General features: G+C 76.0%; 32 protein-coding genes (1 of these 32 cut by a window edge). 27 read left to right on the top strand and 5 right to left on the bottom strand.

Going from position 1 to position 52,161, the window contains the following annotated elements:
- From AC5RWQ_RS02485 to AC5RWQ_RS02500, 4 genes are all read left to right on the top strand, one after another.
- On the top strand, positions 1–11,802 hold the 3' portion of the coding sequence (locus AC5RWQ_RS02485) for an SDR family NAD(P)-dependent oxidoreductase (RefSeq protein ID WP_494281095.1). 4,365 nt of this gene lie to the left of the window's left edge; the window shows 11,802 of its 16,167 coding nt (coding positions 4,366–16,167); its start codon lies beyond the left edge, outside the window; the stop codon is at positions 11,800–11,802.
- 12 nt (positions 11,803–11,814) lie between these two features.
- Positions 11,815–22,071, top strand: coding sequence for an SDR family NAD(P)-dependent oxidoreductase (locus AC5RWQ_RS02490; protein WP_494281096.1), 10,257 nt, complete (start codon positions 11,815–11,817; stop codon positions 22,069–22,071).
- 98 nt (positions 22,072–22,169) lie between these two features.
- On the top strand, positions 22,170–23,087 hold the full coding sequence (locus AC5RWQ_RS02495; RefSeq protein WP_494281097.1) for a proline iminopeptidase-family hydrolase: 918 nt from the start codon (positions 22,170–22,172) through the stop codon (positions 23,085–23,087).
- Between the two features lie 28 nt (positions 23,088–23,115).
- Entirely contained in the window at positions 23,116–23,622 is a 507-nt protein-coding gene (locus tag AC5RWQ_RS02500; protein ID WP_494281098.1) for a flavin reductase family protein, read from the top strand.
- Between the two features lie 87 nt (positions 23,623–23,709).
- Here AC5RWQ_RS02500 and AC5RWQ_RS02505 read toward each other — a convergent pair whose 3' ends face one another.
- Positions 23,710–25,023: a sensor histidine kinase gene (locus AC5RWQ_RS02505; protein WP_494281099.1), complete on the bottom strand. Its 1,314-nt coding sequence runs from the start codon at positions 25,021–25,023 to the stop codon at positions 23,710–23,712.
- Positions 25,024–25,337: 314 nt separating this feature from the next.
- Between AC5RWQ_RS02505 and mftB the strand changes: the two genes are divergently transcribed.
- The 10 genes from mftB to AC5RWQ_RS02555 all read left to right on the top strand — a co-directional run bounded on the left by mftB (position 25,338) and on the right by AC5RWQ_RS02555 (position 35,369).
- Positions 25,338–25,637, top strand: a complete 300-nt coding sequence (gene mftB / locus AC5RWQ_RS02510) for a mycofactocin biosynthesis chaperone MftB (protein WP_494281100.1) — start codon at positions 25,338–25,340, stop codon at positions 25,635–25,637.
- Positions 25,638–25,667: 30 nt separating this feature from the next.
- Positions 25,668–26,840 carry a mycofactocin radical SAM maturase gene (mftC, locus tag AC5RWQ_RS02515; RefSeq protein ID WP_494281101.1) on the top strand — a complete coding sequence of 391 codons (1,173 nt, stop codon included), beginning with the start codon at positions 25,668–25,670 and terminating at the stop codon, positions 26,838–26,840.
- Complete coding sequence (locus tag AC5RWQ_RS02520) at positions 26,837–28,792, top strand: mycofactocin system FadH/OYE family oxidoreductase 1 (RefSeq protein ID WP_494281102.1); 1,956 nt, start codon at positions 26,837–26,839, stop codon at positions 28,790–28,792. Before mftC ends, AC5RWQ_RS02520 begins: the two co-directional genes overlap by 4 nt.
- Complete coding sequence (locus AC5RWQ_RS02525) at positions 28,792–30,747, top strand: mycofactocin system FadH/OYE family oxidoreductase 2 (protein WP_494281103.1); 1,956 nt, start codon at positions 28,792–28,794, stop codon at positions 30,745–30,747. Before AC5RWQ_RS02520 ends, AC5RWQ_RS02525 begins: the two co-directional genes overlap by 1 nt.
- On the top strand, positions 30,744–31,706 hold the full coding sequence (locus AC5RWQ_RS02530) for a mycofactocin-associated electron transfer flavoprotein alpha subunit (RefSeq protein ID WP_494281104.1): 963 nt from the start codon (positions 30,744–30,746) through the stop codon (positions 31,704–31,706). Before AC5RWQ_RS02525 ends, AC5RWQ_RS02530 begins: the two co-directional genes overlap by 4 nt.
- Positions 31,699–33,027 (top strand): FAD-dependent oxidoreductase, encoded by a 1,329-nt coding sequence (locus AC5RWQ_RS02535; RefSeq protein ID WP_494281105.1) that lies wholly within the window; start codon positions 31,699–31,701, stop codon positions 33,025–33,027. Before AC5RWQ_RS02530 ends, AC5RWQ_RS02535 begins: the two co-directional genes overlap by 8 nt.
- Positions 33,024–33,335 (top strand): ferredoxin family protein, encoded by a 312-nt coding sequence (locus AC5RWQ_RS02540; RefSeq protein WP_334491731.1) that lies wholly within the window; start codon positions 33,024–33,026, stop codon positions 33,333–33,335. The genes AC5RWQ_RS02535 and AC5RWQ_RS02540 overlap by 4 nt, the downstream gene beginning before the upstream one ends.
- Positions 33,336–33,340: 5 nt before the next feature.
- Positions 33,341–34,204, top strand: coding sequence for a mycofactocin-associated electron transfer flavoprotein beta subunit (locus AC5RWQ_RS02545; protein ID WP_494281106.1), 864 nt, complete (start codon positions 33,341–33,343; stop codon positions 34,202–34,204).
- Positions 34,194–34,982: a mycofactocin-coupled SDR family oxidoreductase gene (locus AC5RWQ_RS02550; protein WP_494281107.1), complete on the top strand. Its 789-nt coding sequence runs from the start codon at positions 34,194–34,196 to the stop codon at positions 34,980–34,982. Before AC5RWQ_RS02545 ends, AC5RWQ_RS02550 begins: the two co-directional genes overlap by 11 nt.
- A 90-nt stretch (positions 34,983–35,072) precedes the next feature.
- Positions 35,073–35,369 (top strand): hypothetical protein, encoded by a 297-nt coding sequence (locus AC5RWQ_RS02555; protein ID WP_494281108.1) that lies wholly within the window; start codon positions 35,073–35,075, stop codon positions 35,367–35,369.
- 78 nt (positions 35,370–35,447) lie between these two features.
- Here AC5RWQ_RS02555 and AC5RWQ_RS02560 read toward each other — a convergent pair whose 3' ends face one another.
- Positions 35,448–38,204, bottom strand: a complete 2,757-nt coding sequence (locus AC5RWQ_RS02560; RefSeq protein ID WP_494281109.1) for a helix-turn-helix transcriptional regulator — start codon at positions 38,202–38,204, stop codon at positions 35,448–35,450.
- Between the two features lie 633 nt (positions 38,205–38,837).
- Here AC5RWQ_RS02560 and AC5RWQ_RS02565 point away from each other — a divergent pair.
- Entirely contained in the window at positions 38,838–39,599 is a 762-nt protein-coding gene (locus AC5RWQ_RS02565) for an ATP-binding cassette domain-containing protein (RefSeq protein ID WP_494281110.1), read from the top strand.
- 489 nt (positions 39,600–40,088) lie between these two features.
- Complete coding sequence (locus AC5RWQ_RS02570; protein WP_494281111.1) at positions 40,089–40,958, top strand: DUF4097 family beta strand repeat-containing protein; 870 nt, start codon at positions 40,089–40,091, stop codon at positions 40,956–40,958.
- A 31-nt stretch (positions 40,959–40,989) separates the two neighbouring features.
- On the opposite strand, the gene AC5RWQ_RS02575 is transcribed toward AC5RWQ_RS02570, so the two are convergent.
- Positions 40,990–41,673, bottom strand: a complete 684-nt coding sequence (locus AC5RWQ_RS02575; RefSeq protein WP_494281112.1) for a TetR/AcrR family transcriptional regulator — start codon at positions 41,671–41,673, stop codon at positions 40,990–40,992.
- 91 nt (positions 41,674–41,764) lie between these two features.
- Positions 41,765–42,010: a PqqD family peptide modification chaperone gene (locus AC5RWQ_RS02580; RefSeq protein WP_494281113.1), complete on the bottom strand. Its 246-nt coding sequence runs from the start codon at positions 42,008–42,010 to the stop codon at positions 41,765–41,767.
- Positions 42,011–42,348: 338 nt separating this feature from the next.
- On the opposite strand from AC5RWQ_RS02580, the gene mftA reads away from it, so the two are divergent.
- The 8 genes from mftA (at position 42,349) to AC5RWQ_RS02620 (ending at position 49,511) form a co-directional block, all read left to right on the top strand.
- Positions 42,349–42,486 carry a mycofactocin precursor MftA gene (gene mftA / locus AC5RWQ_RS02585; protein ID WP_334491722.1) on the top strand — a complete coding sequence of 46 codons (138 nt, stop codon included), beginning with the start codon at positions 42,349–42,351 and terminating at the stop codon, positions 42,484–42,486.
- A gap of 43 nt (positions 42,487–42,529) precedes the next feature.
- Positions 42,530–43,942, top strand: coding sequence for a mycofactocin biosynthesis glycosyltransferase MftF (gene mftF / locus AC5RWQ_RS02590; protein ID WP_494281114.1), 1,413 nt, complete (start codon positions 42,530–42,532; stop codon positions 43,940–43,942).
- Positions 43,939–44,709, top strand: a complete 771-nt coding sequence (gene mftE / locus AC5RWQ_RS02595; RefSeq protein WP_494281115.1) for a mycofactocin biosynthesis peptidyl-dipeptidase MftE — start codon at positions 43,939–43,941, stop codon at positions 44,707–44,709. Before mftF ends, mftE begins: the two co-directional genes overlap by 4 nt.
- A gap of 171 nt (positions 44,710–44,880) precedes the next feature.
- Positions 44,881–45,291 carry a VOC family protein gene (locus AC5RWQ_RS02600; RefSeq protein ID WP_494281116.1) on the top strand — a complete coding sequence of 137 codons (411 nt, stop codon included), beginning with the start codon at positions 44,881–44,883 and terminating at the stop codon, positions 45,289–45,291.
- Positions 45,288–47,018 carry an acetyl-CoA carboxylase carboxyltransferase subunit alpha gene (locus tag AC5RWQ_RS02605; RefSeq protein WP_494281117.1) on the top strand — a complete coding sequence of 577 codons (1,731 nt, stop codon included), beginning with the start codon at positions 45,288–45,290 and terminating at the stop codon, positions 47,016–47,018. The genes AC5RWQ_RS02600 and AC5RWQ_RS02605 overlap by 4 nt, the downstream gene beginning before the upstream one ends.
- Positions 47,015–47,470: an acetyl-CoA carboxylase gene (locus AC5RWQ_RS02610; RefSeq protein ID WP_494281118.1), complete on the top strand. Its 456-nt coding sequence runs from the start codon at positions 47,015–47,017 to the stop codon at positions 47,468–47,470. Before AC5RWQ_RS02605 ends, AC5RWQ_RS02610 begins: the two co-directional genes overlap by 4 nt.
- A gap of 23 nt (positions 47,471–47,493) precedes the next feature.
- Positions 47,494–48,849 (top strand): acetyl-CoA carboxylase biotin carboxylase subunit, encoded by a 1,356-nt coding sequence (gene accC, locus AC5RWQ_RS02615; protein ID WP_494281119.1) that lies wholly within the window; start codon positions 47,494–47,496, stop codon positions 48,847–48,849.
- The gene (locus AC5RWQ_RS02620; RefSeq protein ID WP_494281120.1) at positions 48,846–49,511 is read left to right on the top strand and encodes a 4'-phosphopantetheinyl transferase family protein; all 666 of its coding nucleotides are present in this window, start codon (positions 48,846–48,848) and stop codon (positions 49,509–49,511) included. The genes accC and AC5RWQ_RS02620 overlap by 4 nt, the downstream gene beginning before the upstream one ends.
- Before the next feature lie 11 nt (positions 49,512–49,522).
- Here the strand turns inward: AC5RWQ_RS02620 and AC5RWQ_RS02625 are convergent, their stop codons facing one another.
- A complete protein-coding gene (locus tag AC5RWQ_RS02625) occupies positions 49,523–50,287 on the bottom strand; it encodes a hypothetical protein (protein WP_494281121.1) in 765 nt (254 codons plus the stop codon).
- 189 nt (positions 50,288–50,476) lie between these two features.
- Here AC5RWQ_RS02625 and AC5RWQ_RS02630 point away from each other — a divergent pair, with 189 nt between their 5' ends.
- Genes AC5RWQ_RS02630 through AC5RWQ_RS02640 form a run of 3 tightly spaced genes read left to right on the top strand, consistent with a single transcriptional unit; the run spans position 50,477 to position 52,077 of the window.
- Positions 50,477–51,190 carry a hypothetical protein gene (locus AC5RWQ_RS02630; RefSeq protein WP_494281122.1) on the top strand — a complete coding sequence of 238 codons (714 nt, stop codon included), beginning with the start codon at positions 50,477–50,479 and terminating at the stop codon, positions 51,188–51,190.
- A complete protein-coding gene (locus tag AC5RWQ_RS02635) occupies positions 51,187–51,567 on the top strand; it encodes a hypothetical protein (RefSeq protein ID WP_494281123.1) in 381 nt (126 codons plus the stop codon). The genes AC5RWQ_RS02630 and AC5RWQ_RS02635 overlap by 4 nt, the downstream gene beginning before the upstream one ends.
- Positions 51,568–51,612: 45 nt before the next feature.
- Complete coding sequence (locus tag AC5RWQ_RS02640; protein ID WP_494281124.1) at positions 51,613–52,077, top strand: GNAT family N-acetyltransferase; 465 nt, start codon at positions 51,613–51,615, stop codon at positions 52,075–52,077.
- The last annotated feature ends 84 nt before the right edge of the window (positions 52,078–52,161 follow it).

A 52,161-nucleotide genomic window follows, 5' to 3' on the forward strand; every position in this document is an offset into this window, starting at 1 on the left:
GCCGGGACGGTGCTGGTGCCGCGGCTGCGTCCGGCGCCCGAGCCGTCCGGCGCCTTCACCTGGAGCCCGACCGGCACCGTGCTGGTCACCGGCGGCACCGGCGGCGTCGGCGCTGAGGTGGCCCGGCACCTGGTCGCCGCGCGCGGGGTCCGGCACCTGCTGCTCGCCGGCCGGCGCGGCAGCGACACCCCGGGCGTCGCCGCGCTGACCGCCGAGCTGACCGCGCTCGGCGCCGACGTCACCGTGGCGGCCTGCGACGTGTCCGACAGGGCGGCGCTCGCCGCGCTGCTGGACGCCGTGCCGGCGACCCAGCCGCTCACCGCCGTGGTGCACGCCGCCGGGGTGCTCGACGACGGCGTCGTCACCACGCTCACCCCGGAACGGCTGGACACCGTCTTCCCCGCCAAGGCGGACGCGGCCTGGCACCTGCACGAGCTGACCCGCGACCGGCCGCTCGACGCGTTCGTCCTCTTCTCCTCCACCGCGACCCTGCTGGACGCCCCCGGGCAGGGCAACTACGCCGCCGCGAACCACTTCCTCGACGCGCTGGCGACCCGCCGCCGCGCCGAGGGCCTGCCGGCCACCTCGCTCGCCTGGGGCCTCTGGACCGGCACCGGCGGAATGGGCGCCCGGCTCGACCCGGCGGCGGTGCAGCGCATCGAACGGTCCGGCCTCGCGCCGCTGACCGGCGCGCAGAGCGTCGCGCTGCTCGACCGGGCCCTCGACGGCACGACGCCGACGGTCGTCCCGGTCCGGCTCGACGCCGCCGCGGCCGCCCGGCGGGCGGACGGCGTGCCGGCGCTGCTGCGCGACCTGGTCCGGGTGCCCGTGCGCCGGGCCGCCACCGCCGCGCCGGCCGCCGACCTGCCGCTCGCCGCCGAACTCGGTGGCCTCGACGAGGCGGGCCGGACCGAGGCGCTGCTCGACCTGGTCCGGGCCCAGGTCGCCGCCGTCCTCGGCCACGACGGCGCGCGGGACGTCGGACCGGACCGGGCCTTCAGCGAGATCGGGTTCGACTCCCTCGCCGCGGTGGAGCTGCGCAACCGGCTCGCCGGCCTGACCGGCCTGCGGCTGCCGGCCACCCTGACGTTCGACCACCCGACCTCCACCGCGCTCGCCCGGCACCTCGCCGAGCGGCTCTTCGCGGCGTCGGCCCCCGCCGCGCCGAGCGCGCCGGTCGCCGCGGTCCCGACCGACGAGCCGATCGCGATCGTCGGGATGGCCTGCCGCTACCCGGGCGGGGTCACCTCCCCGGAGGAGCTGTGGGAGCTGGTGCTGCGCGGCGACGACGCGATCTCCACCTTCCCCACCGACCGGGGCTGGGACCCCGAGGTGTACGACCCGGAGCGCGGCCGGCCCGGCCGGACGTACTCCAACGAGGGCGGATTCCTGCACGATGCCGCCGGGTTCGACGCGGACTTCTTCGGCATCAGCCCCCGCGAGGCCCAGGCGATGGACCCGCAGCAGCGACTGCTGCTCGAGGTCGCCTGGGAGACCTTCGAGCGCTCCGGCGTCGACCCGGCGACGCTGCGCGGCAGCGACACCGGCGTCTTCGCCGGCGTCATGTACCACGACTGGGGCCTGCGCCTCGGCCCGCTGCCCGAGGAGCTCGCCGGCTACCACGGCAACGGCAGCCTCGCCAGCATCGCGACCGGCCGGATCGCGTACACCTTCGGGCTGGAGGGGCCGGCCGTGACGGTCGACACCGCCTGCTCGTCGTCGCTGGTCGCGCTGCACCTCGCGGCGCAGGCGCTGCGCCGGGGCGAGTGCCGGCTGGCCCTCGCGGGCGGCGTCACGGTGATGTCCACGCCGGACACCTTCGTCGACATGAGCCGGCAGGGCGGCCTCTCCTCGGACGGCCGGTGCCGGTCCTTCGGCGCCGGCGCCGACGGGGTCGGCTGGGGCGAGGGCATCGGCCTGGTGCTGCTGGAACGGCTCTCCGACGCCCGACGCCGGGGGCACCGGGTGCTGGCGCTGGTGCGCGGCTCGGCGGTCAACTCCGACGGTGCGAGCAACGGGATGACCGCCCCGAACGGCCCCTCTCAGCAGCGGGTGATCCGGCAGGCGCTGGCCACCGCGGGGCTGCGCCCCGCTGACGTGGACGCGGTCGAGGGCCACGGCACCGGCACCACCCTGGGCGACCCGATCGAGGCACAGGCGCTGCTCGCCACGTACGGCGCCCAGCGGCCCGCCGACGGGCGTCCACTGCTGCTCGGCTCGGTCAAGTCGAACATCGGCCACGCCCAGGCCGCGGCCGGCGTCGCCGGAGTGATCAAGATGGTGCTGGCCATGCGGCACGGCACCCTGCCCCGAACCCTGCACGCCGACGCGCCGTCACCGCAGGTGGACTGGACCGACGGCGCGGTGGAGCTGCTCACCACCGAGCGCGACTGGCCCCGGTCGGAGCGGCCCCGACGCGCCGGTGTCTCCTCGTTCGGCATCAGCGGCACCAACGCGCACGTCGTCCTGGAGGAGCCGCCCGCCGACCCGACCCCGGTCGGCCCGGTCGTCGCCGCCGACGGCGGGCCGCTGCCCTGGGTGCTCTCGGCGACGACCGCGCCCGCGCTGCGGGAGCAGGCCCGGCTGCTGCACGCCCACCTCGACGGGCTGGCCGAGGAGGACCTGGCGAACGCCGGCCACGCGCTGGCGACCACCCGTGCCGCGCTCGCCCACCGGGCGGTCGTGGTCGGCGCCGATCGCGCCGAGCTGGCCGGCGCCCTGGCCGCGGTCGCGGCCGGCGGCGACGCCGACGAGGTGCGCGACGGCAAGGTGGCCGCGCTCTTCACCGGCCAGGGCGCCCAGCGCCTCGGCATGGGCCGCGAGCTGTACGACGCGTACCCGGTCTTCGCGGCGGCCTTCGACGCGGCCCTGGCCGGCTTCGACCCCGGGCTGCGCGACGTGCTCTGGGGCGACGACGTCGAGGCGCTCAACGCCACCGGCAACGCCCAGCCGGCGCTCTTCGCCTTCGAGGTGGCGCTCTTCCGACTCCTCGAATCCTGGGGAGTGCGCCCGGACTTCGTGGCCGGGCACTCCATCGGCGAGCTGGCCGCCGCGCACGTGGCCGGAGTGTTCTCCCTGGCGGACGCCGGCGCGTTGGTCGCCGCCCGGGGCAGCCTGATGCAGGCGCTGCCCGCCGGCGGCGTGATGGTCGCGGTCCAGGCCACCGAGGACGAGGTCCGGCCGCTGCTGGTCGACGGCGTCGACCTCGGGGCGGTCAACGGCCCGACCTCGGTGGTCGTCTCCGGCGCGGAGGCGGCCGTCCAGGCCGTGCTGGCCGGGCTGGGGGAGCGCCGGAGCAGCCGGCTACGGGTGTCGCACGCCTTCCACTCCCCGCTGATGGAACCGATGCTCGCCGACTTCCGGGCGGTCGCCGAGTCGCTGACCTACTCCGCGCCGTCGATCCCGCTGGTGTCGACCCTCACCGGCGAGCTGGCGGGCATCGGGGAGCTGACCGATCCGGAGTACTGGGTGCGGCACGTCCGGCACGCCGTCCGGTTCGCCGACGCCGTCACCACCCTCGCCGGGCGCGGCGTGTCGACCTGCCTGGAGATCGGCCCGGACGCCGTGCTCACCGCCCTCGCCGCCCAGGGCGACACCACCGTGCTGGCCACCCAGCGGCGCGACCGGGACGAGGTCCGCGAGCTGCTCACCGCCGCCGGCCGGGCCTGGTCGCGGGGCGTACCCGTCGACTGGGCCGCCCGGTACGCCGGCCGGTACGACCCCGCCCGCGTCCTCGACCTGCCCACCTACCCGTTCCAGCGCCGCCGGTACTGGCTGGACGTCACCCCGGCCACCGGCGACGTCGGCGCGGCCGGCCTGGAAGCCGTCGACCACCCGATGCTCAGCGCCGTGGTGGCCGCCGCCGACCGCGACGGACTCGTGCTCACCGGCCGGCTCACCGCCGCCGGCTGGCTGGCCGACCACGACGTCCTCGGCCGGGTCCTGCTCCCCGGCACCGGCTTCGTCGAGCTGGCCGTACGCGCCGGCGACCAGGTGGGCTGCGGCCGGATCGACGAGCTGACCCTGCAGGCGCCGCTGGTGCTCCCCGCGCACGGCGGGGTGGCGATCCAGGTGGCCGTCGGCGACCCCGACGCCACCGGCGCCCGCCCGGTGACCATCCACTCCCGCGCAGACGCCGACGCGCCCTGGCTGCGGCACGCCACCGGCACGCTCAGCCCCGAGCCGGCGGCACCCGCGTTCGACCTGGTGCAGTGGCCGCCGGCCGACGCCACCCCGGTCGACGTCACCGACGCGTACGACCGGCTGGGCGCGCGCGGCTACGGCTACGGACCGGCGTTCCAGGGCCTGCGGGCGGCCTGGCGTCGCGGCGACGAGGTGTACGCCGAGGTGGCCCTGCCCGAGTCGGCGCAGGCCGACGGCCGACGGTTCGGCCTGCACCCGGCCCTGCTGGACGCCGCGATGCACGCCGACCTGCTCGACGAGGACCCCGACGCGCCCACCCTGATGCCGTTCGACTGGACCGGCGTCACCCTCCACGCCGCCGGCGCGACCGCGCTGCGGGTCCGGCTGCGCCGGCTGCGCGGCGACGAGGTGTCGGCGATGTGGCTCGCCGACGAGGCCGGCCGGCCGGTGGCCACCGTCGAGACACTCGTCTCCCGGCCCGTCTCGGCGGCCCAGCTGCACGACGCCGAGACCCCCGCCGACGAGGCGATGTTCCGGATCGACTGGCAGCCCCGCCCGGTCACCCCGACCGGCGAACCGCTGCCCGAGACCGGCGACGGCACGCCGGTGCCGGCGCTGGTGGCGCTCACCGTCCAGGCCCCCGGGGAGCTCGACGTGCCCGGTGCCGCCCGCGCGGTCACCGGCGCCCTCGTGGCGCGGCTGCGCGCCTGGCTGGCCGACGAACGGCACACCGGCGCCCGGCTCGTGGTGGTCACCCGGGACGCCGTCGCGGTGCACGACGGCGACCAGGTCGACGCGCGGCTCGCGCCCGCCTGGGGGCTCGTCCGGGCCGTCCAGGCCGAGCAGCCGGGCCGGGTGCAGCTCGTCGACACCGACGGGACGCCGGAGTCCACCGCCGCGCTGGCCGCCGCCGCCGACACCGGCGAGCCCGAACTCGCCGTACGCGGGGGAGCGGTCCTCGCGCCCCGGCTGGCCCGGGCGGCCCCCGCGGCCGCCGGCGGGACCGCCGCGCCCTGGTCGTCCACCGGGACCGTGCTGGTCACCGGCGGCACCGGTGGCCTGGGCGCCCTCCTGGCCCGCCACCTCGTCGGCGCGCACGGCGTCCGGCACCTGCTGCTCACCAGCCGGCGCGGCCCGGACGCCCCGGGCGCCGCCGCGCTCGCCGCCGAGCTGCGCGCCGCCGGCGCCGAGGTGACCGTCGCGGCCTGCGACGTCACCGACCGCGCCGAGGTGGCCGCCCTGCTCGCCGGGATCCCCGCCGCGCAGCCGCTGACCGGGATCGTGCACGCGGCCGGCACCGCCGTCGGCGGCACCCTCGACTCGCTCACCGACGCCCAGCTCGACGTGGTGCTACCGCCCAAGGTCGACGGGGCCTGGCACCTGCACGAACTGACCCGCGACCGGCCGCTCGACGCGTTCGTGCTGGTCTCCTCGGCCGGCGGCCTGATCCTCGCCGCCGGGCAGGGCGACTACGCGGCCGCGAACGTCTTCCTCGACGCGCTCGCCGCGCACCGCCGGGCCGCCGGCCTGCCGGCCACCTCCCTGGCGTACGGGATGTGGGCGGTCGACAGTGGCCTCGGCGGCACGCTCACCGGGGCGGACCTCGACCGGATGCGCCGCCTCGGCCTGCCCGCCCTGCCCGCCGACGACGCCCTGGCACTCTTCGACGCGGCGCTGGCCGACCCGGCCACCACGCTGGTGCTCACCCGGGTCGACCGGGCCGCGCTGCGGGCCCGTACCGGGGAGTTGCCGGCGCTGCTGCGCGGGCTCGTCCCGACGCCGCCCCGGCGGCCCGTGCCCGGCGCGGCGACCGGCGGCGCGTTCGCCGACCGGCTGGCCGGGCTCGGCCCCGCCGACCTGCGCCGGTCCCTGGTCGAGCTGGTCCGCGGCCACGTCGCCGCGGTCCTCGGGCACGACGGGGCGGCGGCGATCGCCCCCGACCGAGCGTTCCGCGAGCTCGGCTTCGACTCCCTCGCGGCGGTGGAGCTGCGCAACGCGCTGAGCGGGGCGACCGGCCTGCGGCTCCCCGCCACGCTGGTCTTCGACCACCCGAACACCCGGGCCGTCGCCGAGGAACTGGCCACCGCGCTCACCGGCGCCACCGCCGGCGAGCCGACGCCCGTACCCGGCCGGGCCGCAGCGACCGACGACGACCCGGTGGCGATCGTCGGGATCAGCTGCCGCTTCCCCGGCGGCGTCCGCTCCGCCGAGGAGCTGTGGCAGCTCGTCGCCGACTCGGGCGACGCGATCGGTCCCTTCCCGACCGACCGGGGCTGGCCCGGCGACCGGATCTACGACCCCGAGCCCGGCACCCCCGGCAAGAGCTACACCCGGGCCGGCGGCTTCCTGCACGACGCCGCCGACTTCGACGCCGAGTTCTTCGGCATCATGCCGCGCGAGGCGCTGGCCATGGACCCGCAGCAGCGGCTGCTGCTGGAGGGCGCCTGGGAGGCGTTCGAGCGGGCCGGCATCGACCCGGTCGCCATGCGGGGCAGCCGCACCGGCATCTACGCCGGCGTGATGTACCACGACTACGCCAGCCGACTGCCGGAGATCCCGGCGGAGCTGTCCGGGTACGTCGGCAACGGCAGCGCGGCGAGCATCGCCTCCGGCCGGGTCGCGTACACCCTCGGGCTGGAGGGCCCGGCCGTCACCGTCGACACCGCCTGCTCCTCGTCGCTGGTGGCGCTGCACCTGGCCGCGCAGGCGCTGCGCAACGGCGAGGTCGCGATGGCGCTGGCCGGCGGCGTCACGGTGATGCCGACGCCGGAGATCTTCGTCGACTTCAGCCAGCAGCGCGGTCTCGCCGCCGACGGCCGGTGCAAGGCCTTCGCCGGCGCCGCCGACGGCACCGCCTGGGCCGAGGGGCTCGGCCTGCTGCTGCTGGAGCGCCTCTCCGACGCCCGCCGCAACGGGCACCCGGTGCTCGCCGTCATCCGTGGCTCGGCGATCAACCAGGACGGCGCGTCGAACGGCCTCACCGCGCCGAACGGCCCGTCCCAGCAGCGGGTCATCCGGGCGGCGCTCGCCGCCGCCGGGCTCACCGCCGCCGACGTGGACGCGGTCGAGGGGCACGGCACCGGCACCCGGCTGGGCGACCCGATCGAGGCGCAGGCCCTGCTCGCCACGTACGGCCAGGAACGCCCCGACGGACGCCCGCTCTGGCTCGGCTCGGTCAAGTCGAACATCGGGCACGCCCAGGCGGCGGCCGGGGTCAGCGGCGTCATCAAGATGGTGATGGCGCTGCGCCACGGGCTGCTGCCGCGCACGCTGCACGTCGACGAGCCGTCGCCGCAGGTGGACTGGTCCGCCGGGGACGTCCGGCTGCTCACCGACCCGGTCGAGTGGCGGCACGACGGCCGCCCCCGCCGCGCCGGTGTCTCCTCGTTCGGGCTCAGCGGCACCAACGCCCACATGATCATCGAGGAGGCGCCCGCAGCTCGGAGCGCACCGCCGGCGGCGCCCGCCGGAGCCGTCCCGGGCCCGGTCCCGCTGGTGCTCTCCGCCCGTACCGCGGCGGCGCTGCCCGGGCAGGCCGGCGCGCTGCACTCGCACCTGACCGCCCACCCGGACGCCGACCTGCCCGACGTCGCGTACTCGCTCGGCACCGCCCGCGCCGCGCTGCCGCACCGGGCCGTCGTACCGGCCGTCGACCGGGCGTCCGCGCTGGCCGACCTCGCCGCGCTCGCCGCCGGCACGCCCGCCCCGACCACCCTGACCGGCACCGCCGCCGAGGAGGGGCTGACCGCCTTCCTCTTCTCCGGACAGGGCGCCCAGCGCCCCGGCATGGGGCGCGAGCTGGCCGAGGCGTACCCGGTCTTCGCCGCGGCGCTGGACGACGTCTGCGCCCACCTGGACCCGCACCTGGACCGTCCACTGCGGGAGGTCCTGTTCGCCGCGCCGGACAGCGCGGAGGCGGCGGAACTCGACCGCACCGGCTGGACCCAGCCGGCCCTGTTCGCCCTGGAAGTGGCGCTGCACCGCCTGGTGGAGTCCTGGGGCGTACGCCCGGACCTGCTGGTGGGCCACTCCGTCGGCGAACTCGCCGCCGCGCACGTCGCCGGCGTGCTGTCGCTGGCCGACGCCTGCCGGCTGGTCGCCGCCCGCGGCCGGCTCATGCAGGACCTCCCGGCCGGCGGCGCGATGGTGGCGCTGCAGGCCACCGAGGCGGAGGTCCGGCCGCTGCTCACCGAGCGGGTCGGCATCGCCGCGGTCAACGGCCCGCACGCCGTCGTCATCTCCGGCGCCGAGGAGGAGGTCCGCGAGGTCGCCCGCCAGGTCGCGGAGACCGGGCGCAAGACCACCGGACTGCGGGTGTCGCACGCCTTCCATTCGGTGCTGATGGAGCCGATGCTCGCCGAGTTCCGCCGGGTGGCCGAGGAGCTGACGTACCACCCGCCGACGGTCCGGGTGGTCTCCAACGTGACCGGCGCGGTGGCCACCAGCGAGCAGCTCACCGACCCCGGCTACTGGGTACGCCACGTCCGCGACGCGGTTCGCTTCGCCGACGGGGTGACCACCGTGCTCGCCGAGGGCGCCACCCGGCTGCTCGAGATCGGGCCGGACGCCGTCCTCACCGCGCTGGCGCAGGCCGGCCTGGACGACCCGGCCGTGCTCGTCGTCCCGGCGCTGCGCCGCGACCGGCCCGAGGTGGCCACGCTCACCGAGGCGGTGGCCCGGCTGCACGTCGCCGGCCCGCCCGTCGACTGGTCCGGATTCTTCGCCGGCCGGCGCGTACGCCGGGTCGATCTGCCCACGTACGCGTTCGCGCGGCGCCGGTACTGGCTGGACGTGCCCGCCGCGCCGGCGGGGGACCCGGCCGGGCTCGGCCAGCACGCCGCCCGGCACCCGATGCTCGGCGCGGTGGTGGTGTCCCCGGATTCTCAGACGGTGACCATGACCGGCCGGTTGTCGGTGCAGACCCAGCCCTGGATCGGGGACCACTCGGTGCTCGGCACGGTGCTGCTCGCCGGCACCAGCTACGTCGAGCTGGCGCTGCGCGCCGCCGAGGAGGTCGGCTGCGACGTCGTCGAGGAGCTGACCATCGAGGCGATGATGCCGCTGCCGTCGGTGGGCGGCACCGCGCTGCAGGTGGTCGTCGCCGCGCCGGATGCGGCCGGCCGGCGCCCGTTCACCATCCACTCCCGGGTGGAGGACGCCCCCGCCGAGCTCGGCTGGACCCGGCACGTCTCCGGCTTCCTCGCCCCCGGGGCGCCGGCCGCCGGCGCCGCCGGGTTCGGGCTCACCGCCTGGCCGCCGCCGGGCGCGGAGCCGGTCGACATCAGCGACGTGTACGACTACCTGACCGGCCAGGGCTACCACTACGGTCCGATGTTCCGGGGCCTGCGCGCCGTCTGGCGACGCGACCGCGAGGTCTACGCCGAGGTGGCGCTCCCCGACGGCGCCCGGGAGGAGGCCGGCCGGTTCGGCCTGCACCCGTCGCTGCTGGACGCCGCGCTCAGCGCCACCGACTTCCTCGGCGGGCGCCGCCCGCAGGACGTCGGCGGCACCCAGCTCCCGTTCGCCTGGACCGGGGTGTCGCTGCACGCCGGCGGGGCGGCCCGGCTGCGGGTCCGGATCAACTGGGTCGACTCGGACCACGCGGTCGGCTCGGAGGCCGTCCGGCTGGAGCTCGCCGACCCGACCGGCGCGCCGGTGGCCACGGTCGAGTCGCTGGTCGTCCGCGCGGTGACGCCGGACCGGGTGGCCGCGGCCGCGGTCGCCGCCACCGGGGTACGCCGGTTGGAGTCGGTGTTCCGGCTGGACTGGCCGCACCTGCCGCTCGGCGCGGCGACCGGGGCGACGGTGGGACGCTGGGCGGTGCTCGGCGAGGACGCCTTCGGGCTCGGCGCCGGCGTGCCGGTGCTGCCCGACCTGGCCGCCCTGGGCGCGGCGATCGACGCCGGGGCGCCCGTACCCGAGGTGGTGCTGGTCGCCTGCGGCCCGGCCGACGGTGACGTGCCGGCCGCCACCCGGGCCGGGCTCGACGCGATGCTCCGGGTGAGTCGGGAGTGGACCGCCGACCGGCGGTACGCCGACTCCCGGCTGATGATCGTGACCACCGGCGCGGCGGACGTCGACGGCGCGGACGTCGACCTGACCCAGGCCCCGGTCTGGGGTCTGGTCCGCGCCGCGGAGCAGGAGTATCCGGGCCGGTTCCTGCTGGTCGACGTCGACGACCCGCGCGCCGCCGCGCCGCTGCTGGCGTCGATCGCCGCGGTGGGCGAACCGGAGGTGGCGGTGCGCGGCAGCGAGATCCGGGTGCCCAGGCTGGCCCGGGCCACCGCGCCCGACGCGCCGGCACCGCCGCCGTGGGACGCCGACGGCACGGTCCTGGTCACCGGCGGCACCGGCGGCCTCGGCGCGCTGGTCGCCCGGCACCTGGTCACCGCGCACGGCGTCCGGCACCTGCTGCTCACCAGCCGGCGCGGCGCCGAGGCGCCGGACTCCCGGGCGCTGAGCGCCGAACTGGCCGCGCTCGGCGCGGAGGTCACCGTGGTGGCCTGCGACGTGGCCGACCGGACCGCCGTCGCCGCCCTGCTGGCCGGGGTGCCGGCGGCCCACCCGCTGCGCGCCGTGGTGCACGCCGCCGGGGTGATGGAGAACGCCATGCTCGGCTCGCTGACCCCCGAGCAGGTCGACCGGGTGCTGCGCCCGAAGGTCGACGGCTCCTGGCACCTGCACGAGTTGACCCGGGAGCTCGACCTGGCCGCGTTCGTGCTCTTCTCGTCCACCTCGGGTCTGCTGATGGGGACCGGCCAGGCGAACTACGCGGCGGCCAACCGGTTCGTCGACGCGCTCGCGGCGCACCGCCGGTCGGCGGGGCTGCCCGCGACGGCCCTCGCCTTCGGCCTCTGGACGACGCTGACCGGGCTGGGCGGCGGCGCCTTCGACGCCGGCGCCGAGGAGCAGCGGATGGCCCGGCTGGGCATGCCGCCGTTCGACTCGGCGCAGGGGCTGGCGATGCTGGACGAGGCGCTGACGCTGCCCGACCCGGTGCTGGTGACGATGCGGATCGACCCGGCCGCGCTGGCCGAGGCCGCCGGTGGGGTGTCGGTGCTCTTCCGCGACGTGATGGGTGCGCCCCCGCCGCGCCGGACGCCCCGCGCCGCCGCCGACGGTGGCGCGTCCGCGCCGGCCGCGGAGGCGAGCCTGGAGCAGCGACTCGCCGGCCTCGCCGACGACGAGCGGGAACGGCTCCTGGTCGACCTGGTGGTGGCGCACGTGGCACAGGTACGGCACGACGAGCCGGAGGCGATCGACCGGACCCGGGGCTTCACCGAGCTGGGCCTCGACTCGCTCGCCGCCATCGAGCTGCGCAACCGGCTCAGCGCCGCGCTCGGCATGCGGCTGCCCGCCACGCTGATGTTCGACTACCCGAACCCGGCGGCGCTGGCGAAGTTCCTCCTCACCGAGCTGGAACCGAACCTGGCCCCGGCGGCCGCCCCGGTGACGGTCGACGACGAGCAGGTCCGGCGGGCGCTGGCCTCGGTCTCGCCGGCCCGGCTGCGCGAGGCCGGGCTGCTGGACGCACTGCTGGCGCTCACCGGCCCGCCGGCCGCCGACGCACCGCCGGCGGAGGACCGGAGCGGGACCATCCAGGACATGGCGATCGACGACCTGGTGCGCGCGGCCATGGCGACCGGCGACATCGGCTGAACGGGGCGGAAGATGACGGACACTTCGGTCGAGCAGATCGTCACGGCACTGCGCCGCTCCATGCTGGAGAACGAGCGGTTGCGCCAGCAGAACGAGCAGCTCAGCGCGGCGGCCGGCGAACAGATCGCGATCGTCGGGATGGCCTGCCGCTATCCCGGCGGCGTGACCGGCCCGGACGAGCTGTGGGAGCTGGTCGTCGAGGGCCGCGACGCCGTCGCCAGCTTCCCGACCGACCGGGGCTGGGACGTCGACGCGCTCTACGACCCCGAGCCCGGCGTCGAGGGCAGGAGCATCACCCGGGAGGGCGGCTTCCTCTACGACGCGGCCGACTTCGACGCCGAGTTCTTCGGGGTGTCCCCGCGCGAGGCGCTCTCCCTCGACCCCCAGCAGCGGCTGCTGCTGGAGACCAGCTGGGAGGCGGTGGAGAGCGCGGGCATCGACCCGTCGACCCTGCGCGGCAGCCGGACCGGCGTCTTCGCCGGCGTGATGTACCACGACTACGGCTTCGGCTCCAGCGACGGCAGCCTGGTCAGCGGCCGGGTGGCGTTCCACCTCGGGCTGGAGGGACCGGCGGTGACGGTGGACACCGCCTGCTCGTCGTCCCTGGTGGCCATGCACTGGGCCAGCCAGGCGCTGCGCCGGGGCGACTGCGCCCTCGCGCTGGCCGGCGGCGTCACCGTGATGACCACGCCGGACATGTTCGTCTACTTCAGCTCGCAGCGCGGGATGGCCGCCGACGGCCGCTGCAAGTCCTTCTCCGCCCGGGCCGACGGCACCGGCTGCTCGGAGGGGGTGGGCGTGCTGGTGCTGGAACGGCTCTCCGACGCCCGCCGGCTCGGCCACCCGGTGCTCGCCGTGCTGACCGGCAGCGCCGTCAACTCCGACGGCGCCTCCAGCGGCATCACCACCCCGAACGGGCCGTCCCAGCAGCGGGTCATCCGGCAGGCGCTCGCCGACGCCGGGCTGACGACCGCGGACGTCGACGCCGTCGAGGCGCACGGCACCGGCACCCGGCTGGGCGACCCGATCGAGGCGCAGGCGTTGCTGGCCACGTACGGGCGCGGCCGGCCGACCGACGGGCGGCCGCTGCTGCTCGGCTCGGTGAAGTCCAACCTCGGCCACACCCAGGCCGCGGCCGGTGTCGCCGGGGTGATCAAGATGGTGCTGGCGATGCGGCACGGCGTGCTACCGGGCGTCGTCCACCTCGACGAGCCCACGCCGCACGTCGACTGGACGGCCGGCGCGGTGGACCTGCTCACCGAGGCCCGGCCGTGGCCCGCCGTCGACCGGCCGCGCCGGGCGGGCGTCTCGTCGTTCGGGCTCAGCGGGACCAACGCACACGTGATCCTGGAAGCCCCGGCCCCAGCCCCGGCCCCGGAGCCGGATCCCGCGCCGGAGGTGCCGTCGGCGGTGCCGTGGCCGCTGTCGGGCCGTACCCCGGAGGCGCTCGCCGGGCAGGCCGGGAAGCTCCGGGCGTACCTGCGCGACCGCCCCGGGCAGCGACCGCTGGATGTCGGCTTCTCGCTGGCCACCGGCCGGTCCGCGTGGCCGTACCGGGCGGTGGTCGTCGGGTCGGAGCGCGACGCCGCGCTGGCCGCCCTGGCCGGCGGCACCCCGCACCCCGACCTGGTGACCGGCCGGGCGACCGGACGGCCCACGGCCGTGCTCTTCACCGGCCAGGGCGCGCAGCGCCTCGGCATGGGCCGCGAGCTGTACGACGCGTACCCGGTCTTCGCGGCGGCGTTCGACGCGGCGCTGGCCGGCTTCGACCCCGGGCTGCGGGACGTGCTGTGGGGCGACGACCCGGAGGCGCTGGACCGCACCGGCAACGCCCAGCCGGCCCTGTTCGCGATCGAGGTCGCCCTCTACCGCCTGGTGGAGTCCTGGGGGGTACGCCCGGACTTCGTGGCCGGGCACTCCATCGGCGAGTTGGCCGCGGCGCACGTGGCCGGGGTGTTCTCGCTCGCGGACGCGTGCAAGCTGGTCGCCGCCCGGGGCGGCCTGATGCAGGCGCTGCCGGCGGGCGGGGTCATGGTCGCGGTCCAGGCCACCGAGGCGGAGGTCCGGCCGCTGCTGGTCCCGGGCGCGGACCTCGCGGCCGTCAACGGGCCGACCTCGGTCGTCGTCTCCGGCGAGCAGGCCGCCGTCGAGGCCGTCCTGGACGGGCTGGGGGAGCGTAAGACCACCCGGCTGCGGGTGTCGCACGCCTTCCACTCGCCGCTGATGGAACCGATGCTGGCCCCGTTCGCCGCGGTCGCGCTGGGCGTCACGTACGCCCCGCCCCGGCTGCCGGTCGTCTCCACCCTGACCGGCCGGCCGGCCACCGCCGAGCAGCTCACCGACCCCGGCTACTGGGTACGGCAGGTCCGGCAGGCGGTCCGCTTCCACGACGCCGTCCGGCACCTGGCCGACGCGGGGGTCAGCACGTACCTCGAACTCGGCCCCGACGCGGTGCTCACCGCGCTGGCCCAGGGCTACCTGGACGGCGACGACCTGGCCTTCGCGCCGATGCTGCGCCGGGACCGGCCGGAGGTCGCCGAGGCGCTGCGGCTGCGCGCCGTGACCCACGTTCGAGGCCTCTCCGCCAGCTGGTCGGACCACTTCGCCGACCTCGGCGCCCGGCAGGTCCCGCTGCCCACCTACGCCTTCCAGCGCCGCCGGTTCTGGTCCGACGACCTGGCCGGCACCCGTGCCGACGTGGCCGGCCTCGGTCTCGCGTCCGCCGGTCATCCGCTGCTCGGCGCGGCCGTGCCGCAGCCGGAGACCGGCGGGCTGGTGTTCACCGGGCGGCTCGCCGTCGGGGTGCAGTCCTGGCTCGCCGACCACGCCGTCCTGGGCGAGGTGCTGCTGCCCGGCACGGCTCTCGTGGAGCTGGCCCTGCACGCCGGCCGGCGGGTGGACCGCCCCCGGCTCACCGAGCTGACGCTCCGCGCGCCGCTGCTGCTGCCCGCCAGCGGCGGCGTCACCGTGCAGGTGGTGGTCTCCGGCGACACCGGCACGGGCGGCCGCAGCCTGGGCATCTGGTCCCGGCCGGACGGCGAGGACGACCAGTGGCAGCTGCACGCCGAGGGCGCCCTGGCAGCGGAACCCGTCGCCGTGGCCCCGGACCTCGGGGAGTGGCCGCCTCCCGGTGCTGTTCCCGTCGATCTCGAGGGCGGCTACGAGCGGCTCGCCGACCGGGGTTACGCGTACGGGCCGGTCCTGCGGGGGCTGTGCGCCGCGTGGCGCCGCGGCGACGAGCTCTTCGCCGAGGTCGCGCTCCCGGAGGGCGTCGGCGGCGAGGCGTACGGCCTGCACCCGGCCCTGCTCGACGCGGCCCTGCACGTCGGCCTCCTCGACGACGAGCCGGACGCCGCGCCGGTCGTGCCCTTCGCCTGGACCGACGTCACGCTGCACCGCCCCGGCGCCACCGCGCTGCGGGTGCGGATCACCCCCACCGGCGCCGACGGCGTCGCGCTCACCGCCGCCGATCCGGCCGGCCGGCCGGTGCTCGACGTCGGCGCCCTGCTCTCCCGTCCCACGGTGCGGTCGGGATCCCGGCCGCACCGCGGGCCGCTGTACGGCGTCGACTGGACACCGGTCGACCCGGGCGTCTCCGCCGAGGGGGACGTCCCCGTCGGGTGGGAGGAGCTGCCGGCGGACGGCCCGGTGCCGGCGTCCGTCGTCCTCGACTGCGCCGCCGCGACCGGCGACACCCCGGTCGCGGTGCGGGCCCTGCTGCACCGGACCCTCGCCGCCGTCCAGGGCTGGCTCGCCGACGACCGGTTCGCCGCGGCGCGCCTGGTCGTCGTGACGCACGGCGCGGTCGCCGTCGGGGACACCACCGTGGACGTGCGGAGTGCGCCGGTCTGGGGCCTGATCCGCTCCGCCGAGGCGGAGCACCCGGGGCGGTTCCTCCTGGTCGACGTCGACGACGCCCCGGGCGCGGTCGCGGCCGGCGTACGCGCCGCCACCGCCGCCGCCGAACCGGAGGTGGCGGTCCGCGGCGGCACGGTCCTCGCGCCCCGGATCACCCGACTGCCGGCCGCCGCCGGCCCCGCGCCCGACTGGGACACCCCCGGCGCCGTGCTCGTCACCGGTGGCACCGGCGGCCTCGGCGCGCTGGTCGCCCGGCACCTCGCCGAACACCACGGGGTACGGCGGCTGCTGCTCGCCAGCCGCCGGGGACCGGACGCACCGGGCGCCGACGCGCTGCACGCCGAGCTGACGGCACTCGGCGTGGCGGTGACGATCGTCGCCTGCGACGTCGCCGACCGGGAGGCCCTCACCGCGCTCGTGGCCGGCCACCCGATCGGCGCCGTGGTGCACACCGCCGGGGTGCTCGACGACGGGGTGGTCAGCGCCCTCGACCCCGACCGCCTCGACACCGTGCTGGCCGCCAAGGCCGAGGCCGCCTGGCACCTGCACGAGCTGACCCGCGACCGCGACCTCAGCGCGTTCGTGCTCTTCTCGTCGATCGCCGGCACACTGAGCCCCACCGGCCAGGCGAACTACGCGGCCGCCAACGCCTTCCTCGACGCGCTCGCCCGGCACCGCCGGGCCGCCGGGCTGCCCGCCGTGGCCATGGCCTTCGGCCCCTGGGCCGGCGCCGGCATGGCGGCCGGGCTCGACGACGCCGACCTGGCCCGGATGCGGCGGCAGGGCCTGCCGGCGCTGACCCCGGCCGAGGGCCTGGCCCTCTTCGACGCCGCGCTGGCCGCCGGCCGGGCCGCGGTGCTGCCGGTCCGCATCGACGTGGCCGCCCTGCGCGCGGCCGAGGGCCTGCCGGCGGTGCTGCGCGCCCTGGCCGGCCCTGTCCGCCGTCCGGCGACCGACCCGGCCGCCCCGCTCCTCGCCGAGTTGACCACCGGACCTCAGGCCGGGGAACGGATGCTCGCGCACGTGCGGGCCCGGGTGGCCACGGTGCTCGGGCACGCGACACCGGCCGCCATCGAGCCGGACCGCGCCTTCCAGGAGTTGGGCTTCGACTCGCTGACCGCCCTGGAGTTCCGCAACGCGCTGGTCGCCGACACCGGCCTGCGGCTCCCGGCGACGCTGGTCTTCGACCACCCCAGCCCGGCGGCGCTGGCCACTCATCTGCTCGCCGAGGTCTCCGGCGCGGCCCGCCAGGAGCGGGCGACCACGACCGTCACGGCGGACGAGCCGGTCGTCATCGTGGGGATGGCCTGCCGCTACCCGGGTGGCGTCTCGTCACCTGAGGAGCTGTGGCGCCTCGTCGCCGACGGGGTCGACGCGGTGACCGGCTTCCCCACCGATCGGGGTTGGGACGTCGCCGCGCTCTACGACCCGGAACCAGGCCGCCCCGGCAGGTCGTACGCCCGGGAGGGTGGCTTCCTGCACGACGCCGCCGAGTTCGACGCCGGCTTCTTCGGCGTCGGCCCGAACGAGGCGTTGGCGATGGACCCGCAGCAGCGGTTGCTGCTGGAGGCGTCGTGGGAGGCGATCGAGCGCGCGGGGATCGATCCGGTGTCGCTGGGCGGCTCGGCCACCGGCGTGTTCGCCGGGATGATGTACCACGACTACGCGCTGAGCAGCGCGGCCGGCTCGATCACCTCGGGCCGGGTGTCGTACGTCTTCGGCCTGGAGGGCCCGTCGGTCACGGTGGACACGGCCTGCTCGTCGTCGCTGGTGGCGTTGCACCTCGCCGCGCAGGCGCTGCGCTCCGGCGAGTGCACGCTCGCGCTCGCCGGTGGTGTCACGGTGATGGCGACCCCGGAGACGTTCGTGGAGTTCAGCCGGCAGCGGGGGCTCAGTGCGGACGGGCGGTGCCGTTCCTTCGCGGCGTCGGCCGGCGGGACCGGCTGGGCGGAGGGTGTGGGGGTGCTGCTGGTGGAGCGGCTTTCCGACGCCCGCCGGCTCGGTCACCGGGTGCTGGCGGTGGTGCGGGGTACGGCGGTCAACCAGGACGGCGCGTCGAACGGGCTGACCGCGCCGAACGGTCCGGCGCAGCAGCGGGTGATCCGGCAGGCCCTCGCGAACGCGCAGCTCCAGCCCGGTGAGGTGGACGTGGTGGAGGCGCACGGCACCGGGACCACGCTGGGCGATCCGATCGAGGCGCAGGCGCTGCTGGCGACGTATGGGCAGGACCGGCCGGCGGACCGGCCGCTGTGGCTCGGCTCGATCAAGTCGAACATGGGTCACCCGCAGGCCGCCGCGGGTGTGGCCGGTGTGATCAAGATGGTGCAGGCGATGCGGCACGGTGTGCTGCCGCCGACGCTGCACGTCGACGAGCCGTCGCCGCAGGTGGACTGGTCGGCGGGCGCGGTGGAACTGCTGACCGAGGCGCGGGAGTGGCCGGAGACCGGCCGGCCGCGTCGGGCGGGGGTGTCGTCCTTCGGGATCAGCGGCACCAACGCCCACGTCATCCTCGAACAGGCGCCGGACGAGCCGGCCGTCGCCGAGCCCGCACCGGCGCCGGTGGTGCCGTTGCCGCTGTCGGCGAAGACGCCGCGGGCGCTGGCGGAGCAGGCCAGCAACCTGCGGGCGCACCTCGACGCCCGGCCCGACCTCGACCCGCGGGACGTGGCGTACTCGCTGGCCGTGGGCCGCAGCGCCTTCCCGTACCGCGCGGTCGTCGTCGGCGCCGACCGCGCCGACCTGACCGGCGGCCTGGCCGCGGTGGCCTCCGGTGACGGCGCGGACGAGGCCGGCGCCGGCCGCACGGCGGCGCTCTTCACCGGCCAGGGCGCGCAGCGCCTCGGCATGGGCCGCGACCTGTACGACGCGTACCCCGTCTTCGCGGCGGCGTTCGACGCGGCGCTGGCGGGTTTCGACCCGGGGCTGCGGGACGTGCTGTGGGGTGACGACGCGGAGGCGTTGCACGCCACCGGCAACGCGCAGCCGGCGTTGTTCGCCTTCGAGGTGGCCCTGTTCCGGTTGCTCGAGTCGTGGGGTGTGCGGCCGGACCTGGTGGCCGGTCACTCGATCGGTGAGCTGGCCGCCGCGCACGTGGCGGGGGTGTTCTCCCTCGATGACGCGTGCCGGCTGGTCGCCGCCCGGGGCAGTCTGATGCAGGCGTTGCCGGCCGGCGGCGTCATGGTCGCCGTGCAGGCGACTGAGGACGAGGTGCGTCCGCTGCTGGTCGACGGTGTGGACATCGCGGTGGTGAACGGTCCGACCTCGGTGGTGGTCTCCGGCGACGAAGCGGCCGTGGATGCGGTCGTCGCGGGGTTGGGGGAGCGGAAGACCACCCGACTCGCGGTGTCGCACGCCTTCCACTCGCCGCTGATGGAACCGATGCTCGCGGATTTCCGCAAGGTCGCCGAATCCCTGACCTACTCCGCGCCGACCCTCCCGGTGGTGTCCACCCTCACCGGACGGCTGGCCACCGCGGAGGAGCTGACCGACCCCGACTACTGGGTGCGACACGTCCGGCACGCCGTGCGCTTCGCCGACGCGGTCACCACCCTGGAGGCCGCCGGGGTGACCCGCTTCGTCGAGATCGGACCCGACGGTGTGCTGACCGGGCTGGCCGCGCAGAGCGCCACCGGCGACCGGACCGTCACGATCGCCACCCAGCGCCGCGACCGCGACGAGGTGGCCACCCTGGCCGCCGCCGTGGGCCGGCTCTGGGCCACCGGCGCGCCCGTCGACCTGACGGCCTGGTGCCCGACCGGCCGCCGGGTCGAGCTGCCCACCTACGCCTTCCAGCGCGAGCACCACTGGCTGCGGCAGGCCACCCCGGCCGGTGACGCCGCGGCGGTGGGTCTCGCCGCCGTGGAACACCCACTGCTCGGCGCGGCCGTGCCGCTGCCCGACGGCGGGGTCGTACTCACCGGCCGGCTCTGCCTCGACGCCCAGCCCTGGCTGGCCGACCACGCCGTGCACGGCACGATCCTGCTGCCCGGGACCGGCCTGGTCGAACTCGCCCTGCGGGCCGGCGACGAGGTCGGCTGCGACACCGTCGAGGAACTCACCCTGCTGGCGCCGCTCGTCCTCGCCGCCGGCCGGACCGTGCACGTGCAGGTGATCGTGGGACCGGCCGACGCGTCCGCCGCCCGTGCGCTGAGCATCCGGTCGCAGACCGTCGGGAGCGCCACGACGTGGACGACGCACGCCGAGGGCCTGCTCACACCGGGCCTCCCGACCCCCGCCCCCGTCCCGGCCGCCTGGCCGCCGCCGGGCGCGACCCCGCTCGACCTGGCCGGCGCGTACGCCCGGATGGCCGGGCAGGGGTACGCGTACGGGCCGGCCTTCCAGTGCCTGCACGCCGCCTGGCGCCGCGGTGACGACGTGTACGCCGAGGTCGCCCTGCCCGAGGCGGCCCGCGCCGACGGCGAGCGGTTCGGCCTGCACCCCGCGCTCTTCGACGCCGCCATGCACGCGGTGGTGCTCGGCGGCACCGACGGGGACACCGCCGCCCTGCCGTTCGCCTGGTCGGGGGTGACCCTGCACGCCGCCGGCGCGACGGCCGTCCGGGTCCACCTGACCCAGCCCGCGCCCGACACGCTGACCGTCACCGTCACCGACCCGGCCGGCGATCCCGTCGCGTCGGTCGGCTCGCTGGCCCTGCGACCCGTCTCCGCCGACCAGCTCGGCACCGCCGCCGACTCCACCCTGTACGCGGTCGACTGGGTCACCGCGCCCGCCCGCGCCACGCTGGCGGGGGAGTGGCTGACGCTGGCCGCGACGGACGACCGGCCCGACCTCGCGGCCACCGCGAGCGGTCCGCCGCCCGCCGCCGTGGTGCTGGAGTGCGCCGCCCCCGACACGGCGGTACCCGCCGCGGTCCGGTCCGTGCTGGACCGGACGCTGACCGCGCTGCGGTCCTGGCTGGCGGCCGATTGGCTCGCCGAGTCCCGGTTCGTCGTGCTGACCCGTGGCGCGGTACCCGTCGACGGCGAACCCGTGGACGTGCGGCTGGCCCCGGTGTGGGGCCTGGTCCGGGCCGCCCAGGCGGAGCATCCCGGCCGGATCACCCTGGTCGACGTCGACGCGACCGGTGGCCTCGACGACGTGCGCGCCGCCGTCGCCCTCGACGAGCCGGAGGTCGTCGTCCGCGGCGGCGTGGCCCGCGTACCCCGGCTCGTTCCGCTGCCGGCGGCGGCCGGGACCGGCGTGCGGTGGGAGGCCGGCGGAACCGTACTGGTGACCGGCGGCACCAGCGGTCTCGGCGCGGTCCTGGCCCGGCACCTGGTGACGGCGCACGGCGTACGCCGGCTGGTCCTGGCCAGCCGCCGGGGCCCTCAGGCGCCCGGCGCGGCGGTGCTGCGCGCGGAGCTGCTGGCCGCGGGCGCGACCGAGGTGACCGTGCTGGCCTGCGACCTGGCCGACCCGGCCCAGGTGACCGCTCTGGTCGACGGCGTACCCGGACAGTGGCCGCTGACCGGCGTGCTGCACGCGGCCGGGGTCGCCGACAACGCGGTCGTGGAGGCGTTGACCGCCGGCCAGCTCGCCGCGACGCTCGGCCCAAAGGCCGACGCGGCCTGGCTGCTGCACGAGGCCACCCGAGGGCTTCCGCTGACCGCGTTCGTGGCGCTCTCCTCCGCCGGGGGTCTGCTGCTGGCCGCCGGGCAGGGCGGGTACGCCGCGGCCAACGTCTTCCTCGACGCCCTGATGACCGAGCGGCGGCGCGCCGGCCTGCCCGGCGCCGCGCTGGCGTACGGGCTGTGGAGCGGGGCCGGGATGGGCCGCGACCTGACCGAGGTGGACCTGGCCCGGATGCGCCGCCAGGGCCTGCCCGCGCTGACCGTCGACGAGGGGGTCCGGCTCTTCGACGCCGGTGTCGGCGCCGGCCGGGCCGTACCGGTGCCGCTGCGGCTCGACGTGGCGGCCCTCGCCACCGGGGACGTCCCGCCGATGCTGCGGGCCCTGGTGCCGGTGACTTCCCGTCGGGCCCGGGCGGCGGCGGTCGGGCAGGACGGGACGACCGAGCTGCTGCGCCGGCTGACCGGCCTGCCCGGCGCGGACCGGGAACGGGCCCTGGTGGAGCTGGTCCGTGAGCACGCCGCGGCGGTCCTCGGCCACCCCGACGGGACCGGGATCGACGTGGACCGCGGCTTCCTCGACCTGGGCTTCGACTCGCTCAGCGGCCTGGAGCTGCGGGACCGGCTGGCCCGGGCCACCGGCCGCCGGCTGCCGTCGATGCTGGTCTTCGACCACCCGTCGGTGGCCGCGCTCGCCCGCCATCTCGGCACCGTGCTGTTCGACGCCGCGCCGCCCACCCCGGTGCCGCCGGCCGCGGAGGACCTCAGCGACGCCTCGGCGGCCGAGCTGTTCGACATCCTCGACCGGGAGCTGGACGCCGCCGACGCGGCGGAGTCGCGATAAGGGGAACGGCAGGGGTCCGGTTAGGGGATCCCGCCGCGCCCGGCCCGCATAGGTTCGGTGCCGGCACCGGATCCGCCGGTGCGACGCACCGCAGAGCCGTGGAGGTGGTCGACGTGTCGTACGCCGCGACGGCGAAGGGGACCGTGGAGTTCGGTCCACACCGGACCTGGTACCGGGTGACCGGTGACCTCCGCGCCGGCCGCCCGGCCCTGGTGGTCGTGCACGGCGGCCCGGGCATCACCCACGACTACCTGCTGAACCTCGCGGCGCTCGCCGGCGACGGCTGGCCGGTGGTGCACTACGACCAGCTCGGCAACGGCGGGTCGACGCACCTGCCGGACCGGGGGGCCGACTTCTGGACCCCGGAGCTCTTCCTCGCCGAGCTGGACAACCTGCTCGACAAGCTCGGCGTCGCCGACGACTACGTGCTCTTCGGGCACTCCTGGGGCGGCATGCTGGCCGCCCGGCACGCCGCCGCCCGACCCGCCGGGCTGCGCGGCCTGGTGATCGCCAACTCACCCGCGTCGTACCCGCTGTGGTTGTCGGAGATGAAGGTCCTGCGCGACCAGCTCCCGCCGGGCGTCAACGACACGCTGCTGCGGCACGAGGCCGCCGGCACCACCGACTCCACCGAGTACTTCGCGGCCACCCGGGTCTTCTACGACCGGCACGTCTGCCGCCGTACGCCGTGGCCCGGCGACTACATGGCCTCGTTCTACGAGCTCTACAACGACCCCACCGTCTACCACACCATGAACGGGCCGACCGAGTTCCACGTGGTCGGGTCGTTGCGCGACTGGTCCGTCGTCGACTGCCTGCCCGACATCGCGGTGCCGACCCTGCTGGTCTCCGGACGGCACGACGAGGCGACGCCGGTGACCCTGCAGCCGTACCGGGACCTCGTGCCGGACGTGCGGTGGGAGCTGTTCGAGGAGTCCAGCCACACCCCGCACCTGGAGGAGCCGGAGCGCTTCCGCTCGGCGCTCCACGGATACCTGGCCGGGCTCCCGCGCTGACGCGGCAGGGCCGGCCGAAGGAGGACCGATGACCGCAGGAGTGTCCGAACGGGCGGCGGACGACCGGGCCGTGGCCGGGTTCCGCGACGCGATGGCCTCGTTTCCGAGCGGCGTGACGATCGTGACGACCACCGACGAGCGCGGTCGCTGGTGCGGCTTCACCGCCACGTCCTTCTGCTCGCTCTCGCTGGATCCGCCGCTGACGCTGGTCTGTCTGGCGCGGACGGCCCGGTGCCATCCCGGCTTCCTCGCCGCCAGCTCCTGGGTGATCCACATGCTGACGCCCGAGCACGCCGGCCTGGCGATGCGCTTCGCCGACCGGGACGCGGACAAGTTCGGCGGTGGCGAGTTCGTGGCCAACGCCCAGGGCCACCCGGTGCTGCCGGGCGCCTGCGCGGTGCTCGAGTGCGAGGCGTTCGCCCGGTACGACGGCGGCGACCACACCATCCTGGTCGGCCGGGTGACCGCCGCCGCCGTGCGCCCCGTCGAACCCGCGGTGTACTTCCGCCGCGGCTTCCACGCCCTGCCCGCCTGACCGCCGTTGACGGCCGGGCGTTGTTGACGGCCGGGCGTTGTTGACGGCCGGGCGGCGTGGACGGCCGGGCGGCTCGTGGGCCGCCGGTCAGGACACGGCGCTGGGCAGCGTCATCATCACGGCGGTCGGGCCACCGGCCGGGCTGATCACCGTCAGCGTCCCGTCGAACGCCTCCAGCCGCCGTCGTACGCCGACGAGTCCGGTCCCGCCGTCCAGGCTCGCCCCGCCGACGCCGTCGTCGATGACCACCAGGGTGAGGCTCCCGTCCGCGTACGTCACGGTGACCGTCGCCTGCCCGGCCCCGCTGTGCTTGACCACATTGGCCAGCGCCTCGGCGATCGCGAAGTACGCGGCCGACTCGACCGGCGCGGGCGGCCGACCCGGCAGGTCCACCTGCACGGTCACCTCGGTCGGCAGGGCCAGCGCGAGGGCCTGCACCGCACCGGCCAGGCCGCGCTCGGCCAGCACCGGCGGGTGGATGCCGCGGACCAGGTTGCGCAGGTCCGCCTGGGCGTGGTCGCTGGTCTCCCGCGCCTCGTTGAGCAGCTGCTGGGCGGCGTCCGGGTCCCGGGCCAGCAGGTCCGCCGCCATGCCCAGGCTGATCGAGAGGGCGACCAGCCGGGCCTGGGCCCCGTCGTGCAGGTCGCGCTCGATGCGCCGCAGCTCCGCCGCCTGCGTGTCGACCGCCGCCGACCGGGTGTCGGTGAGGTGCCGCACCCGCAGCGCCATCGACGCCCCGTAGGTGGGGGCCAGCAGGACCTTGGCGAACCGGCCGTACACGGTCAGCAGCAGCGGCGCCAGCAGCGCTCCGCCCACCAGCAGCAGCACCCCCTGCGGCGGCGCGAGCAGCGCCTGCACGACGTTCGTGATCGGCCAGAAGACGCCGTAGCCGAAGCCGGGGACGGCGATGCCGAGGATGAACCCGAGCAGGACGCCCTCCAGCCCGTAGACCACCATCATCGCCGGCAGCAGGCCGAGCACCAGGCCGGCAGGGAAGCCGACGAGCAGCCACGCCATGTCCCGCCAGGTCGACGCGTTGCGCAACGCCCACAGGCAGCGCTGCCAGGCGGCGAGCAGCGCGTTGTCGGACCAGGCCGGCGGCTCGTGGTACGGCAGCTCGATCCGTATGCCGAGCCAGTCGCCGATCAGCCGTCGCTGCCACGTGGTCAGGTCCCGGACCGCGCCCATCGCGACCGGGGTGAGCACCACCCCGACGCCGGCCGCCGGGATCAGCAGGACCGACACCAGCCCGAGCACGAACAGCGCCAGCCCGAGGCAGCCGATGGTGGCCAGCCCCAGACCGCGGAGGCACCAGGTGCCGACCTGCCGGACCAGCTGCCCGACCGAGACCCGACCGGGCGTACCGAACGCCTCGTCGAGCGCCTGCCTGCCAGCTCCCATGCCGCACCCCCATCCGCCGAGGCCCGTCGCCGGCTGGTGATCCGCATCGGAGCTCACCCGGCCGGCGCCTCGCGCAAGGTCCATTCTCATCGACTCCGCGACGTCACCGAGTAGTGCTAGGCCTACTTCCGGCAGCCCTCTGACCCGCCTCTTCGCCGGGGCGGCGTGAGCGGTCGGGCACGCAGCGTGGCCCCTAACGCTGGCATTAGGGGTCCGGGCAGCGCCGCTAGTGGTTACCCGCGCCCACGCGGGCCGGTTAGCGTCACCTCGCGTCCAGCCGTCGACCGTCCCCGTCGAACCGCGGAGGTTCCCGCATGCCGGAGCACGGTTCCGAGCCCGCCAGCACCCCGGTCTTCGACCCGGCCCTGCCGTACCGCCGTTCGCCGCAGGTGGCGTTGCGGCCCGAGCCGTTCGGCGCGCTGGCGTACCACTTCGGCACCCGCCGGCTCTCCTTTCTCAAGACGCCGGTCCTGGTCACCGTCGTCGAGTCGCTCGCCGGCCACGCCGACGTGCACGACGCGCTGGACCGGGCCGACGTGCCGCCCGACCTGCGCCACAGCTATCTGGCCGCGCTCCGTGGCCTCGCCGAAGCCGGGACGATCGAGCCGCGCTGAGGGCGGGGCAGTGATGGAGGAAGAGCCGCGATGAAACTCGTCGACCACTTCGAGCGGGGGCTGGCCGCACCGATCTGCCTGACCTGGGAGCTCACCTACGCGTGCAACCTCGCGTGCGTGCACTGCCTGTCGTCGTCCGGCCGCCGCGACCCCGCCGAGCTCAGCTTCGACGAGTGCCGGTCGTTCCTCGACGAGCTCCAGCGCATGCAGGTCTTCTACGTCAACATCGGCGGCGGCGAACCGACCGTCCGCCCCGACTTCTGGGAACTGGTCGAGTACGCCACGGCGCACCAGGTCGGGGTGAAGTTCTCCACCAACGGCGTCCGGATCACCCCGGAGCGGGCCCGGTGGATCGCCGCCAGCGACTACCTGGACGTCCAGCTCTCGCTGGACGGCGCCACCGCCGAGGTGAACGACGCGGTCCGGGGCGCCGGCTCGTACGACACGGCCCGTACCGCGATGCGGTACCTGGCCGAGGCCGGCGTCCGCGACTTCAAGATCAGTGTGGTGGTGACCCGGGCCAACGCCGGCCAGCTCGACGCGTTCGCCGAGCTGGCCGACCAGCACGGCGCGCAGCTGCGGCTGACCCGGCTGCGGCCGGCCGGGCGGGGCGCCGACGTCTGGGACGAGCTGCACCCGACCGCCGCCCAGCAGGCCCAGCTCTACGACTGGCTGGTCGCCCGGGGCGAGCGGGTGCTGACCGGGGACTCCTTCTTCCACCTCAACCCGCTGGGCGCGAGCCCGCTGCCCGGCCTGAACCTGTGCGGCGCCGGGCGGGTGGTCTGCCTCGTCGACCCGGTCGGCGACGTCTACGCCTGCCCGTTCGCGATCCACGAGCGGTTCCGGGCGGGCAACGTCCGGTCGCCCGGCGGCTTCGCCCGGGTCTGGCGCGACTCGCCGCGCTTCGCCGAGTTCCGGTCGCCGGAGGCGGCCGGTGGCTGCACCGGCTGCGCCGCCGCCGACAGCTGCCGTGGCGGCTGCATGGCGGCGAAGTTCTTCACCGGCCTGCCACTGTCCGGCCCGGACCCGGAGTGCGCCCTTGGCCACGGCGAGGTCGCGCTGGCGGCGGTCACCGCCGGCTCCGCGCCGAGGCCCAGCGTCGACCACTCGCGCCGGCCGGTGCCGGTGCGGATCGGCGGCCGTACACCCGACGTCGCCGGGCGTGCCTGCGACAGCAGCCCGCTCGTCGGCTGCGGCGGATGACCACCGGGGGCATCGGCCTCGCCGACCCGGTGGAGCTGGCCGGGCGCCGGGCACCGAGCCGGGTGCTGTTCGGGCCGCACGAGACCAACCTCGGCCGGGGACGGGCGCTGTCCCCAGCGCACGTCGGCTACTACGCGCGCCGGGCCGCCGGTGGTGCCGGCGTGGTGGTGGTGGAGACGGCGAGCGTGCACGACAGCGACTGGCCGTACGAGCGGGCCCCGCTGGCCGCCGACTGCGGGCCCGGCTGGGCCGCCGTCGTGGCCGCCTGCCGTCCGCACGGGACGCTGGTCCTCGCCGGGCTCGGGCACGCCGGTGGGCAGGGCTCCTCCGCCTGGTCGCAGGGCGCGCTCTGGGCGCCGTCCGGGGTGCCGGACGTCATCACCCGCGAGATGCCGATGGCGATGGAACAGCCGGAGATCGACGCGCTGACCGTAGGCTTCGCGTCCGCGGCGGGGCTCGCGGTCCGCGCCGGGGCCGACGGCGTGGAGATCGACGCGGGGCAGCACAGCATCCTGCGTCAGTTCCTCTCCGCGCTCACCAACGTCCGCACCGACGGGTACGGCACCGACCGGTCCCGGCTGGTGCGGGAGGTGCTGTCGGCGGTCCGCACGGCGATCGGCGGGGACGCCGTCCTCGGCCTGCGGCTCTCCTGCGACGAGCTGGCCCCGTGGGCCGGCATCACCCCGCAGGCCGCCGCCGAGCTGGCCGTCGAGTTCGCCCCGGCGGTCGACTACCTGGCCGTGGTGCGGGGTTCCGCGTACGGCGTGCCGGCCACCTGGCCGGACCTGCACACCGAGCCGGGCTTCAACCGGGACCTCTGCGGCAGCGTCCGCAAGGCGGTGGCCGACGCCACCCCGGTGGTGTTCCAGGGCTCGGTGGTCGACCCGGCGCGGGCTCAGGAGGCGCTGCGCGACGGCACCGCCGACCTGGTCGAGATGACCCGCGCGCAGATCGCCGACCCGGACCTGGTCGCCAAGTGGCGGGCCGGCCGTCCGGAACGGATCCGACCCTGCGTGCTGTGCAACCAGCGGTGCCGGGTGCGGGACAGTCGCAACCCGGTGGTGAGCTGCCTGGCCGAACCGGCCAGCGGGTACGAGTCCGAGGACGCGCCGGTTACCGAGGGCCGCGACCGGACGCCCCGCGACGTGCTGGTCGTGGGCGGGGGGCCGGGCGGCCTGGAGGCGGCCCGGGTGCTGGCCACCCGCGGTCACCGGGTGGAGCTGGCCGAGCGCGCCGGACGGCTCGGCGGGGCGCTGCGGCACGCCGCGGCGGTCGGCGGCCGGTCCCGCCTCAGCGAGCTGGTCGACTGGTGGGAGCGGGAACTCGGCCGGCTCGGCGTGACCATGCGGACGGGCGTCACCGTCACCGCGACCGACCTGGACGCCGCCGTGGCGTCGGGACGCGCCGTCCTGATGGCCACCGGCGGTGTCCCGGGCCCCCGGGACTTCCCGGCCGCGGTCGACGTCGCGGACCTGCTCGTCGCGACACCCGACGGCGGCACCGTCGGCGCCGCGCTGCCGCCCGGCCCGGTGGTGGTCTCCGACGAGGTGGGCGACGCCGTCGGGGTGGGGGTGGCGGAGCTGCTCGCGGCGGCCGGCCGGCCCACCGCGCTGGTCACCCGGGACCCGGTGCCCGGCGTCCAGTTGGCGCTGACCGGCGACCTCGCCGACGCGAACGGCCGCCTCCAGCGGGCCGGCGTGCGGCTGCTGCGCCGTTCCCGGGTCCGCGCCGTCGAGTCCGGCCGGGCCGTCGTGGAGGACGTGTACACCGCCGAACGGACCACGCTCGACTGCGCCGTCCTGGTGCACTGGGGGCACCGGCTGCCGGAGCCCGAGCTGGCCGACGTGCACCCCGACGCGCCCCGGGCCGGCGACTGCGTCGCCCCGCGTACCGTGCACGAGGCCGTACGCGAGGGGCGCCGCGCCGCGCTCGCGCTCGTCGGGGCCGGCTGATGACCGCCCGGTTCCCGCACCTGTTCTCGCCGCTGCGCATCGGGCCGGTGGTGGTGACCAACCGGGTGGTCAGCTCCGCCCACCTGACCAACTACGCCGAGGACGGCCTGCCCAGCGCCCAGCACGCCGCCTACTACGCGGCCCGGGCGGCCGGTGGGGCGGGACTGGTCATCACCGAGGAGCAGTCCACCCACCCGACGGACTGGCCGTACGAGAAGCTGATCCACGGTTTCCGGCCCGAGGTGGTGCCCGGGTACCGGCGGATCACCGAGGCCGTGCACGCCCACGGCGTGCCGGTCTTCGCCCAGCTCAACCACAACGGCGGCCAGGGCACCGGGATGTACTCGCGGCGGCCGGTGTGGGCCCCGTCGGCGGTGCCGGACCCGCTGTTCCGGGAGGTGCCCAAGGCGGTCACCGGGGCGGAGATCCGCGAGGTGGTCGAGGGCTACGGGGTGGTCGCCGGGCACTGCGCCGAGGGCGGCTTCGACGGCGTGGAGCTGCAGTGCTCGCACTCGTCGATCGTCCGGGGCTTCCTCTCCCCGGCGACGAACCTGCGGACCGACCGCTACGGCGGCCCGCTGGCCAACCGGGCCCGGCTGCTGCTGGAGATCATCGACGCGGCCCGCGAGGCGCTCGGCCCCGACCGGGCGCTGGGGGTGCGGCTCTGCGGCGACGAACTCGTCGAGGGCGGCATCGTGCTGGACGAGGCGGTCGAGGTGGCCCGGATGGTGGAGGCGACCGGCAAGGTCGACTACATCAACACCTCGATCGGCGTCGCCACCGCCACCCTGTACATGATCGAGGCGTCGATGGCGGTTCCCCCCGGCTACGGCCTGTTCGTGGCGAACGCGCTGCGCCGGGCGGTCCGGCTGCCGGTCGTCGGGGTCGGCCGGATCAAGGACCCGGTGCAGGCCGAACGCGCCCTCGCCGCCGGCCACTGCGACCTGGTCGGTGTGGTACGCGGGCAGATCGCCGATCCCGGCTTCACCGCCAAGGCCCGCGCCGGGCGGTCGGCGGAGATCCGGGCCTGCCTCTCCTGCAACCAGGAGTGCGTCGGCCGGATGGGGCTGAACCGCTGGCTGGGCTGCGTGGTCAACCCGCGCGCCGGCCGCGAGTCGGTGCCGCTGCCCGCGCCGGGCCTCCCGGGCCGTCGGGTGCTGGTGGTGGGCGGGGGGCCGGCCGGGCTGCGGGCCGCGGCGACCGCCGCCGAGCGGGGCCACCGGGTGACCCTCTACGAGCGGGCGCCGGAGACCGGCGGGCAGGTCGGGGTGGCGGCCACCGCGCCGGGGCGCGCGGAGTTCGGTGACCTGGTCCGCAGCCTGCTCGCCGAGTGCCGACGGCACGGCGTGGAGATCCGCACCGGTGTCACGGCGACGGCGGCGACGCTGCGCGCGGCGCGGCCGGACGCGGTCGTGCTGGCCACGGGCGCCCGCCCGCAGCTGCCACCCTGGGCCACCGGACTCGACCGGGTCGCCGAGGTGCGCGACGTGCTGGAGGGCCGGGTCGCGCCGCACGGTGACGTGCTCGTCGTGGACGAACTGGGCTTCCACCAGGCCACCTCCGTGGCGGAGCTGCTCGCCGACCGGGGCTGCCGGGTCCGGGTGACGACGCCCGGGATGATCGTCGGCCAGGATCTCGGGATCACCCTGGACATGGAGATGTTCCTGGTCCGGGCGCACGCCCGGGGGATCCGGCTGGAGACCGACGAGGTGGTGCTGGCCGGCGCGGCGGTCTCCGACGGGCTGGAACTGCAGATGCTGCGGCACACCACCGGCGTCACCTCGCCGCTGCGGGTCGACTGGGTGGTCTGCGCGACCCACCCGACGCCGGAGGACGAGCTGTGGCGGGAGTTGCGCGACGTCCCGTTCGAGGTGCACCGGGTGGGGGACTGCGTGGCGCCCCGCCGGGCGCACGCCGCCGTGGTCGAGGGACACCGGGTGGGGGTGGCGCTGTGACGCCGGAGGCGGGGGCGCCGATCGCGGTGGTGGTGGCCCGGGCGGGCCGGCTGCCGCTCGGCGCGGCCGAGGCCGCGGCGGAGGCCGACGGCCGGGCACTGGTGATCGGCTCCGGCGCCGCCGAGGCGGCCGCCGCGCTCGCCGGCGCGCACACCGTCCACTGGACCGAGCAGGACGGCTTCCGGCCCGGGCACTGGTCCGCGCAGCTGGCCAGCGTCCTGGCCGGCAGCGGCCCGGTCCTGCTGCCCGCGTCCCCGGACGGCCGTGACCTCGCGCCCCGGCTCGCCGCCGCGTTGCGTCGGCCGCTGCTCGCCGGCGCGACCCGGCTGCTGCCCGACGGCGCCGAGGTGCTGCGCTGGGGTGCCCGGCTCGGCGTGGAGCTGGCGGTGGACGGCCCGTTCGTCGCCACCCTGCAGCCCGGCGTACGCGGCGTCGACGCGGACCACGGTCCCGGCCGCCTGCACCCGCTCACCCTGCCGCCGCCCCCGGCGACGCCCGAGGTGACCACGGTGTCCGTGGCGGATCCCGAACCGGCCACCGTGGCGCTCGCGGAGGCGCCCCGGATCCTCACCGCGGGGGCCGGGATCGGCCGGGGGGAGCTGACCGGCCCGCAGGCCGTCGCGCTGCTGGGCCGGGTCGCCGCCGGGCTGGGCGCCTCGCTGGGCGCCACCCGGGTGGTCACCGACGCCGGCTGGGTGCCGGCCGCCCGCCAGATCGGCACCACCGGCGTACTGGTCGACCCCGACCTCTGCGTCGCCTTCGGCGTCTCCGGCGCCGCCCAGCACCTCGGCGGCCTCGGCCAGCCACGGCACCTGGTCAGCGTCAACCCGGACGCGTCGTGCCCGATGACGACGGCCGCCGACCTCGCCCTGGTGACCGACGCGGCGGCCCTGCTGGCGGAGCTGGCGGCGCGACTCGACCCGGGCGTCCGGTCCGGAGCAAAGGAGCACGATGACTGACCAGCCCGCCGGTACGCCACCGCGGTTCGACGTGGTCGTGGTCGGCGCCGGACCGGCCGGCTCCGCCGCGGCGCTGGAGGCCGCCCGCGCCGGCCGGTCGGTCGCCCTGGTGGAGCGGGGACCGTTCCCGGGCGCCAAGAACGTGTACGGCGGGGTCGTCTATGGACGTGTCCTCGACGAGCTCGTGCCGCGCTGGTGGGAGCAGATGCCCGTGCAGCGCTGGGTGACCCGGCGCGCCACCATGGTGATGACCCCGACGCAGGCGATGACGGTCGACTTCCGGACCAGCGACTGGGGTCGCCCGCCGTACAACGGGGCGACCGTGCACCGGGCGGATCTCGACGGCTGGCTCGCCGGGCTCGCGGTCGCGGCCGGCGCCGTGCTCGTGCCGTCGACCGTGGTCACCGGGCTGCTGCGCGACGCCACCGGCGCGGTCGTCGGGGTCCGCACCGACCGGCCCGACGGTGACCTGCGCGCCGGCGTGGTGATCGCCTGCGACGGGGTCAACTCCTTCCTCGCCAAGGAGGCGGGGCTGTACCGCGAGGGCGCGGCCGGTCGGCACGTCGCGCTCGGCGTGAAGGAGACCCTGGCGCTGCCGCGCGAGGTCATCGACCAGCGGTTCGGGCTCAGCGGCCTGGAGGGTGCCGACATCGAGGTGCTCGGCTGCACCCGCGGCCTGCCCGGCGGCGGTTTCCTCTACACCCAGCGGGATTCGGTCAGCGTCGGCGTGGTCGTCGGCCTCTCCGGCCTGGCCACCGGCACGGTACGTCCCGAGGAGCTGATGGGCGACCTCAAGCGGCACGATGCCATCGCCCCCCTGCTGCGCGGCGGCACGCTGGTCGAGTACTCGGCCCACCTGCTGCCCGAGGGTGGCTACCGGAGCATGCCGGACCTGGTGGGCGACGGCATCCTGGTCGCCGGCGACGCCGCGGCGATGTGTCTCGCCGCCGGCGTCTGGCTGGAGGGGGTCAACTTCGCCATCGGTGCCGGCATGTACGCCGGACGCGCCGCCGCCGCCGCGGTGGCGGCCGGCGACGTGAGCCGGTCGGGGCTGGCCGGGTACCGGCGGATGCTGCGCGACTCGTTCGTCCTCGCCGATTTGCGCCGGCTGCGCCGGGTGCCGGATCTCGTCCTCTCCGACCGGGTGCAGCAGCAATATCCGGGCCTGCTCTGCGACCTCGTCCAAGGAGTGTTCCAGGTGGACAATCCCCGTCCGAAGCCCGGGCTGCGCCGGTTGCTGCGGCGCAGCGCGGCGACCCACCAGGTCCGGGTCCGCGATCTCGCCCGGGACGCGCTCGTGGCGCTGCGGGCGTTCCGGTGAGCCGGCCCGACCCGCCGGGTCCGCACCTGGAGACCGGCTTCGACGAGCGGATCGCGACCACCGAGTTCCGGGTCGGGGCCCGGGCGCACATCACGGTGGACACCCGGGTGTGCCGGTCCTGCACCACCCAGGCGTGCGTGCGCTGCTGCCCCGCCGACCTGTTCACGCCGACCGCCGACGGCGGGATCCTCTTCAGCTACGAGCAGTGCTTCGAGTGCGGCGCCTGCTACCAGGTCTGCAACACCGGGGGTGCCATCTCCTGGAGCTACCCGGACGGTGGCCAGGGCGTCGTCTTCCGGAAGGGGTGACCGGGATGCTGGTGGTGGCAGCGCTGCGCTGGGTCGACAACCGACCGGGCGTCGACCCGCTCACCGGTGCGGTCCGCACCGACGTGCGGACCAGCGGCCCGAGCGCGGCAGACCGCTGCGCCCTCGAGTACGCGCTGCGGCTCGCCGCGGCCGGCGGCGGCCGCTGCGTCGCGGTGAGCGTCGCACCGGAGGCGGCGGACGCCATGCTGCGGCAGGCGCTCGCCGCCGGCGCCGACGAGGCGCTGCGGGTGGCGGCACCCGAGGTCGGGCCGGACCTCGACGACGGCTCCGCCACGGCGGCGCTGCTGGCCGGGGCGCTGGGCGCGCGGTACGGCCGGGTCGACGTCGTGCTCTGCGGGGACCATTCGCTGGACCGTGGCACCGGCGCCACCCCGGCCTTCCTGGCCGACCGGCTCGGCGCCGCGCAGGCGCTGGGACTGCGTGATCTCACCCTGGACGGCGCCGACCGGCTGCGGGCGGTGCGCCGGCTCGACGGTGGGCGACAGGAGTTGCTGAGCGTGCCGCTGCCGGCCGTCTGCTCGGTGGAGGCCGGCGATTCCCGGCTGCGGACCGCCGCCCTGCCCGCGCTGCTGGCCAGCGGTAGCGCCCCCATCCCCTGGGTGCCCGGGGACACCGCGTCCGGTCCGGTGGTGCGGGTGCGGCGGTCGGGCCCGTACCGGCCGCGGCCGCGGGTGCTGGACGCGCCGGGCGGATCCGACCCGCGCGACCGGTGGATCGCGCTGACCGGGACGCTGACCGGCCATCGGGCGAGCCGGGTGGTCCGGCCGGCCGACGCCGGCGCGGCCGCCGACGAACTGCTGGCGTACCTGCGCGAGCGCGGCTACCTGGAGCGCCCCGGTGAGCGGTGAACGGGTGGCGGTGGTCACCGGCGCGGCCCGCGGGATCGGCGCGGCCGTCGTCGCGGGTCTCGCCGATCAGGGCTGGCGGGTGGTCGCCACCGACGTCTGCCGGGACCTGCCCGGGGTCGACTACCCGCTGGGCACCCGGGCGCAGCTGCGCGAGCTCGCGGACCGCTGGCCGGGCGCGGTGCGCGACGTGGTGGCCGACGTACGCGACCCGGCCGCCCTGGCCGAGGCGGTCGGGCTGGCCGAACGGGAGTTCGGTGGCCTCGACGCGGCAGTCGCCGCGGCGGCGGTGATCGCCGGCGGCCGACCGCTCTGGGAGTCCGACGGCGCCGAGTGGGACATCCTCTTCGGGGTCGGCGTGCACGGGGTGGCGAACCTGGCGCGGGCGGCCGTACCGGCGCTGCTGCGCCGTCCGCCGCCCCGGTCGGGCCGGTTCGTGGCCCTGGCCTCCGCCGCCGGGCACCGTGGCCTGTGGCAGCTGGCCGGCTACACGGCGGCCAAGCACGCGGTGGTGGGGCTGGTCCGCGGGCTCGCGGCCGACCTGCGCGGGACGGGGGTCACCGCGACCGCCGTCTCGCCCGGCTCGACCCGCACCGAGATGCTGGCGGCCAGCGCCGCGCTCTACGACCTGCCCGACGTGTCGGTCTTCGCCCGGCACCAGCTGGTCGACCGGTTGCTGGAGCCGGTCGAGGTGGCGGCGGCCGTGTGCTGGCTCTGCGGTGTCGGGTCGTCGGCGGTGACGGGCAGCGTCCTGCACGCCGACGGCGGCTTCGTCGGGTAAGGGCGGCCGTTTTTAGGGGTCGTCGTGCCCGAGGGCGGCCACTACAGTCGAGACAACGGATTGTCTTATTTGTCACCACAAGGGAGTATCGTGAGCGCCGACGGACGTTGGAATGTCGTGGTCAAGGCACCGGGAAGCAAGCAGGAGTTGACGGTCGTGCTGCAGTCGGACGGTCAGCAGCTCAACGGCACCATCACGCAGAACGGCAAGACCTCGGCGATCGTCGAGGGCACGGTGAACGGCGCGGAGCTCAAGTGGGCGCTGCCGGTCACCACGCCGGTGCCGATGAAGCTGCGCTTCACGGTGACGGTGGACGGCGACGAGATGAGCGGCAGGTTCAAGCCCGGCATCCTGCCGTCGTCCCCGGTGACCGGCCGACGCGCCTGACGGGTGCGGCCCGCCTTCCGAGGTGGAAGGCGGGCCGCCGGGTCCACCGGCCGCGGATCGTCCGTCGCCGGTGGACGATCAGTTGGCTTCCGCGACGTGCAGTTGCTGGAACACCGGCAGGTCGGCGCGCCGGCTGATGCTGAGCTTGCGGTAGACCCGGGTCAGGTGCTGCTCGACGGTGCTCACCGTGATGAACAGCGCCTTGGCCACCTCCCGGTTGGTGTGACCCAGCGAGACGAGTTCGGCGACCCGGCGCTCGGCCTCGCTGAGCACGGCCGCGTTGCCCGCGGCGGTCGCCTCCGGCTCGGCCGGCGCGGGCTTCTCCCGGGGCTGCGGATGTTGGCGCAGCAACGATTCGTGCAGGGCCGCCGCCCGGCACTCGTCGGCGAGCTGCAGCGCGTGGTGCGCCATCGCCCGGGACCGCCCCAGCTCGCCCAGCACCTGGTAGGCGTGGCTCATGTCCGCCACGGTGTGCGCCAGCTCGAACCGGTCGCCGCAGGCCTGGAGGCCCTCCATCGCCTTGCGCAGCAGACCGGGCCGGTGCCGGGCGTCGCTCGCCGCCGCGAGCAGCCGCAGCGAGGAACCGTACGTCCGCGGGTGCGTGCCGCCGGGGCGGGCCAGTTGCTCCTCGATCAGCTTGCGGGCCCGCTCCGGGTCACCGGCGCGCAGGTGCACGGCGGCGACCCCGCTGCGCCACGGCACCAGCGACGGGACGTCCATCCCCCAGTCGCGCATCCGCTGGCCGCAGGCCTGGAAGTCGGCCAGCGCCGGTTGCAGCCGGTTCTCGGCGAGCTGGTGGTGCCCCCGGGCGTTCAGGTAGAGCAGGCCGTGCCGGGTCCGGAACATCGCCTCGGGCACCGGCTGGGCGAGCTGGTCGGCCGCCTCCGCGTGCCGGCCGGTGGCGGTGAGGACGCGGACCAGCGTGGACCGCGGGGACCCGACCGCGACGCCCCAGCCGCGGGGCGGCAGCAGCTGCAGCGCCTCGCGCGCGGCGCGTTCCGCCCCGACCATGTCGCCGCCGCGCAGCGCCACCTCCGCCTGAAGGGCCAGCAGGCCGGTCCGTCGGGTGACGGCCTGCCCGGCGGAGATGCCCTCGATGATGCGCGCGCAGTGCGGGGCCGCCAGGTCGGGCCGGTCGGCGTACAGCAGGGTGAGCAGCGCCGCCTCGATCGACTCCAGGTCGGCGCGTTCCAGCGCCGCGTCGCGGAGCACCTCGGTGGCCACCGCGATCGACTCCTCGCCGGCCCCCCGGGTGAGCACCGCGGTGAGCGCCGACGCCGCGCGCAACTGCTGACCGAGGCGGGACCGGGGCGGCGTACGTCCCTGCAGGGCGGTGGGCAGCACCTCCGGGTACGTCGCCCGCAGTTGCTCGCGGACGACGTGCATGCGTACGGCGGCGTCGGCGCCGCCCTCCTCAGCGGCGACCGTCAGCACCTCCTGCGCGGCGTGGTGCTCGCCGTGCCAGAGCAGGGCGCGGGCCACCGTGCCGGCGTGGCCGCGGTCGAGGTCGCCGGCGCGCAGCGCGTCGACCAGGCCGTCGAAGTGCCGGGCCGCCGACGCGGGATTGCGCTGCCATTCCGCCCGGGCCAGTTGCAGAGTCACCGCGGACTCCTGGGCGCCCGCGCCGCAGGCCTGGGCGGCCAGTTCGAGGCAGGCGACGGCGAAGTCGACGTCCTGGGCGACCTCGGCGAGCTCGGCCGCCTCCCGCAACACGGAGACCGCCCAGGTCTCGTTCGCGTGCCCGGCGGCGACGAGGTGGCGGGCCACCACGGTGGTGGGTGGCCCGTCGAGATGCAGCAGCCGGGCCGCCTCGCGGTGGCCGGCCATGCGTTCGGCGCAGGGGATGTCCCGCAGCACGGCCGCCTCGGCCGCCGGGTGCCGGAAGCGACCGTCGCCGAGCAGGCCGGCGAGCTCCATCTCCCGGATGTCGTCGGTCACCGCGTCGACGTCGAGGTCGAGCAGTGCGCTGAGCCGCCGTGGCGAGGCGGCGTCGCCGAGCACCGCGATGCCCCGAGCGATGGCGAGCATGGCGGGCCTGACCCGGTGCAGGCAGGAGACGACCGCCTGGCCGTACGCCCGGCCGATCGCCGGTTCCTGGTCGTCGCGGGTCGCCCCGGGGCGGGCGGCCTGCCGGTGGTCGGCGAGCAGCGCCCGGACGAGCAGGGGATTTCCGCCGGTCGCGTCCACCACCGCCGGCGCCGCGCGGGAGTCCAGCTCCGGCCGGACCATCGCCGCGACACCGTCCGCGCTCAGCGGCCAGAGGTGCAGCCACCGGCAGCGGGACTGGCGCAGCAGCTCGGTCCGGAACCGGGGGTGCCGGTCGGCGGCGTGGTCGGACTCCGCGAAGATCAGCAGGATCCGGGTGGAGCGCAGGCTCTGCACGAAGTGGGTCAGGCAGTGCACCGACGCGGCGTCCGCGTAGTGGCAGTCGTCCACGGTGATCAGCAGGGGTCCCTGCGCGGCGAGGTCCTGGAGGAGTTCGGTCAGCCCGTGCATCAGGCGCGGCGGCGGCGTGGTGCCGGACTCGCCGAGGGCCCCCCCGGACCCCGCGTCGTCCAGCAGCTCCGCCACCCGCCGGGCCGCCTGACGCAGCTCGGTGGAGTGGAAGAGTTCGATCAGCACACCGAGCGGCACCAGCGCGTCGGCCTTCCGGCCGGTGGCCCGCAGGTGCAGGATCCCGGCCGACGCCGCCTTGTCGGCCAGGTCGTCGAGCAGCTCGGTCTTTCCGCTGCCCACCGGCCCGCTGACCACGGCGACGCCTCCGGTCCCGGAGTAGCAGCCGGCCAGCAGGGACTCCAGACTGGCCAGCTCGCCGTAACGTTCCTGTAATGTCATGCACTTTCCCCCGATGAACTTTCGAACAGCGGCGGCCCGCTGAAACACGCCTGAACCGTCCCGTCAACTGAAGCCGAGGATGTTGCAGTGCATAAAGCCATGCGCCGTTCAACCTTCCGAGCCCAATGCTCGCTACAGGTTGGGGCTTCCTGAGTGGAGCGTCAACCCCTCATCGTTTGAGCAAGTTAGGAACATAGCCGCCGGGGGCACTTCGGCATAGATGCTTCTGATCACGATGTTGTGTAGCCGGGTGGCATTTTGGTGATCACCCGGTGTCGAAGCGGAGACGCGCGGGGGCGGGCCCGTCCGATGATCGCCGACGGCCGTTCACCCGCCCCGGCCCGGCGCGGCCGGCGCTGCTCGCCGCGCGGCGGTGGCACCGCACGATGGACGCCGCGCTCGGGCCGTCCACCTGGGTCGACGCGGCTCTCGCCCGGGCCCGCGCAGCTCCCGGCGGTCTATCCGAAGGTGCCGGTCGGGCGGGTCGCCGGGTAGGGGTAGACCTACCTGGATGCGCGGAATAGGTCGGTTCTGCCCACCCGTTCGCCGCCCTAGTGTTCTCGGTGCGGTCGCGGGCGGCGTCACGGCCCGTGCACGTCGCTCCCCAGACCGACCGCCGAGAGGAGACGCCCGATGTTCCCGACCCGTGTGTGCGACCTGGTCGAGGCCCCGGAATCCCGGGAGCGGCTCGGCGAGCTGCGACCGGCGGCGTCCACGTCGGCGCTGCGCCTGCGGGGCCTGTGCAAGCAGTTCGGCGACCGGATCGTGGTCGACCACCTCTCGTCGTCCCTGCCGGCGGGCGGCGTGCTGGAGATCGTCGGCGGGCGGAGTGTGGGCAAGTCCACCCTGGTCGCCATGGTCGGTGGCCTGCTTCCTCCGGACGAGGGTGTGGTCGAGGTCTTCGGCATCGACATCTGGGCGGCGCCGGCGCCGCCCGCGGGCCTGGTGGGGCTGCTGCCCGACGACGCCGGGCTGCCCGGGGACGTGGTGGGCCGGGACTGGCTGAGGTGGATGGGGCTGTCCCGGGGGATGGCCGCCGCCACCCTGGCCCGCCGGATGGAGACCGTGGTGCGGCAGTGTGGCCTGCGCGGGTTCGACGGGGGAGTGGTCGGCCGGTACACCCCGGGCATGCGCAAGCGGCTCCAGTTGGCGGCGGCGCTGCTCGACGGGCCCCGGCTTCTTCTCCTCGACGAGCCGTTCGCGCAGGTGGACGCCCTGTCGGCGGCACTGATGCAGACCGTCCTGACCCGGTACCGCGCCGACGGCGGCACGGTCGTCCTCACCAGCCCGGCCGTCGCGGAGGTCGGGCCCCGGCTCGTCGCACCCCGCTCCGCGCCGGCCCGCCTGCTCACCCCGGACGCCATTCTGGACCTGGACGCGGCCGCGCGGGGTTAGCACGACCCGTGCGCCGGTGTCGAGCCCGCCGGGCCGGTGTGGCAACTTGCGGACAAGTTATATATCTGTATGGAACGTTCGTCTATGGTTTTCTGGAGGATCGGATGATGGGGTGGCGACAATGTGACCGGGCTCTTGCGGGCGGCCGGGGAAGTGTTCTAAAGGGCCAACCTGCCGTCTCCACAATTACTGTTCGGTAATAAGCGTTGACGAAATGGAAACATTGCGCCAAGCTTCGGCGGCGATCGATGGGTGATCACTGGAAAGTCCCATCGTCAACAATCCCTTGTCGGATCGGCGCCACCCGTCATCCCGGAGTGTGATCCCAGATTTCGGAATTGGGCCGGTCACCGCCGTTGTCGAGCAGCGGATCGGTAACGGAAAGTCACGGCCCCCGGGCGGCAGGTCCGCAACGGCGCGGGCCGGGGTTGTCCTCCGCACCGGCGAGCGCACCATCATCCACCGCAGGACGTACCAAGGAGGACCATCATGCGCGAATTCGACACCCCGCACCCGATCTCCGTCTCACTCGATCTGCCGGCCGGCGACGCCCGGTTCGTCGCGGGCAGCCGTCGGGACACCGTCGTCGAGGTGGCGCCGGCCCTGTTCCTGAGCCCGGCCGACCAGCGCACCGCGAAGCAGACCGAGGTGAGCTTCGCCGACGGGGTGCTCACGGTGCGGGTCCCCCGGGAGTCCGGCCTGTTCGGGCGCAACGGCGCCGTCCACGTGACGATCTCCCTACCGGCCGGCTCGCACGTGACCGGCCGCACCTCCTCGGGTGACTTCCAGGCCGAGGGAAGGTTGGGCGACTGCACCTTCCGGGCCGGCTCCGGCAACGTCAAGCTGCACGACACCGGCACGTTGAACGTCGAGGCGTCCAGCGGTGACGTCACCGTCCGGAACGCGTACGGCGACGTGGACGTGACCGCCCGTTCCGGGAACGTGCGGATCGGCGACATCGACGGGTCGGCGGCCGTCGAGATCAGCTCGGGCGACGTCCGGCTCGGCGAGGTGGCGGGCCCGCTGCGGATCGACGGTGCCAACGGCAACGTCTCCGTCGAGCAGGCCGCCGACGACGTCACGGTGAAGGTCCGCAGCGGCAACATCGACGTCGGCGAGGTCGTCGGCGGCTCGGTACGGATCGAGTCCACTTCCGGTGACCTCCAGGTCGGTGTCCGGGAGGGCTCGGCCGCCCGGGTCGACGCCTCGACCCGCTCGGGCAACGTCCGCAACGCCTTCACGGACTCCGGCGACGGTGACCGCTCGGGCGCGACCGTCGCGGTGTACGCCCGCACCACCTCCGGCGACATCCGGGTTCGACGGTCCGGAAAGGTCGGTGCGCGACCCGAGGCCCGCTGAGCGGTCCCGAGCCCGGGCGGCGCGAGGCTCCTCAGCCGAGGGGCCTCGCCCCGTCCCGGGGGTGGCGGCGAGGCCCGGGCTGCCCGGGGAGGCCGGAGACCGGGTCGGAGGTGGCGGTTCGCCCGGACGGCGGGAAGTGCCAGGCGGCGATGATGCGCAGCGCCCGGGTGATCCGGGCACCGTCGGGGGAGTTGTCCGGGTCGACCATCCACTGCACCATCAGGCCGGTGAGCAGGGCCTGGTAGAACGAGCCGACGGCCTGCGCGGTCGCGGGGTCGTCGTCGGCGCCGGTCTCGGACAGGGCCCGGAAGAGGTACGCCAGCCCCTGGCGACCCTGTTGCATGCCGGTGGCCAGCGCGGCGCGCACCTCCGGCGCGCGGTCGGACTGGGCGAACACCTCGAAGCTGGCCCGGTAGAGCTGGCGGTGGGTGTTGAACTGCTCGATGATCCGGGTCCAGATCAGCTCGAAGCGCTCGATCGGCGCGGCGCCGGGCTCGACGTCGTTGACCAGCGTGGCGGCCAACTCCTCGCCGATGTCCTGGAAGGCGCTGATCAGGGCCTCGTTGAGCAGGGCCTCCTTGGAGCCGTAGTGGTAGCCGATGGAGGCGAGGTTCGTGCCGGACGCGGCGACGATGTCCCGGCTCGTCGTCCGGGCGTAGCCCTTCTCGACAAGGCAACGCTTGGCCCCGACCAGCAGTTCCGCACGGTGTCCCATGGGCCGCAGCCTACACGTCCACGATGTACAAACGTATAGGACGATCGTCAAACCAGTTCCGTGCCGGCCGGCGGGCGGGTGCGCCGGAGGGTCAGGCGGCCGGCCGGATCAGCCCGGCGTCCCAGAGCTCCGCCGCCCAGCTCCGCAGCTCGGCGCGGACGTCGGCCGGGTCTGCCTCCCAGATCCGGGCGAGCATGTCGGCCGCGGCATCGCAGTGCCCGTCGTGCTGCCGCAGCGCCAGCCACATTGCGGCACCGGCGCCGCGGCACCGGAACCGGTCCCCGGTCGGTCCGGAGCGCAGCACGAGCTCGCCGTCCTCCCGCAGGGACGCGGTCACCTCGGGCCAGGGTCGCATTCGCACGGTGCACATCCACTTCTGGCGTCTGCCGGTCACGGGCCGGGGCCCAGATCGCCCCGGGTGCCGGCCGGTGGCCGACAGGATGGGATCGGTCGTCCCTGGGGTTGCTACGGAGGAGCCGATCTGCCGGCCGAATGGAGCCGAACGGCCGATCAACGGTGACTCCGGATCCACTATGGCGGACGCGCGACGTCGGTGGAAGGGCTCGACCCCTACCGACGGGCGATTAGGGGTGCGGCGCGGCCGTCCGGAGCCGATACCGTCGGGACGTCGCCGGCCGGCGTACCGGCCGCGGGACCAGGGAGAGGACGGCCGCCATGACCGAGATCCGTACCGCCGCCGGCACCGAGGGCGTCGTTGACACCGCCGCGCCGGAGGCTGACCCGCACCCCGACGTCGACGAGGACCTGCTCGTCGAGGAGGTCTCGATCGACGGGATGTGTGGCGTCTACTGAGGACGGTCGCTCCCGCCGCACCCCCGACGGAGGGAGTCGTCAGATGACCGGGGACATCCTGTACCTCGACGCCGACCCGGGGGTGCGCCGCCTCGGCGACGGTCGGGTGCTGCTCGGTGGCTCGCCGTTGCGGGTGCTGCGGCTGTCCGACCCGGCGGCGCGGCTGGTCCACGGCTGGTGGGCCGGCGACCCGGTCGGCCCGGCACCCCGGCACCGCGCGCTGGCCGACCGGCTGGTCGACGCCGGCCTGGCACACCCGCGCCGGGAGTCGGGGGGTCCGACGGCCGCCGACGTGACGGCGGTCGTCCCGGTACGCGACCACGCCGCCGCCCTCGCCCGGCTGCTGCCCGCGCTTGACGGGCTGGCCACCGTGGTGGTGGACGACGGCTCCCGGACCCGGCTGCCCGGGGCGACGGTACGACACGACCGGCCGCGCGGCGCGGCGGCGGCCCGCAACACCGGCTGGCGGCTGGCCGGTACCGACCTGGTGGCCTTCCTGGACGCCGACGTCACCCCCGAGCCGGGCTGGCTCGACCCGCTCCTGCGGCACTTCGCCGACCCGCGGGTGGTCGCGGTCGCCCCGCGGGTCTGCAGCATCGCCGGCCCGACCCTCCTGGAGCGGTACGAACAGGCCCGGCCCTCCCTCGACATGGGCGAGGTCGGCGCGGTGGTGCGGCCGTGGAGCCGGGTGCCCTACCTGCCCACGGCCACCCTGCTGGTACGCGTGTCGGCGCTGAAGGAGCTCGACGGCTTCGCCGAGGACATGCTGGTCGGTGAGGACGTCGACCTGGTCTGGCGGTTGGTCGCCGGTGGTGGCCGGGTGCGTTACGAACCCGCCTCCCGGGTCCGGCACGCCACCCGCCCGGACTGGCGGGCCTGGGCCCGGCAACGGTTCACCTACGGCAGTTCCACCGCGCCGCTGGCGCTGCGGCACGGGACCGCGGTCACCCCGGTGAAGGTGTCGGCGTGGAGCGGGGTCGCCTGGGCGGCGGTCGCGCTGGGCCGTCCGCGTGCCGGGCTGGCCGTGGCGGGTGTCACGGCGGCGCTGCTGCCCCGCAAGCTGGCGGCGGTCGGCGTACCGGCCGGGGAGTCGCTGCGCCTGGCGGTCCTCGGCCACCTCGGCGCCGGCCGACTCCTCGCCGACGCCCTGGTCCGGGCGTGGGGGCCGGTGGCGGTGCCGGGCCTGCTGGCCAGCCGCCGCGGCCGGCTCGTGCTCGCCGCGGTGCTCGCCCGGCACGTTTGCGACTGGCAGCGGCAGCGCCCCGACGTCGACCTGCTCCGCTGGGTGGCGCTGCGGCTGGCCGACGACCTGACCCACGGCGCGGGCGTGTGCTGGGGCGCGCTGCGGCACCGGACCCTCGCCCCGCTCCTGCCGGACGTCGCCGGCTGGCCGGGCCGCGACGGTGTGGACGAGCGCGCGGCCGATCCCCGCGCCGCCGGCGAGCCGGGCCGGTGAGCGGCACCGGTCCGGCGGGCCGGGACGCCGAGGGCCCGAACCACCTGGCGGACCTGGCCTGGCCCGAGGTGGCGCGGCGGGCGGCCGGCAGCCTGCTGGTGGTGCCCCTGGGGGCGACCGAACAGCACGGACCGCATCTGCCCGGCACGGTGGACACCGAGGTCGCGGTCGCGCTCGCGGTCGGGCTCGCCGCCGCGCGCCCCGGGGTGACGGTGGCGCCCGCCCTGCCGTACGGGTCGAGCGGGGAGCACGCCGGATTCCCGGGCACCCTGTCCATCGGCCCGGAGGCGGTGGAGCTGGTGCTGGTGGAGCTGGCCCGCTCCGCCGACGCGTTCGCCGGCGTGCTGGTGGTCTCCGGCCACGGCGGCAACGCCGTCCCGCTGCGCCGGGCAGTGGGCCGGCTGCGCCGGGAGGGGCGCCGGGCGTACGCCTGGGCGCCGGCCGGCACCGGGCACGACAGCCATGCCGGACGAACCGAGACCTCGGTGATGCTGGCCCTGCGCCCGGCGAGCGTGCGCCGCGCCGCGCTGCGCCCCGGCGACCGGCGACCGCTCGCCGAGCTGATGCCGGTGCTGCGCCGCGACGGGGTGCGCGCGGTGAGCCCGAGCGGGGTGCTGGGCGATCCGACCGGCGCCAGCGCCGACGAGGGGCGGCGGTTGCTGCGGCAGTGGACCGGGCAGCTCGTCGCGGCCGTCGACGGGTGGTGGCCCGGCCCCGCCCCGGACCGATCCGCCCCCGCGACGCCCGTCGTCGGGCGCGGCGCCTAGGGGTGCGTCTAAGGGTATCCAGGCACCTGTGACATGGATAACGTTCCCCGCAGATGAGGAGCGCTTATCGAAGAGCGTAGATCTCGCCCCGGATCCGCCGGCGATCGTCCGTGCGGTGTCACCGGACCTGCCGGGTGCGCCTCATCGTCGACAAGGGAAGGGAGGCGAGCGATGGGTTCGGGGGGAGTCCCGTCATGCCACCGGCTGTCGGTACCCGACAGCGCGGCGGCGATCGCGTTCTACGCCGACGTCTTCGGTGCCACCGAGACACGCCGCGAGTGCCTGCTCGACGGCCACGTCCTCGACGCCGAGCTGCGGCTCGGCCCGTACCGCCTGGAAGTGACCGAGACCGTCGACGCGGCCCCGGACGACGCGGTGCTGCTCACCCTGCGCTGCGACGACCCGGACGCCGTGCTGGCCCGGGCGGTCGCCGCCGGCGGCACGGTCGAGCGGTGGGGCGACACCCGGCCGACCGCCGGGATCAGCGGTGTGGTCCGTGACCCGGCCGGCCACCGGTTCGCCCTGGTGGGTGTCGAGACCGACGCCACGGTACCGGCCCACACCCGGGCGGTGCCGGCATGACCACCGTGGAGCCGGTGACCCGGCCCGGCTGGCCCAGCTCGCCCTTCGGCGGCGGGGAGGACGACTGGCTGCGCTGCGCGGGCTGCGGCGAACTCCAGTACCGGCTGCGCTGGGAGAACAACCTGCGGGTCTGCCCCGACTGCCAGCACCACGCCCGGCTGGACCTGCCCACCCGGCTGAACATGCTGCTCGACCCGGGCAGCTTGGCGGAGTTCGGCACCGAGGTGGAACCCCGCGACATCCTCGGCTTCGTCGACGCGAAGCCGTACCCCCGACGGTTGGCCGAGGCCCGGGCGCGCACCGGCCGGGCCGACGCCGTGGTGGCCGGCACCGCCCGGATCGAGGGCCTGCCCCTGGTCGTGGCGGCGCTCGACTTCGCCTTCATGGGCGGCAGCGTCGGCAGCGTGGCCGGTGAGCTGATCGCCCGGGCCGCCCGGCGGGCGCTGGCCGACCGGGTGCCGCTCCTGCTGATCTCCACCTCCGGCGGGGCCCGGATGCAGGAGGGCGCGGTCTCGCTGATGCAGCTCGCCAAGACCAGCCAGGAGCTGCGCCGGCTGCACGACGCCGGCGTGCTCACCGTCAACCTGAACACCGACCCCACGTACGGCGGGGCGACCGCGTCGTTCTCGATGCTCGGCGACGTGATCGTCGCCGAGCCCGGCGCCCGGATCGGCTTCGCCGGGCCGGAAGTGGTCCGCCAGACGATCCGGGTGGAGCTGCCGGCCGGGTTCCAGAGCGCCGAGTTCCTCGCCGAGCACGGTCAGGTCGACCTGGTCGTACCCCGGGAGAGCCTCCGGGCGACGCTGGCCCGGCTGGTCCGGCTGCACACCCCGGCCGCCCCGGCGGCCCCGGCGGCGCGCTCCCCGCACCTGCTCACCGAGCCGGCCCGGGTGCCGGCGGTCGAACCGACCGCGTTGGTGACCACCGCGCGCAACCTCGACCGGCCGACCACCCTGGACTACTGCCGGGGCGCGTTCGACGAGTTCGTCGAGCTGCACGGCGACCGGCTCGGCGGCGGCGACGACCCGGCGCTGGTCGGCGGGCTGGCCCGGATCGGCGACCGGACGGTGGTGGTGCTCGGGCACCAGAAGGGGCACGACACCGCCGAGCTCGTCCGGCGCAACTTCGGCATGCCGCAGCCCTGGGGCTACCACAAGGCGCACCGGTTGATGACCCACGCCGCCCGCTTCGGCCTGCCGCTGGTGACCCTCATCGACACCCCGGGCGCCTACCCCGGCATCGAGGCCGAGCGGCGCGGGCAGGGCTACGCCATCGCCCGCAGCATCGAGCACATGTCGGGCCTGCCGGTGCCCGTGGTGTCGGTGGTCACCGGCGAGGGCGGCAGCGGCGGGGCGCTCGCGATCGGGGTGGCCAACCGGGTGCTGATCCTGGAGAACGCGTACTTCTCGGTAATCAGCCCGGAGGGCTGCGCCACGATCCTGTTCAAGAACGCCGCGCTCGCCCCCCGGGCCGCCGCCCAGCTCGGGATCACCCCGGGCGACCTGCTGCGGCTCGGCGTGGTCGACGGGGTGGTGGCCGAACCGCCCGGCGGCGCGCACGCCGACCGGCCGGGCACGGTGCAGCGGGTCCGCTCGGTGCTCGCGGCGACCCTCGACGAGTTGGCGGCGCTGTCGCCGGAGGAGCTCGTCGCCCAGCGCTACGCGCGCTTCGCGGCCTTCGGCGACGCGGAACGGCAGGCGGTCCTGACGGTAGGGGAGAAGCGGTGACGACAGTGGCGAAGGACGGCGGGTGGAACGCCGGCGAGCTGGGCTCGGCCATCCAGGCGGTGGTGAGCCGGCTGCCCGGGCCGCTGAGCCGGGTGATGGTGCAGCTCGACGGCGCCACCATCGAGGTCGAGTGGCACGCCGCCGGGGAACCGGCGGTCGCCGTGGTGGCGACGCCGGTCGGCGAGCCGGTGGACCGGGTGGACGAGGGCCGCAGCGCGATCGTCGCCGACCTGGTCGGCACCTTCTACGGACGGCCGTCGCCGGACGCCGCGCCGTTCGTGGAGGTCGGCGACCTGGTCGAGGGCGGCCAGCAGGTCGGGATCATCGAGACGATGAAGCTCTTCACGCCGGTCGTGGCCGACCGGGCGGGCCGGATCGCGGCCTTCAACGTGAAGGACGGGGAAATGGTGGAGTTCGGGCAGCCCCTGCTCGACCTGGTGACGGAGAGCTGAGACCGTCGAGGACGGATGGCGCAATGTTCGGAAAGATTCTGGTCGCCAACCGCGGTGAGATCGCGGTGCGGGTCATCCGCGCCTGCCGCGAGTTGGGCATCCGCACGGTGGCCGTCCACTCGACGGCCGACGCCGACTCGCTGCACGTCGCCCTGGCCGACGAGGCGGTCTGCGTGGGGCCCGCCCCCGCCCGGCAGAGCTACCTGCGCATCCCCAATGTGGTCGGGGCGGCGCTGCGCAGCGGCGCCGACGCCATCCATCCCGGCTACGGGTTCCTCTCGGAGGACCCTTACTTCGCCCGGATCTGTGCGGAGAACGGCATCACCTTCATCGGGCCGACGCCCGAGGTGATGAGCGCGGTCGGCGACAAGACCACCGCCCGGCACCTGATGGCCGCGGCGGGGCTGCCCCTGCTGCCCGGCACCACCGCGCCGGTCGCCTCGTTCGAGGAGGCGGCGACGGTCGCCCAGGAGATCGGCTACCCGGTCATCATCAAGGCGGTGGCCGGTGGCGGCGGCCGCGGGATCGCCGCCGTGCACGAGCCGGGCCAGCTGCTCTCCGCGTACCACGAGGTGCGGGCCAGCGCCCAGGCCGTGCTCGGTGACAACCGGGTCTACCTGGAGCGGTACCTGCCGTCGGTGCGGCACATCGAGATCCAGGTGCTCGCCGACGCGTACGGCAACGCGGTGCACCTGGGGGAGCGGGACTGCTCCGTCCAGCGGCGGCACCAGAAGCTGGTCGAGGAGGCCCCCTCGCCGGCGCTCGACGAGGCGCTGCGCGACGAGATGGGCGAGGTGGCCCTGCGCGGGGTCAAGGCGCTCGGCTACCGGGGCGCCGGCACGGTGGAGTTCCTGCTCGACGACGACGGCGCGTTCTGGTTCATGGAGATGAACGCCCGGATCCAGGTCGAACACCCGGTCACCGAGCTGGTCACCGGGATCGACGTGGTCCGCGAGCAGATCCTGGTGGCGGCGGGCGAGCGGCTCGGCCTGGAGCAGGCCGACATCACCCTCACCGGCCACGCGATCGAGTGCCGGGTCAACGCCGAGGACCCCGAGCGTGACTTCGCGCCGACGCCCGGCCGCCTCGACGTCTACCGCCCGCCCGGCGGCCCGGGCATCCGGGTCGACTCGCACTGCCTGCCCGGCGCGGTCATCCCGCCGCACTACGACTCGATGATCGCCAAGCTGATCGCCTGGGCCCCGGACCGGCCGCGCGCCCTGGCCCGGATGCGGAGCGCCCTCGACGAGCTGCGGATCAGCGGCCGCGGCATGCGGACCACCGCCGAGTTCCACCGCGAGATCCTCGACGACCCGGACTTCATCGCCGGTGAGGTGCGCACCAACTTCCTGGCCCGGCGCGGCGGCGCGGCGGGGTGATCGAGCGGATCCTGCCGTCCGGCGTGGCCGTCGCCGAGGCGTTCGACGACCCGGCCGGGGCCGTCCTGCACCCCGAGGAGGCGGCCCTGGTCGCCCGGTCCGTCGACAAGCGACGGCGGGAGTTCACCACCGTGCGGCACTGCGCGCGCCGGGCGCTGGGCGACCTCGGGTACGCCCCGGCGCCCATCCTGCCCGGCCCGCGCGGCGCGCCGCGTTGGCCGGCCGGAGTGGTCGGCAGCATGACTCACTGCGACGGCTACCGGGCCGCGGTGCTCGGCCGGGTCGACGCCTTCGCCACCATCGGGGTGGACGCCGAGCCGCACGCCCCGCTGCCCGACGGGGTGCTCGACGCGGTCGCGCTCCCCGCCGAGCGGGTCCGCACCGCCCGGTTCGCGGCCGAGCGCCCCGGGGTGTGCTGGGATCGGCTGCTGTTCAGCGCCAAGGAGGCCGTCTACAAGGCGTGGTTCCCGCTGACCCGGCGCTGGCTGGACTTCGCCGAGGCCGACATCACCTTCGACCCCCGCGACGGGGTGTTCGCCGCCCGACTGCTGGTGCCCGGTCCGCTGGTCGCCGGCCGCCCGGTCGCCACCTTCCACGGTAGGTACACAGTGGACGGTGGGCTGGCGCTGACCGCGATCGCCCTGCGCCACGAGCAGCGCTGACCGCCGCCGGGTCAGCCGTCCGTGGCGTCCAGCAGCTCGCGGATCGCGCCGGCGAGCACCGGATGCACGGCGAAGCGCTGCTCGAGCCAGGCCAGGGTGACCGCCGCCGCGGCCCGGTTCCCCACGTACCCGGGGACCATCGCGGCCAGCGGCAGCAGCTCCGGCGGGTACGCCTGCTCGACCCGGCGACTCGGGTCGAACGGGTCCCGCCGGTGCGCCCCGCCCTCCCCGGTGAGCCGCAGCAGGTTGATCACCCGGTCGACGGCGTACGACTGGATGAACCGCGCCGCGGTGAGCCGCTCGCCGCGCAGCTCCCGGTGCAGGCCGACGTAGAGGTTGGTCAGCGCCTCGTTCAGGTGGAACTCGACGGTGTCGTACGGCGGGCTCGCCGGGGGCAGCCCGCGGTCGGCCAGCCCGGGCGGGGCGTCGTCGCGCTGCCAGACGACCCGCGCGCCGGTGAACGGCAGCCGGGCCAACTCGGCGACGGTGAAGACGGCGTACTCGACGAAGATCCCGTCGACGTAGCGCGCCTTGCGGCCGTTGCGCTCGTTGGCGAAGCTGTACGCCACCGGGCAGGGGGCCTCCAGCCAGTCGATCGACTCCACGTACCGGTGCGTCGCGCCGTCGGCGACGACCAGGAAGAAATCCAGGTCGGAGTGCGCGTCCAGCCGGTCGAACGCGACGCCGGCCGAGCCGAGGCCGAGCAGCGCCACGGTGTCGGGCCGGGTGGACAGGTGGGCGGCGAGCGCGTCGAGCCGCCGCAACAGGGGATGCACGGACGTCGTCCTCTCGGTCAAGAGTCGACGTTTCAGCCCGCACGGCCCGCTCGCCGCCGGGGTCGCGACACCGGTCGGAGGTGATTGTGCCCGCCGGTGGCCACCACCGGAAGACCTGCTCCGGACCGGGGAGGCAACTTCCCCGCCGAGGGGAGGCCCGGCCCGGCCGCCGTTCCTAGCGTCGACGGCATGGACACCGCCCGCAGCGCGCCCGACGACCTCCGTACCCCGGTCGTGGCCGCGGCCGTGGCGTCGCTGCCGACCGCGCTCCTCGGCGCCCTCTGGCTCGCCCGGCCGGCCAGCTACCCGTTCGGGGCCGCCGACCGGGTCACCGTGTCGGTCACCCACCTGATCGGCCACCGGACGGCCGGCACGCTGCTGATCCTCGCCGCGCTGGCCGGGCTGGCGGCGGCCGTCGCCGCCTCGGTCGGTGGTCGCCGGGTCGCCGGCGCCGTCGCGGCGGCCGTGGCGCTCTTCTTCGCCCTGGTGATGGCCGACGCCTCGCTGATGAGTGCCCTCGGCTACGCGCTGGGCCTCACCGGACCGGTCCTCGTGGTGGGAGCCGTCGGTCTCGCCTGCGCCCGGGGGCGCCGGACCGGTTGGCTCGCCGCCGCCGCGCTGTCGTCGGCGCTGGCCGTGGCGGTGAGGGTGGGCTTCCTTGAACCGGCGACCGTCGCGCGCCTCGGCCGCGCCGTGCTCGGCGCCTTCGCCGACTACGGCGGACGGCTGCTCTGGGGCTCGGCATGGCCGCCCTCGCCGCGGTCTGGGCGTGGATCGGGTACCGGCTGCTCCGGCTCGACGGCCGTCCGGCCTGGACCCGGCCCGAGCGGGCCGCCCGCTGGGGGCGGCCGGTCACCCTCGCCGCCGCGCTCTGCCCCCTGCCGTACGCCTTCCTGCGAATGACCTGGCTGACTCCGTGGGCGCTGAACCTGCAGCCCGGATACGACACTCCCGCCGTGCGGATGCAGGGCGCGATGCTCGGCGGCGCGGCGCTCGTCGGGTCGGTGCTGACCCTCGGACTGGTCCGCGACTGGGGTGCGGTGGTGCCCGGCTGGGTGCCGGGGTACGGCGGCCGGCCCGTGCCGCCCGCGCTCGCCGTGGTGCCCGGTGGGCTGGTCGCCCTCGCGGCCTGCGTCGCGTCGCCCGGTTTCCTGGTCAACGCCGTCGAGGGGAACGGCGGCGCCGGAGCGGTCGCCCTGCTCCTGCTGGTCTTCCCGTTCCCGGTCTGGGGTCCGCTGCTGGCCGCGGCGGTGCTGGCGTACCGGCTGCGTCGAGCGTGAACCGGCGCGTCGTACGGACGCGCGGTGTGGAGTTACGGTACGGCGATGACGATCACCGTACGGCCGCTGACCGAGGGCGACTGGCCGGCGCTGTGGCCGATGCTGCGCGACATGGGCGTCACCGACGAGCCGCCCGAGGTGCACCGCGGCCGGTACGCCACCCTGCTCGCCGACCCGCGCTGGGTGATCCTCGGCGCGGAGGCCGGTGGCGAGCTGCTCGGCTACGCGGCTGCCCAGGATCACGGCCCGCACCTGCGCGGCGGCGACGACCACCGGACGGCCCGGCTGCACGACCTCTATGTCCGGCCGGAGCTGCGCCGGGGCGGGGTGGGCCGGGCGCTGCTGGCGGCGGTGCGGCAGTGGGCCGGCGAGCGGGTACGGCACCTGGAGTGGCAGGCGCACCACGAGCGGGCGGCGCCCTTCTACGAGCGGCTCGGCCACCGCGGCGACCCCTGCCCCCAGCCCGACTACCCCACCTTCCAACTCGACCTCGCCCCCACTGACCCCTGACCCGCCCCACTGCCTCGGTTCCGCCTCGTTGATCAAGAGGTTTCGGTCCCTTTCGGGGCCTGATCCGTGCCCAAACTCCTTGGT

Source organism: Micromonospora sp. BS32 (assembly GCF_059089345.1).

Coding starts and splice junctions, on each gene's coding strand:
- AC5RWQ_RS02605 (WP_494281117.1), top strand. CDS start 45,288: ATGACCACCGTGGAGCCGGTGACCCGGCCCGGCTGGCCCAGCTCGCCC.
- AC5RWQ_RS02570 (WP_494281111.1), top strand. CDS start 40,089: ATGCGCGAATTCGACACCCCGCACCCGATCTCCGTCTCACTCGATCTG.
- AC5RWQ_RS02505 (WP_494281099.1), bottom strand. CDS start 25,023: ATGGGAGCTGGCAGGCAGGCGCTCGACGAGGCGTTCGGTACGCCCGGT.
- AC5RWQ_RS02630 (WP_494281122.1), top strand. CDS start 50,477: ATGGACACCGCCCGCAGCGCGCCCGACGACCTCCGTACCCCGGTCGTG.
- AC5RWQ_RS02520 (WP_494281102.1), top strand. CDS start 26,837: ATGACCACCGGGGGCATCGGCCTCGCCGACCCGGTGGAGCTGGCCGGG.
- accC (WP_494281119.1), top strand. CDS start 47,494: ATGTTCGGAAAGATTCTGGTCGCCAACCGCGGTGAGATCGCGGTGCGG.
- AC5RWQ_RS02560 (WP_494281109.1), bottom strand. CDS start 38,204: ATGACATTACAGGAACGTTACGGCGAGCTGGCCAGTCTGGAGTCCCTG.
- AC5RWQ_RS02640 (WP_494281124.1), top strand. CDS start 51,613: ATGACGATCACCGTACGGCCGCTGACCGAGGGCGACTGGCCGGCGCTG.
- AC5RWQ_RS02500 (WP_494281098.1), top strand. CDS start 23,116: ATGACCGCAGGAGTGTCCGAACGGGCGGCGGACGACCGGGCCGTGGCC.
- AC5RWQ_RS02575 (WP_494281112.1), bottom strand. CDS start 41,673: ATGGGACACCGTGCGGAACTGCTGGTCGGGGCCAAGCGTTGCCTTGTC.
- AC5RWQ_RS02635 (WP_494281123.1), top strand. CDS start 51,187: ATGACCTGGCTGACTCCGTGGGCGCTGAACCTGCAGCCCGGATACGAC.
- AC5RWQ_RS02535 (WP_494281105.1), top strand. CDS start 31,699: ATGACTGACCAGCCCGCCGGTACGCCACCGCGGTTCGACGTGGTCGTG.
- mftA (WP_334491722.1), top strand. CDS start 42,349: ATGACCGAGATCCGTACCGCCGCCGGCACCGAGGGCGTCGTTGACACC.
- mftB (WP_494281100.1), top strand. CDS start 25,338: ATGCCGGAGCACGGTTCCGAGCCCGCCAGCACCCCGGTCTTCGACCCG.
- AC5RWQ_RS02525 (WP_494281103.1), top strand. CDS start 28,792: ATGACCGCCCGGTTCCCGCACCTGTTCTCGCCGCTGCGCATCGGGCCG.
- AC5RWQ_RS02545 (WP_494281106.1), top strand. CDS start 33,341: ATGCTGGTGGTGGCAGCGCTGCGCTGGGTCGACAACCGACCGGGCGTC.
- mftC (WP_494281101.1), top strand. CDS start 25,668: ATGAAACTCGTCGACCACTTCGAGCGGGGGCTGGCCGCACCGATCTGC.
- mftF (WP_494281114.1), top strand. CDS start 42,530: ATGACCGGGGACATCCTGTACCTCGACGCCGACCCGGGGGTGCGCCGC.
- AC5RWQ_RS02565 (WP_494281110.1), top strand. CDS start 38,838: ATGTTCCCGACCCGTGTGTGCGACCTGGTCGAGGCCCCGGAATCCCGG.
- AC5RWQ_RS02490 (WP_494281096.1), top strand. CDS start 11,815: ATGACGGACACTTCGGTCGAGCAGATCGTCACGGCACTGCGCCGCTCC.
- AC5RWQ_RS02600 (WP_494281116.1), top strand. CDS start 44,881: ATGGGTTCGGGGGGAGTCCCGTCATGCCACCGGCTGTCGGTACCCGAC.